This window comes from Enterococcus sp. 9D6_DIV0238 (assembly GCF_002174455.2).
In the GTDB taxonomy this organism is placed as follows: domain Bacteria; phylum Bacillota; class Bacilli; order Lactobacillales; family Enterococcaceae; genus Enterococcus_L; species Enterococcus_L dunnyi.
The window spans coordinates 3,256,371-3,314,041 of sequence record NZ_CP147246.1 but is presented as its reverse complement, the minus strand read 5'-3'; the positions used below and the strand labels follow the sequence as shown (position 1 = coordinate 3,314,041).

Sequence of the window (57,671 nt, the reverse complement as noted above, 5' to 3'; positions counted from 1 at the left end):
TTATAATACATTTTCAATTGTAAATAACAATTTTGAAATGTTGATATATTAACATTTCAAAGTTTGTTGGTAGAATGTTAGTAAAATTTTTTTAAGAAAATAAAGTATCAATCGACTACCTACTTTAGCATATAAATATCTATACGTCCCTACCATAATTTGAATATTCGCATACTCCAACCGTTATCGAATCATCAATGGCTATTGTTCAATATGTTTTATTCGATTTTGCTGTAGATAAATATCAATCAATGTGGGTTTGGTAAATTAAGTTTTTTAGATAGCAATTTGATTTTCTCAAATGTTCACATTTTTCCAAGCCAAAACTTATAATTTCCCGATACAAACATCTATGTAAATATGTAAAAAGGTATCTTATATTATTTTTACGTGTTGATATGGAATAAAAATATTAAGGATAAGAGTAATTACTTGTTTAGTCCCTTTACTTCCTAAAGCTCTATTTTCTTTTTGGAAAATCGAAACGGATTCTACAGGAGGCCTTTCAATAATTTTTTCCTTTACTGCTCAATTCAAAATATTTTTTTATTGTTTGACTATGCGGTTGATATAGAATTTTGATATCTCCCAATTGCATCATTAAAAAAAAAATTTTCAAATATAAATAAGTATTTTCGTAGTTATCACAGCGTAGAATAGATAGAAATTTGTCTTAGACTAAACATCCCTAACAAAACTATTCACTTTTCAAGGATCAACTATTTCTTTACACTAATAATAACAAAATTTTTGTTCAAAATGACACAATACTTACATAATTTATTTAACAAAAATTTTCAAAATATTCTCATTCATATAAAACAATTGATACTTTAAAATAGTTATTTTCTAGTTCTACCTCAATAGTTCCCCCATGCTCACTAACAATTTGTTTTGCAATAGCTAACCCTAAACCAGCATTTCCTGTTTTTGTATTTCTCGATTTATCTCCTCGGTAAAATGGTTCAAATAACTGGTCTATGTCTTTTTCTGATACCTTATCAGTTATATTTCCTACAGATACTACTACTTTCTCATCTACTTTTTCTAATGTCAGTTTTATCGCCGTCTCATTGAGCGAGTAAGATATAGCATTTCTAATAAGATTATCCAACACTCGTTCAAATTTATTAATATTTAATTTGACAAAAACATTTGGTTCAATCTTAAAATCCCACTCAAGCTTCTTCTCGTCTAAAAGAGGCAAAAATTCAGAACTAATTTGGCTTAACATCAAGCTTAAATCTACTTCTTCTTTATGCACCTCTTCTCTACTTTTGCCTGTTTTTGCAATTTCAAAAAAATCATTGAGCAGATTTTCTAATCTGCTAGCTTTATCTGAAATGATGTCTATATAATTTTTCCTTTTTGTAGAATCTAATTCTAAGTAGGTTTGTTCATTTTTAAGTAGTGAGATATATCCAATGATGCTCGTCAAAGGAGTTCTTAAGTCATGTGCTAAATAAGTTAAAAGATCATCTCTTTTTTTTTCTGCTTCTTCGGCAATCTTCTTATTCTCTAAACTATCTGTACGAATATGATTAATTTCATTCTCAAACTCTGATAATTCATCTCTTAACACTATTTTATCATTTGGTGATTCAATTAAACTCTTAGTAGCCACTATCATTTCCTCTAAATAGCTAATCATTTTTCTAAAGAACATATAAGTCACTATAAACCAAATAAATAAAGGTGTTACAATCAACCAGACTCCTAATGACCTATTTAAAATATATAATATTGGATAAAAAAATTCAGTACCATGCCATACTCGAAGAGAAAGAAACATTTTAGCTACTAAAGGAAGGATCACTAGAATAGTTGTTATTATGATCATTGTATAGAAATATTTTTTTGTAATCTGCACTGTTAGATTATTTTTCAATTGTATAACCTACTCCCCATACCGTTTTTATAATATTTGGCTGTCTTGGTTTTTCATGCATCTTTTCTCTAATTCTGGCAATATGCGCCATGACAGTATTATTATTCTCTAGATAGTCCTCTTTCCAGACTTTTTCAAATAGCTCTTCTGACGATATCACGTGACCTTCGTTTTTACAAAGGTACCACAAGATATCAAATTCAATAGGCGTTAGCTTAATTTCTTCCTCATATAAGAATACTTTTCTACTATCGACAGATATATATAATCCATTTTTAGCATATTCATTTATTTCATCTATACCTTTAGAGTTGTATATTTGATATCTACGTAACTGGGTTTTCACTCTAGCCAATACTTCAAAAGGATTGAATGGCTTAACAATATAGTCATCTGCCCCCATAGACAGTCCAGTAATTTTATCCATATCCTGACCTCGAGCAGTTAGCATCAACACAGGAAAAAACTGTTTTTCTCTAATGCTTTGCAATACATCAAAACCGGAAATATCGGGAAGCATGACATCTAGTATGGCTAAATCGATCTTGTTATTTTCTATAATCTCTAAGCTTTCTTTTCCGGACATAGCCTCATAAACCTCATATCCTTCGTTAGAAAGTAGCGTACTTATAAGACTTACAATCTCTTTTTCATCATCTAAAATTAGTATTTTAGCCATTAAAAATCCTCCATTCTACATCTAACAAAATTATAAAGAGTATTCCATACATTGTCAGCTACTAGCTATCAATTTAACTCTATACCTAGCCTCGAACCTAATCGACTCAATAGTTCATTTGTAATTGTTTGTTCTTCATCAGCAATTTTACTAATATTAGATAACACGATTAATTCATCATTCACGGAAATATCTTCCACTTCGGACAGATCAACAAGCATCATATCCATACAAATATTCCCAATCTGTTTTATTGATTGACCTTTAAACTCTAACGTAAGTTTAGCATTGGATAATGCCCTTGGTATACCGTCCGCATACCCAATACTAACGACACCTATTCTTGTTCTTTTTTCAACTTTAGCGCCTAATCCATAGCCAACATATTCACCTGCCTCCACAATTCTTTCTGTAATCAAAGAGGCTTTTACTTTTACTATAGGTTGTAAATCTATAGGGATTTTAGTCGGACTATTATAGTCACTTAAAAATCCATAACAGAGAATTCCTATTCTCACAAAATCAAAGCTTAATTCTGGGTAATTTAAAATACCATAGCTGCTTTGGATATGAGTATAACCGTAGGAAATACCCATTTGTTCCAAATCACTTAGTATATTATTGAATAAAAAAATTTGAGTATTTGTTCGAGCGATTGATTCTTGCTCTAATGAGTCTGAAGAACCTAAGTGTGAGTATATCCCCTCAATCTTAAGATTGGAAAAAAGATACATCTGCTGAATAATTGTTACGTTCGGTGTAACACCTAAACGATGCATCCCAGTATCAACCTGTAAATGACAACGAATAGGTATTTTTTTTAGATTCAACACTTTCCCATGTTCTTCACTTACAATCGATTGAATCAAATTATATTTTTTTATATCATTAATGCGATTGGGATGTGTATACCCTAAAATTAAAATATCCCCTTGGTTTCCTGATTTCCTTAAAGCAATTGCTTCTTCTATAGTAGCTACGCAGAAAAATGAAATACCGATTTTTTCTAATTCATAAGCTACCTCTACCATGCCACAGCCATACGCATTTGCCTTCACAACACCCATAATATTTGTATTTTTGGGAATTATCTTTCGTATTTCATTAATATTATGGTGTATTGCACTAGCTGATATTTCTTTACTAGCACGTTCAAATGGTATTTTTTGCTTACTAACTCTTAGCTTTCTTTTTAAGTTTAACAGAAGCTGAGCTAGTATAAAGCTGCACACGACTACTAACAAGAAATTTAGCAAACTGTTTTTTAATATCGGAATATACTTACTTATAGAATGGACAATTACAATAACTAATGGATGGAGAATATAAACCAGCAACGTTAAATCGGCTGATTCTTTTACCTTTAGTTTTGGTTGCCAGTTTAATAACATTAAAAACAAAAGTAATGCACATGAAGGCAACAAGAGATACATACTATCGTGTTTGACGTTCGTAAATCGGTGTAGAAATATACTCTCAAAAGTCATACCTATAATAAACACATAAAACAGCAAGTTTAATATCTTTGATGTAGTTAACTTTTTAGATACTCTATAGGCAAATATTCCTAGGCAAAGAAACATAGGCGTAAAGAAAACACCTGAACGCGTATAGTCCGACCAACTAAAAATAAATGTATACAGTTTATTTAGCAATGGAACTTGATTGGTTATCCCGTACCAGCTGTCTCCACCAAGTCCAACTAGATATAGACATGTAGAAAATGCGACTGTTAATTTAAATCCTATACTACGTAACAGTAGGGTTACTAAAATCGTTCCAATTATACTAGCTGGAAAGTACCATAGGTGATAAAAGGTACCGTCAAAAATGAAAACCTTTAAAAGTAAAAGTATGTTCATTTTTAATGAAATAGTGCCATTTAGTAAAGATAACGGGAAATACAATAAAATAGAATATAAATAAATCATTCCAATTTTGTATAGATATTTTTTCACTCTCTGATTATTATTATACGAAAAATTTAATGACAATCTTCCTAACAAAAAATATCCTGTAATCATAAAGAAAAAAGGGACAGCTACCCGAAACACAGTTAACGTTATGACTTCGTCTAAAAAAGGTGCTATTGATTGAAAAGGAAATGTATGGATAGCAACAACCATGATAGCAGCGAATATTCGAAATAGATCAATGCCGTTAGCTCTATGCCTCATAAGCAGTTCCTCTTATTGACTCAATGAATTCAATGTATTCTTCTAATACCCAATTTTGTTGTACTATAATCGAGCTATGAGGTGTCCCTACATACCTGAAATGCCATGGTTCATAGTTTATTTTGGTAATAGACTCTTTCCCTTTTTGATATCTTAAAATAAAACCAAAATCTGCCATATACTCTAAAAATTTATCAACCACAGGACTATCTGTAAAGCTTGGTCGAATAAAATCATTCTCTTGCGTTGTTAAACCCAAATCAATAGCTAAGCCGATCTCATGCTCACTGCATCCAGGCTTTGCCACATATTTGTGCGCAAATTCAAGCCCTTTTTCTTGAATCGTCTCATCCCAAAGTGCTTGTTGCGTTTCCTTTGAACGATAGCCATCAATGGTAATAATTTGACTATCAAGACCTGTTGTCTTTATTAGTTTTTCTAGCTGTATCGCTACCATAGGATCAACTAGTACATTCGTTTGTGCAAACGGAGCCTGAACAAGATGTGTTGGTCTCTCAAAATCTTTTATTTTATTATCTTCATTAATCAATCTCAGATAATTTTTTTTCATGATTTTCCACCGCCAATAGTAATAGTTTTTCTATAATCTCTTTGTAATTTATGCCAATCTCATTCATCATCATCGGAAATCTTGAATGCTCTGTAAAGCCAGGCATTGTATTGATTTCATTTAATAAAATTTCTCCGTCATCCGTTAAGAAAAAGTCAATTCTCGCTAATCCTTTACATCCTAACAATCTGTATAGTTTTTTTGCTTTTATCTGGATGTCTTCTTTTTTGTCTATTGATAGTTTAGCTGGTAACAAAATTTCTGCTGTTACTAAATTGTATTTCTCTTCATAATCGAAAAAGCCATCCACAAGACTGATTTGGTCACATTCTCCAACGACCAATTGTTCATTCCCTAAAATACCACAGCCAATTTCTACTCCCTTCACTTCCTTTTGAATTAAAATACGGCTATCATAATTTGAAGCTTCGTCTATTGCTTTGTATAAATCACTTTTTTGTTCTACCTTACTAATTCCTTTTGATGAGCCTGCCTCATTCGGTTTAATATATAAAGGAAATCCATGTATTTTCGCAAACGCATCGACTTTTTGTAGGTCTTGTCCCTTTTCTATAATCATACTAGGGGTGCTTTTTACACCAATTGCTTCAGCAAATTGATGGAGCATTATTTTATTCATAGAAATTGCAGCAGCTCCAATACCACAACCTACGTATGGAATATCTAATAGCTCAAATACTCCCTGAATAGCACCGTTCTCACCATAACCTCCATGTAAAACTGGGAATAAAATATCAGGCTTGATTATTTTTTTACTGTTTTTCAATGCAAAGCTTTTTTTTGCGAAATCAGCTACGATTTCTTTACAGCTTTCATCAACAAACCAACGATCTTTCTTTATTTGGTCTGTTGTTCCTTCAAATAAATACCACTGACCTTTTTCAGTAATTCCAATTTTCATTACGTTATAATCTATAGACTTCATACTTTCAATAATTGCTACAGCAGATTTCAGTGAAACTTCATATTCAGAAGAAACTCCGCCAAAGATAATCGCAACTGTCTTCATATATTCTACCTCCAGTATTTGTTTATAAAATTAGTATAAAAAAAAACTAGCGACAAATTATCAAGAAAACCTCTCTAATTTCTTAAGTTTTTATGATGATTAAATTTGATTAAGCTCACAATATACACATATATGTATATAAAACGCCAATTTGACTGAACTAAAGGTATTTTAATCAAGTAGAATTAGAAAATATACTGTCTCAATCTCAATAAAAATTTTTTAACTGTGATATAATTTTAAAATCATCAATTGACCTTATTTCAGTAATCAGACATTTTGTATTCTTCTGAATTATTGACATCCCTTTATACGAGACCGTTTCTGATCAAATGATGATTTTCTTTAAAGAAGATATATATCTTACCTAACTTCATTAACTTTTAGCTAAAAAAAAAAGCGACAAAATCGTCGCTTTTGGTAGAAAATTGGCAAACTGACAGCTAAAATGGTGGCTCATTTCTCTATTTTCTTGTTGATTTAACTCCATTTTAGCTGAGTTTTCTCGCTATTTCCGATACATCTTAAACTCTAAAAACAAATCGTTATAAATCCCAAGATACTCCGCACCCAAATCCTCATACACTTCCAAGTGCTTGATCACTTCATCGCTAGGATAGAATTGTTCATCACTAGAAATTTCTTTCGGTAAAAGCTTCTTCGCTTCTTTATTCGGTGTCGAGTACCCAATGTACTCCGCATTTTGCGCCGCATTTTCCGGTCGTAACATGAAGTTGATGAATTCGTAAGCACCTTTGACATTTTTAGCAGTTTTAGGAATCACGATATTATCAAACCATAAGTTCGAACCTTCTGAAGGAATCACATAATGCAGATGTTCATTGTTATCCAGCATTTCTGCTGCTTCACCTGAAAATGTCACAGCTGCCGCACTTTCTTCATTGATCATGTACATCTTGATTTCATCAGCGACGATCGCTTTGACATTCGTTGTCAGCTTATTCAATTTATCCGTCGCTTCGCGTAACTCCTGATTATTCTTACTATTTAAAGAATAGCCAAGACTATTTAGTGACAGACCGATAACTTCTCTAGCACCATCGATCAGCATCACATTATCTTTTAACTCGGGTCGCCACAAATCGTCCCAATGATTGACTTTGTTTCCATCAATAAACTTGTCATTGTAAATGATTCCTAATGTTCCCCAGAAATAGGGGATCGAGTATTTATTCTGCGGATCAAACTCTTGATCTAAAAAACGCATATCGATATTATTTAGCCCTTTAAGCTTCGTATGGTCGATCGGCAACAGCATTTTTTCCTTCATCATTTTTTGAATCATATATTCAGAAGGAATCGTAATGTCATAAGCCGTTCCACCCTGCTGAATTTTTGTAAACATCGCTTCATTTGAATCGAAGGTTTCATAGTTGACCTTATAGCCTGACTCTTTTTCAAATGCACGTATAAGATCGGGATCAATATAATCGCCCCAATTGTAGATGGTCAGCGTATCGGCTCCAGCCATGCCGCTTGATTTTTCAAGTTGACGTACACCAAAAAACAAAATCAAAATGATCGCTAATATCCCAATAAACAAAGATTGTAGTTTTCTCATTTGAGCTTAGCCACCTCACTTTGCTCCTGACGTATTTTACGCATTCTTTTTGGCAGGTTATCCTGACTAATAAAATAATAGCCGATCACAAGAATCATAGAGAAAATAAAGACAAGGGCACTCAAGGCATTGATTTCTAAGCTGATTCCTTGTCTGGCACGGGAATAGATTTCAACTGACAACGTTGAAAATCCATTTCCAGTAACAAAAAATGTCACCGCAAAATCATCCAGTGAATACGTAAAAGCCATAAAATAGCCGGCAATGATCCCCGGTGACAAAAATGGTAAAATAATATTTTTGATCACTTGGATATTATTTGCACCAAGGTCTCTTGCAGCATCCACCATCGAGTCATTCATTTCCTGTAATTTCGGTAAAACCATCAGTACAACGATCGGGATACTAAAGGCAATATGCGACAATAATACGCTAGCAAAGCCCAAACTGATAAATCCGACTGCAGTAAAGAAAATCAAAAAGCTGGCACCGATGATTACGTCCGGAGAAACTAACAAGATATTATTGAAGCTCATTAATGTCGTTCTTGTTTTACGTCGTCGTGTATAATAAATCCCCATTGCACCAAATGTGCCAATGATCGTTGCCAGTAAAGCAGATAAAAACGCCAGCAAAAAGGTATTCAGTACGATGATCAGTAAACGAGTATCCTCGAAGACCGCTTTATAATTATCCAAAGTGAAGCCAGTAAACTGATTCATCGTATCCGTGTCATTGAACGAGTAAAAAATCAAGTAAAAGATCGGTGCATATAATAAAGCAAAAACAACGATCAAATACAGATAAGACCATTTGAATTTTTTCTTTGTCATTCTTTCACCCGCCCTTTTTTCTTCTTCTCACCAGTCAAAAGCATCACAAAAAACATCGCAACGATCAAAATCACACCAATCGTTGAACCCATGCCCCAGTTTTGAGTCACCATAAAATGCTCTTCGATCGCCGTTCCTAATGTGATCACACGATTGCCGCCAATCAAACGAGTCAACATGAACAGAGAAAGTGATGGAATAAATACTGCCTGCACCCCACTTTTAACTCCATTCAAAGATAAGGGAAAAATCACCCGTTGAAAGGTTTGAACACTGCTCGCACCTAGATCACGGCTAGCGCTGATCAATGAAGGATTCATTTCTTCAAGTGCATTGAAGATCGGCAAGATCATAAATGGAATTTCAATGTAGGTTGCAACAAATAAAAAACTAAAATCAGTAAACAAAATTTGATATGGACCAACACCCGCAAAGCCTAAAAATTGGTTGATACTTCCATGAATACTAAAAATGCCAATAAATGCATAAGCCTTCAGCAAAAGATTGACCCAGGTCGGCAAAATAACCAGCATCAGCCACAATTGCTTATGCTTTAACTTCGTCAAAAAATAGGCGGTCGGATAGCTGATCAACAACGTAAATAAGGTAATTAAAAACGCATACCAAACCGAATTCAACGTCATACTTAAATAAGTGCCTGATGTAAAATACGTTCGGTAATTTTCCAATGTGAACTGTCCATTCATATCAAAAAATGATTGATAAATGATCATCAAAACAGGCGTGATCACAAACAAAAGCAGCCACATCGCATAAGGAATCGAATAGATCCGACGCATTGTTTTCATTGCTCTTCCCCCTATTCCTCGTAGCTTTCTAAACGAGCATCAAAATCTTCTTCCGATTCATTGAAACGCATGACGTGAATGTCTTCCGGCTCAAAAAACAACCCAACTTTAGCTCCCTCGGTTGCCTTTCTAGTCGAATGGACCATCCATTCATTATGGTCTTCGTCATGGCAAATGATTTCATAATGAACACCGCGAAAAAGCTGCGTATCGACGGTAACAACTAATTTTCCTTTATCTGCACTTGTAATTGTCAAATCCTCTGGGCGCAGGACGATTTCTACTGGTTCATTTTTACGCATCCCGCCATCGACACATTCAAAGCGTTTACCGACGAATTCAACCAAATTATCTTCGATCATCGTACCATTGACGATATTACTTTCCCCTACAAAATCTGCAACAAAATGATTGATCGGCTCATCATAGATATCCACTGGTGTCCCGCTTTGCACGATATGACCTTTGTTCATCACGAAAATCACATCACTCATCGCTAGAGCTTCTTCTTGATCATGGGTGACAAAAATAAATGTGATCCCCAACCGCTGCTGCAGATCGCGAAGCTCATACTGCATATCCGTCCGCAGCTTCAAATCTAGCGCAGATAATGGCTCATCCAACAATAAAACTTTTGGCTCATTGACGATCGCTCGGGCAATCGCCACACGTTGCCTTTGTCCACCAGACATTTCGCTGATTTCTCTTGTTTCGTATCCTGGCAATTGAACCATTCGCAAAGCATCTTTGACTTTTTTCTCTATTTCTGCTTTTGATAGCTTTTTGATTTTCAACCCAAAAGCGACATTATCAAACACATTCATATGAGGAAATAGCGCGTAATCTTGAAATACAGTATTTACCTGACGCTTATTAGCAGGAATATCATTGATTCTCTGACCATCAAAATAGATATCTCCTTCTGTCGCATCTGCAAATCCAGCTAAAATACGTAAGATTGTTGTCTTCCCGCAACCAGAAGGCCCAAGGAGCGTATAAAATTTCCCCTGTTCAATCTCAAAGCTGACATTTTTTAGTACTTTTTCATCATCATATTCTTTCACTACATTTTCAAATGAAATGATCTTTTTTTTCACGCGCAATGCCCCCTTGTTTATAAATAAGATTCTGTTGCTACGATCAACACACGGCTTTTCCCCTTGGCATAATTGATCAATTGATGCGGCTCTGTTGCTTGATAGTACATTGCTTCACCTTTTTTCGCCGAGTATCTCGTTTCACCTAACGTCAATGAGACTGCACCATCGATCACGTAAATAAAGGTCTCAGATAATGAAGGCTCGAACGTTTTATATTCCCCATTTTTATCAAAAGTCAATAACACAGGCTCCATCTCTTTTTCGTTCGATTCTGGAATCAGCCATTTTAGTTCATAGCCGTTTTCTTCATCATAATAGAGCGTACTATCTTCATCTTTATACACGATCTTTTGTTCCAAAGTTTGCTCACTAAAAAATTGTTCTGGAGTGATGCCCAATACTTCTAAAATATTAAAAAAGGTTTCCATTGAAGGTGAGCTTAAATCCCTTTCCAACTGCGAAATATAGCCTTTCGTCAAGTCCGTCCGCTCACCAAGTTCTTCTTGGGTCAAATTTTTTTGTACGCGCAAATTACGTAGCTTTTCACCGATTTCCATCTACTCACCTCACTTGGATATTCTAAAAAGTTTTCTAATACTAAACTAGGAGTTTAATTTTACCTTCTTTAGTATACGAATTTTTCAAAAAATAGCAACTACATTTGCTAAAAAAATTCCATTTTTTTATAGCTACTAGGATCATTTAACTAAACGCAAGAATAAAAAATTATATCAAGCTAATATGATATAATATACAGAAATCTCTTAAGAGAACGTAGCCCAACGCATTTAGTCACAAATTTTTAAGGAGGATAATTTAATGACAATACTAATTAGGAAAATGTCTGAAAGTGATTGGTCTGAAGTTAGAGCTATTTATCAGGAAGGCATCGAAACGGGTACTGCAACTTTTACAACGGTTGATTCAATTCCAGACTATTCCACATGGGACGGCAATCATTTGATAATTGGAAGATTGGTAGCCACTATTGAACATCAAGTGGTTGGTTGGAGTGCTTTTTCTCCAATTTCTTCTCGAAGTGTATATAGCGGAGTTGCTGAAATCAGCATTTATACTTCATCACGCTATAGAAGACAAGGAATTGGCGATCAATTAATGACAGCTGCAATTCAGGAAAGTGAAAATAATGGATTATGGACAATTCAAGCAGGGATTTTTTCTGAAAATACGGCAAGCATACTTCTCCACGAGAAACATGGTTTTAGAATTGTAGGTAAAAGAGAAAAAATTGGAAAATTAGGACCTAAATGGAAAGATACATTACTTCTAGAACGCAGAAGTACATTCGTTGGAATTGATTAATAAGAAACTATTCAATATGTACTCTAAACAAAAGATATCATGTATTAAATAAACTAAATGATAATAGATTGATCCAAAATTTTTTTTCTTCCACATTTATGCCTTTTCTCATGAGACGATTTTTTGAGCTAAAGAACGCGAATAGGTTGTAACCTTTGCAATATCCCTTCTAAGCTTTCTCATAACAGTTGCAAGTTTTCGCCCAATTCCACGAATGTTAAAACCAAAACCATGATAAAAAAAAGCATTTCTTGCTTGCCTATAGTAAGGTGTATATATGAAATCCTAAATAAATACCGCCTAGTCGGTATAATTTGTCAACATCATTATAATAGGCTTTTTCACCTTCAATTTATAGTTTCTCACTTAAATTATGTATTCTATTAGTTATTTTAAATAAAAAAAGAACAGGACAAAAGTAATCTTTACTCTCGTCCTGTTCTTTAGATAGACTATTGTTTCTAAATCATTGTCTGCCTTATTCTTACTTATTCTTCTATTTACTCACAAGAAATCCATCTAGCTCACTACGATAAGGAATCGCTGGTTGCGCACCGTATCGTTGGACAGTGAGTGAAGCAGCTTTTGCACCGTAGCGAATGGCAGCTTCTAAATTACTGAAATCTTTTTCCAAAATTGCTGCCATCGCGCCAATAAATGTATCCCCAGCTGCCGTTGTGTCAACTGCTTTTACTGGATATGCTGGGATGATTCCCCGCTCTCCTGCCTGATCATAAAAAGCACCAGCACTACCGAGTGTGATCACGACCGTTTCTATTCCTAATCCGTGTAAAGAAGAGGCTGCATGGATCATACTCTGTTCAGAGGTGATTTTTATTCCAGTCAGAATTTCTACTTCGGATTCATTTGGTACGATCATATCCGTATTTTCTAGTAGCTGCGTAGGAATCTGTTCGATCGCCGGCGCTGGATTCAAGATAGTTTTCGTCCCAGCTGCTCTGGCTAATTCAAATGCTCGAATCGTGCTGTCGATCGTACTCTCAAATTGGGCAATGATAAAATCACTTTCTTCGATCTTATTTCTATTTTCTTCTACCTGTTCACAAGTGATTTGATTATTTGCGCCTGAATGGATAATGATACTGTTTTCCCCAAAGCTGTCTAACAATACATATGCACTGCCTGTCGTTTGATCATCAAGGGTTTTGATCCCTGAGACATCGATCGTTTCTTTCTTTAATAAATCCAGCATTCGCTTGCCTGTATCGTCAGCACCAACAGCTCCGATAAAGCTTGTATTTGCTCCGCTTCGTTTAGCAGCGATCGCCTGATTTGCCCCTTTTCCTCCGCCTGATGTAAATAATTCATCTGCATGGATCGTTTCTCCATGTTTGGGCAAATAGTTCATTTTTAATGTTGTGTCTGCGTTGATACTTCCAATGACTGTGACTTTATTCATTGCCTGACCTCCTCTACTACGTTTCACTCGAATGATGACTACTTAGAAAAATAAGACATCGTATCTATTACTAGGGCTTTGAATTTTGGTAAATCGATATCAAATCCAACAAGCACATTTTTTTCTTTTTTGAAAAGATCATCATAATCAACAACTGTGCTTCCTAGCGCAAGTGTTTCGCTTGTTTCGACCTCCACATGCATCGGTAAAACCTTGAATAAGCTTGGATCGATGACATACGCCATCGCACATGGATCATGCATATGAATCCCTTCGATATGACCTTCCTCAGCCAAAAATGGAACTGTTGTTGTCAAATTGAAAAAGTCTAATAAATCAGCCATCGTACGAGCGACTGGATTACCGATCGCTCTGATTTCTTGAATGTCTTCTTCAAAAAGCTGTGCTTTCAATGTCACATCTAAGCCAAACATCGCTGTTGGCACGCCTGATTTCACGACAATATCGGCTGCTTCAGGATCGACATAAATATTGAACTCTGCATGCGGAGTGATATTACCGCCAAAACAAGCGCCGCCCATAAAGGAGATCAACTCGATCTTCTCTTTTAGTTCCGGATGTGATAATAAAAAGATCGCGATATTTGTCAGTGGACCAGTAGCGATGATCGTCACCTTTTCATCACTTTCTCTTAATAGCTTCGCTAGTAAGTCATTTCCACTGATCTTTTCTGCCGCTGCTGTTGGTTCTGGTAATTCTGCACCATCCAGTCCACTTTCCCCATGAACATCATCAGCAATGATCAATTCTCTTCGAAGAGGTTTCAATGCACCCATTGCTACGGGAATGTCTTCTCTGTTTGCTAAAGCTAAGAGTTTTCGTGTATTATCAAAGGTTTTTTCCGGCAATTGATTGCCAGCTGAGGTCGTGATTCCGATCAGTTCCACCTTGTCAGAAGCTAAAGCCATCAATAAAGCCAACGCGTCATCATGTCCAGGATCGCAATCTAAAATTATTTTTTGTTTTGCCATTTTTCTTCCTCCTATCATCTTTTTTGCTAACTATTTTTATTCTGCTCTTGAACGACTGTAGATCGTTTTTTTCGTTACCAAGAAGATCACCAAAGCGGCCAAAATGATCACACCACCGACTAAAAAGACATTGGCATAAGTTGACGCAGCACCGCTGTCTACACCGACGATACTTCCGCCAGACATCGCACCTGAAGACATCATTCCGCCGAATACAGCCACACCAACAGAACCTGTGATCGCTTGGACTAGGTCATTGACACCAAGAACACGACCTGATTCTTCCGGTGATACAGTAAGCGTTGCTGTATCAACGATCGGTGAGTAAAAGAATGACGTTCCAAAATAATAAATACATGGCGCTACAGCTAATGCCCAAACTTTGCCCATAGGAATGGCGAAAGCAATTGCTATCAACCCTAATCCCATAAAGCTCAAGGCCATAATGATGCCTGCTGAACGTCCGATCCGTTTAATAACTGGACCGCAAACAAATCCAAGAACTGCCGCTAATAAAATCGACCAAACCAATAAAGTAGAAACTTCTGCAGAATCGATACCATAAATATTCAAGCCGATCGCATTTACACCTGCATTTAATGTGTAGCTGAAGAAATAACCTACAAAAATAACGGTCATCGTTGCAATGAATGCTGGGTTCTTAAAGAACTCAGGAGTAATAAACGGATTTTTAGCTTTATTGATATAAACGATAAAAGCAATCAGTGTAACCACACAGGCTGCTGCCCAAAATACATTCATATCTGTAAAGAACATCGTGACTGCTCCAGCAAATGCACCGATCAAGGCAAATCCAGCCCAGTCGATCGTGGCACCTTCTGCATGATCGTCCGGTAAGTTTTTCGCTAACGATGGAATAAATAAGAAAGAAATCAAAGGAACAGCGAATAACCAACGCCAATCGATCTTCGTTACATAACCTGCTGCTACCACACCTAGTGCTGCTGAAAATCTAAAAACAGCAACGAAAATACCATAGTAGATCACACGATTTTCTTTTGCGATATATTTTGATACCAAGACTAAGAAAACAGAACCTGCTACCTGTCCTCCTGCTGATTGAAGCACACGGGCAATTACGACCGCCCAAATATTGATCGGTCCCAGTATAAATCCGATCGCAGAACCAACAATCAATAATACGACACCCAACATCGTCATCTTTTTAAGTGAAACAAAATCTCCCAAAGAACCATAAATGACACAAACAATTCCCAAAACGATGCCCGGTATCGATGTGATCAACGGCGCTAAATTGGGTGTTCCCAACTGTTCGCCAATATTAACAAAAATCATACCAAATGCCTGTTGCTCAAGAATACCAAAAATAAAGATAATTAAAATCAGCGGAATCGCACGTTTTGCCATCCGATTCATTTTTTCAAATTCAGGAGTTCCTTCTCTAGGAACGGGAACGCCAATTACTTTTTCTGTCTCAGTGTTAGCTGACATTTTTTCCACACCTTTCAATCTTGACTTTATTCAACAACCAACCATTTTTACGGAGCGTTTATCTCATCCGTCTCTTTCACGCTTTCTTTTTACTAGTTCCCCAACAGTATCAAACATTTTACTCACCCCTTTCTCTTTCAAAAACCATCATGAACGCTTCTGTCGTAAATACTGGATCTGAAAACCCAACTCCTTGTCCCACACGCGTGATTGGAGGCGGTGTAACAAAACTTTCCTTTAATCGTTCAGGCTGTGAAAATACATCACTCACTGATCCGTCTAAAAGTACCGTTCCTTCTTTCATCACGATGATTCGTTCAAAATTATCTGCCACGAACTTCATATCATGCGTTATCGTGATACATAGCACTCCACGATGTTTCAGTTCCTGAATGATTTTTTTCAATCGTCGATTTCCATAGACATCTTGTCCGCAGGTCGGCTCATCGAAAATTAAAACCTTTGGATTCATCATCATAATAGAAGCAATCGTACAAAACTTTTTTTCAGTTGCATTTAAGTCAAATGGATGAATACCTAATTTATCCTTTAAGCCAGTCACATCTGCTACCCATTCTAAACGTTGGTCGATGTCTTTTTTGGACATACCAATCTGTTGCGGACCAAACAACAATTCTTTTCTGACCGTTTCTAAAAATAATTGATCATCAGGATTTTGAAACACATAGCCAACCATTTTCGACCATTGCGCTGTGCTCTTTGTATGGATCGCTTCTCCATCGATCCATACTTCACCTGAGGTCGGTGACAAAATGCCATTCAAATGCTTCACGATCGTTGTTTTACCTGCACCGTTTTGTCCGATGATCGCGACAGGTTTTGTGCCTTCGATCGTTAAATCGATCCCTTTTAATACTTCCTCACTTGAAGGATAGCTAAAATGAAGGTTTTTCAACTGGATCTTCATGCTTCAGCGCCTCCTTTACTAAACGAATCGTTTCTTCTTCCGTCCATGTGATCTTTGCTTTTGTATAGTCCTTTTGCTGAAGTATTCTTGAAATTTTCACATAATCAGGCACTTCGATTCCAAGATCTGTTTGTTCCAGAAATTCAAAAACATCCTTGGGATTTCCAATCATCTGGATCTCACCTTCTGAAAGAACCATGATCTGATCCGCATTTTTTGCTACCCGTTCCATGTCATGATCCACCATGATCACAGTGATCCCATTTTGATTCAAGCGCTTCACGATGGCAAAAATCTCGTCACTTCCCATGGGGTCCAGCTGTGTTGTACATTCGTCTAAGACTAAGATTTTTGGTTCTAAAATGAACGTCGAGCCAAAAGCGACCCGCTGTACCTGACCTCCCGATAGCTCCAGCGGATTTTTTGAAAGAATATGGTCGATATGCATCAGCTTGGATACAGTCTCCACTTTTTTGAGCATCTCTGTTCTCGGTACACCACGATTGCCCAAGCCATACGCTAACTCTTCTGCAACAGTACCCGCTGTATAGGATAATTGATTGAATGGATTTTGAAAGACTAAACCAATTCGTGTAGACAACTCAGCGATCGTCGCAGCTTCCGTTTTAAGCCCATCGATGATGATCTCTCCCGCTTTTTTCCCTACAAAATAGTGAGGAATCAAGCCGACTAGTGCATTACATAACGTTGACTTCCCTGAGCCATTTCCGCCAACGATACAAAAGAAGCTGCCCGCTTCCACCTGAAACGTCAAATTTTTCAGAGCTCTTGTTTTCGTTTGATTATATCTATACGAAAAATTATTGACTGTTACAACAGGTTCAGACATTCATTTCCCCTCCTATCTTGTTTATTTCATCCATATAGATGCTAGAATCACAAAAATTAAAAAGAGTACCAGCAAGATGTTGATGATCTTGTCTATTTTTGTCGTTTTTACTTGGACATAGCTTGTTTGCTTGACTCCTTTAATACCAAATCCTCTTGTTTCCAGCGTCATTCCTCTTTCTTGTGCATCCGTCAGCGAAGACATGATCACAGGACCTAAAAGCGGCAAGTAAGCCTTGATCCTTGCGACTAACCGTCCTTTGATCTCGACGCCTCTCGCTTCTTGCGCTTCTTGGATCACATTCATTCTCCGCTGCATTTGCGGTACGACATTCAACGTTGCTAAAACCAAATAGCCTGCTTTAGGCGGTAAGCCGCTGTTCGTCAATGCTGCAACTAATTTTCCTGTCTCAGTGGTTTGATTCATCAAATAAAAGGATCCTAGAAATACTAATAATGTCGTCACTATTTTTAGCGCATACAGCACACCTTCTAAGCCTAGCTCAGCAAAGCCAAAATCAGCAATGACTGTTTTATTATTTACGCCGTAAAAACCCTGAATAAAAAGCAGCATCAAACTGATCGGCAGCCCGAAGCCCAGCATCAAACGAGTAAACGGTTTCAGTAATTTCCCTAAATAAGCAATGAAAAATAAACAAATAATAAGTCCAAACCCTAACCATAATTTGGGAAATAACAGCGTACCTAATCCAAAACAAAAGACAGCAAGGATCTTCGTCAACGGATTTATCTTTTCGATCATTGTATCTTTTTCTACAAAGGTATTTGACAGCTTCATATTCTCCCTCCTAAACTATTTTCGTTCTGTCCCTTTTCACTACCAATCTTCTTCTAATTCATCTTCATTCATTCCAAGTGCATACTGACTTAAGAAACGTTTTGGAATCTTTTGTACTAGAAGATAGGCGATCAGAAAAACGATCCCTTTATCGACCAAATTTTCAATCATAGATGTCGATAAAACCGATAGAATGATTTTCTTAGTCGTTGCAATCAATGCAGCTGTAAAAAGCGAACTGCCATTAACACCTGTTGCACCGCCGTATACAAAAATCGTGATCAACGAAGCAGATACCGTATTTGTGAAGGCGCATACAAGCCAAGTCAAAATGGCTCCCCAAATATTTCGAAACAACCCCGCTTTGACCATAAAGCCTGTGACCAGACCACATAAAACACTCACGACAGAATAAGGAAAATAAACTGGATTAGCGACTAAAGTTAAAAACACATTTGTCAAAAAACCACATAAAGCAGCAACCCAAGGTCCAGAGAGACAAGCAATGATGATCGTTCCGATCATATCTAAAAACAAAGGCAGCTTTAACGCTGAGCATAACGTTCCGCCAATCAGGTTGATGCCTACAGCTATGGGAATGAGAACTAACGATTTCGTCGTGAACTGCGCCTTGATTCTATTTAGAAAACTTCTCTGCTTCATGACATGACCTCCGTTTCGTTCAGAATTTGTTTCCCGAATAAGGAAAACTTTTTCGGAAAACGTTTTCTCTAAGTAGAAATTAACATCGTTTGCTTCTTTTGTCAACGCTTTTTTGGATTTTGATCAAAAAGATTTTTCTCCTCATCCACAGAATACTTACGGTTGACTTCCATGAATTATTTATCTATGATGTAAGCATAATTAGACGCTTCATTTTGATAGAAAGAATTAGCATTTTTTTCTTATTTACTATAGATGAACCACCTTTTGATCACTAAACGAAATGAGGGAAATAATCATTATGAATATAAAAGACATCGCCAAATTAGCTGGTGTTTCTGTTTCTACCGTATCAAAAATCGTCAACCAAAAAGACCAAAGTATCAGCCATGAAACAAGAGAACGCGTGCTGAAAATCGTCAAAGAATATAATTATGCACCTTATGCTTCTTCTGCAGGTACACCAGTAAAATCATGGTTATTAGGCGTTTTACTCCGGTCTTCCACCTCATTGGATGCGACGTTAGACGGGATCATCCAGACCGCTCAAAAAAATGGCTACAGCCCATTGATCTTTAATAATTACGATGACAAGGAACAAGAATTAAAAAACATCACCTCTCTCTGCAAACAAAACGTCGACGGTGTCATCTGGGAGCCGATCGATGAAGAAAGTTTAAGCCACCTCACCCATTTTGAAGAACTAGCTATTCCTGTCCTAAGTACTGGAGAAAATGGTGGCGAAACATCGATTTTGTTTCCTTACGAAAAAGCAGCCTATCATATCACACAAGAGTTGATCGATCAAAAACATCAAAAAATCGCCTGTTTACTGACACCCGGCAGACGTACCGCAGCCTTCTTAGCTGGCTATAAAAAATGTTTGTTCGATAATCATATGAAACTTGACCCAGAGTTAATCTTCTTCGATTTCAATGAGAACTTAAACCATAAATTAAATAACAGACAGATTACAGGTGTGATTTCTTCTCACTATCATAAGGCATTAGAATTTTACCAACTACTCCACGCACTAAGTTACAAAATTCCGGAGGATCTTTCGCTGATCTCACTAAAAAGCGAACGGACTGAGCCGTTATCATTAAGTGAGTTATCTGAAATCTCTACATATACGATTCGAAATGCTGATTTTGGCGGCTATCTTTGTCGGCAATTGATCAATACCATAGAAAAAAAATCATTGGAAACACCGACTTATTTTCAAGATTTTTCGTTGGATAATCGTACAACCGTCAGCTTGCCCTTCAATTTGAATATTCCTAAAATCGTAGTGATTGGAAGTATCAATATCGATACTTATTTGACCGTGCCAAATCTGCCGGACAGTGGGAAAACAGTCTCGATCACAGGTTCTTCGATCTATCCAGGAGGAAAAGGGGTGAACCAATCGATCGGTGCTGCTAAATTAGGGCATCGGGTTGCGTTGATCGGCAAAATCGGATCGGACCTTGATTCTGATTATGTGTATAATACATTGAACCAATTTGGCGTTGAAACATTAGGGATCAAGCGAAGTAATCATACAAATACAGGAAAAGCGTATATCTTTGTAGAAACGAGCGGCCACTCCACTATCTCGATCCTCCCTGGTGCCAATGGCATTTTTACACCAGAAGATATCGAAGATAAAAAAGAGTTGTTCGAAAACACAGGCTATTGCCTGATTCAAACAGAAATTCCACTGAACACCGTCGCTAAAGCGTGTTCAGTAGCACACCAATATGGCGCAAAAACAATTTTAAAACCTTCAGCTTATGGCAGTATTCCTAAAGAGGTTCTTTCTGCGATCGATATCTTGATTCCAAATGAAGATGAGCTGAACGAACTATGTCCTGAATACACTACTTTAGAAGAAAAGTCCGATCATCTCCTAACATGCGGTGTCGATACGATCATTGTCACGTTAGGCGAAAAAGGTTGTTACGTTAAAACAGCCGAATGGGATGACTATGTTCCGGCTGTTGATTTTCCAGCAATCGATAGCACAGGAGCAAGTGATGCGTTTATCAGTGCCCTTTCTTCCTACTTGCTTTATGGTTATACATTGAAGGATGCTGTTCGTATCGCTACGTATGCTGCCGGCTTTTGTATTTCTCGTGACGGTGTGGTTTCTTCATTGATCGACAAGCACGAATTGGAAGCACACATTAAACAAAAAGAAACACATTTAATCAAAGAATAGCAAAAAAGAAAAGGCTGGGTACTAAATCCCAACCTTTTCTTTTATTCTGCAGCGACTTCATTGTCCTCTGGGATCACTGCCTTTTTTCTGGATAGTTTTAACGGAATAAAATAATTCACTGCTAATGCAATTCCCATCCCAATAAAGCTATCCACCACACGATCAAACGCATAGCCATAAGACTGATCAGAAGGAATCATAAACACGATCGTCAAAAGCGTCGCGCAAGCTCCGACCGTTCCTTCATGACAGCTGATCGAAGCAAGCAGTGCGATCATCACCATAATGATCGTTGGAATAAAGATCAGCTGAACGATCTCGGTTCGTCCAAATACACTGAACACTGCAATCACAACAACTGACATGATCGCTCCCATTACATTACCAGTAATTCGATGCTTGCCGTATTTTAATGTATTCTCCATGTCTTCTCTTAGACTGAATACAGTAGTGATCGCCGCAACGACATACGTTTCACGTTTCAATAAAATACTGACAAGGATACAAAGAAACACACTGATCCCCGTTTTAAATGTACGCATACCAATTTTAAACTTCACTCATTCAATTCCCTTTCCGCTTATTTTTTTCATCCATGTATTTATTTTCACTTTCCAAGTCAATAAAACACTCACCTTCTATTCTAGCTTATTTTCTAGCATTTATGAAGGTTGATTTGAGAAGAATTTTCTAAAGAAAAAAGGAGAATATGTTATGATAGTAACAATAAAACAATTTTGTATTTAAAGGAGCCTACACATGAAAACATTTTCTGGATTTGTCGTAAATGACATCGATCAAACATTCCAAACAGAGGTAGCTGATACTACGATCGATGTGTTATCTGCTGGTGACGTTACGATACAAGTAGCTTATTCATCGGTCAACTATAAAGATTCTTTAGCAGCAAAACAAAATGGCGGGGTGATCCGTCATTATCCTATGATTCCCGGTATCGATCTAAGCGGCACTGTCTTAACTACAACTGATGCTCGCTTCAAAGAAGGACAAGAGGTTTTAGTCACAGGCTATGGTCTAGGCGTGACACATACTGGCGGGTTCGCTCAAATTGCTCGTGTTCCAGCAGATTGGGTCGTTCCTTTACCTACTGGTTTAAGTCTAAAGGAAGCTATGATTTTCGGTACTGCTGGTTTTACTGCAGCCTTATCTGTTCAAGCACTAGAAAATCATGGGTTGAGCCAGAACAAAGAAGCGACAATTTTAGTGTCTGGTGCTACAGGTGGTGTCGGCAGCTTGTCGATTGCGATGCTGAAGCAATTAGGCTATAAAAACATCATTGCATTAAGTCGAAAAAAAGAAGCAGAAGCATCATTAAAGAACATCGGTGCCTCTCAAGTACTGCTTGTTGAGGATTTCCTGCCTGAAAAAATCAAGCCTTTATCAAAACAAACCATCGATTTTGTGATCGACACCGTTGGCGGAGATATCACAGCTGCACTATTGGCGCAATTGCGTTATGGCGGAAGCATTGCCATCTGCGGCAATGCAGCAAGTATCACACTAAACACCACTGTCTTACCGTTTATCTTACGAGGTATCAATTTGTTAGGCATCGATTCAGTCAATGTGCCAATGGAACCGCGCACAGCGATCTGGCAACGTTTGGCGACAGATTTGAATGTAAGCCAACACGAACTGACACAAGAAATCACGTTAGAGCAATTGCCAAATACGTTGGAGCAATTACAAAAAGGCACACACATTGGCCGCACCATCATAAAAATGAACTAAAGGGGCATCAAAATAATGAATATATTGATTACTGCAGGTGGAACTTCTGAAAAAATAGACAACGTCCGTTCCATTACCAATCATTCGACTGGACGCTTAGGTAAAATCATCGCTGAAACATTTTTAGCACAAGGTCATCACGTAACCTATGTCACCACAGCTCAAGCTGTCCGACCTGCTGAACAGGAAAAATTAACGATCGTTCCCATTGAAACGACGAAAGACTTACAAGAAGCGTTGCTTGAACAATTTGACCAGACCGCTTTTGACAGTGTGATCCATAGCATGGCTGTGAGCGATTTTACGACTGAAACAACCCTATCAGAAGAAGAATTTATCGAGCAGCTTTCTGCAAAATTAGTTGAGTTGGAACAACCAACGAAGCAACAACTAAAAGAATTTTTGCATCAAGGTTTAGCTGAAATTGGCGAAACGGTTCAGGATCAGAAAAAGATTCCTTCAAAAACAGATCGTCTCTTGCTTTTTTTAAAGAAAAACCCTAAAATAATTGCAATGCTTCGCGAAAAACAACCGCAGGCAATAGTAGTTGGTTTTAAACTTTTAGTTGGCGTTTCAGAAGAAGAGCTGATCCAAGTCGGTCAAACGATTCTTGAAAAAAATCACTGCGATTTTATTTTAGCCAATGATTTAGAAACGATCCAAGGTGATCAGCACAAAGGCATTTTGATCGATGCTACTGGGCAAACACAAACTGCTCAAACCAAAGCCGAGATCGCACGACTGATCGTCGAGAATGTCGAAAATAAATGGAGGAATAAAAAATGAAAACCATTCTGTTAGGTGTTTCAGGCAGTATTTCTGCCTATAAATCAGCGGATATCACTAGTCAATTAACGAAATTGGGCTATAATGTGGAAGTCATCATGACAACAAACAGCACCAAATTCATCACGCCTTTGACGTTGCAATCTCTTTCTAAAAACCCTGTGCACACAAATGTCATGGAAGAAATTGCGCCAGATAAAATCAATCATATCGAACTAGCAAAAAAAGCCGATCTATTCCTTGTAGCGCCAGCTTCTGCGAATATCATTGCTAAGCTTGCTAACGGGATCGCAGATGATATGCTTTCAACCGTTGCTTTAGCCTTGAAAGAAGAAGTGCCAAAGATGATCGCACCAGCAATGAATACCTATATGTATCAAAATCCGATCACACAACGGAATCTAAAAACACTAAAAGAAGTTGGCTACCAAGAAATCGAGCCTCGCGAAGCATTACTGGCTTGCGGTGATTTTGGTCGCGGCGCTTTAGCGACTGTTGAAGAAGTCGTGGCAAAAGCCAGTGAACTTTTAGCGAAATAATGGTGAGGAGTCCTTTATGAAAAATACAAAAACATTTACATTGACTGCGATGTTCTTAGCAATTTTGATCTTATTATCAGCAGTTCCCTTTCTGGGCTTCATTCCGATCGGTCCGATCAATGCAACAACGATGCATATTCCTGTCATTATCGCTTCGATCATTTTAGGTCCAAGAATCGGTGCTTTTCTAGGCGGTGTCTTCGGTGTGATCAGTATGATCCGCAGTACAGTAGTCTTATCTCCACTGTCGTTTGTTTTCTCACCGTTTATTCCGGTGATTGGAACAAACCAAGGCAGCTGGAAAGCGATCGTGATCGCAATGGTGCCGAGGATTTTGATCGGCGTCGTCCCTTATTTCGTCTTTATGGGGCTAAAAAAAGTAACTAAAAATAAACCAACATCACAATCGATCAGTTTATTTATCGCTGGATTCTTAGGGTCTGCGACAAATACGATCTTAGTCATGAACTTGATTTATTTTCTCTTTAAAGATGCATATGCGGAGACGATCGGCGCAAGCGGTGCTGCTGTGTACACTGCGATTCTGACGGTGATTTTTACAAGCGGGATTGTGGAAGCAATTGTAGCGGCGATTGCTACGGTGGCCGTAACTTCGGTTTTATTGCGGTTAGTGAAGACCAATGCTACACAGAAACTATAAAATGAAAAAAAGGAATAGACCGACCTTTTTAGGTTGATTTATTCCTTTTTCTATATGAAAAATTACAGTTTTTTCATTTCCTCATCGCGAGCAACTGTCGCATCGATTCCTTTTACCACTGTCGCAATAAATGCTTCTTCCTCCAAAGCCAGTAGTCCCGCAACTGTAGTCCCTCCTGGAGAACATACACGATCGATCAAAGTCCAAGGATTTTCATCTGAATCTATGATCATTTGTGCACTACCTAGAACAGCTTGAGCCGCATATTCCAATGCTTTTTCTTTCGTCAAACCATGTTTGACTCCTGCTCGAGCAATACTGTCAATAAATAAATATGCATAGGCAGGTGAACTTCCTGCCACAGCCGTATAGGCTGAAAAGTCTTTTTCTTCAACTTCCCAAGCTTTTCCTACAGCATTGAACAAGTCAACAACGTATTGTATCTGTTCTTTTGAAGTATTTTGATTTCCAGCTACTGCCGCAGCTCCTAAACCGATCATTGCATTAACGTTTGGCATTACTCGAATAATCGGTAATGTACTTGTACCAACCAATCCTTCCAGTTTATCCAACGTCGTACCTGCAGCAATCGAAATCAATAGTGGTTTTTTCTTTAATACGACTGATTTTGTTTCTTCTACAACTTTTTGAATAATATTTGGTTTAACTGAAAGTACGATAGCATCTACTTGCTCAATCACTTCTCCAGCAGAAGAGCAAACATTTCCATCAACTTGAGCCGCTAACTCTTTAACTTTATCCGTCAAAACATCAAACAGATAAACGTCTTTTCCCTTAACAAAGTTTTTAGCAGTGATGCCTTGTACGATTGCTCCTGCCATATTTCCTGTTCCAATGAATCCAATTTTCATAAAAGTGACTTCCTTTCAAAAAGTACTAAACTGATTCGCTTTCTTTTTTGGTAAATTTTGTTAATGCCTGAAATGATTTTGGCGGCCGATTGATCAAAATGATCGATAAACAAACTAAAATCAATCCAAATGCTAAAGGCATCGTGAAACGTTCACCTAAAATAACTGCTAGTAAGCTGCCAGAAATCGGCATGATAAATTTATAAACAGTGATCTCTCCTAGATTAGCATACTGCGCACACCAGTACCATAGGCTAAATGGAATCGCTGATGCAGCAGCTAAAATAATCAATAACACCACACCTAATGGCGTCCAGTTGATATAACTTAAGGTCCCGCCCATAAATAAACCAATGACAAATAAAAAAACAGAACCAATAATCAAATTCCAGCCCGTCATTACAAATGAATTCAGCGTAGAACCGATTTTTTTCGCTAACATCGTAGCCAGTGCCGCGATCAATCCATAAATCAACATGAACCCTTCCCCTGTTAAAGCAAATTCAAACATATCGTTGATCGTTGTTCCACCAGTCAGCTGAGAAATGATCAATCCAGCGAAACCAATCACCAAGGCAACTACTTTCGGCACAGTCAATTTGTCATTTTTATACGCAAAATGAGCTAAAATCGCTGCAAAAAAAATTGTGGATTGCGCAAGAATCGTTGAGTTGATCGTTGAAGAAATATTCACATTCCCGATATTAAAAAAGAAATATGCAGCCGTTGTAGACAAGAGCCCCATGATCACAACTTCTTTCCATTGGGTTTTTGTCACCTTAAAAATATTTTGTTTAATAAACATCGCAAAAATCAATGTCATGATCCCTGCAATAAAAAAGCGAATACTGATCGTTGCCAAAACCTGTCCAATATAATTATCTCCTAAAGCATCTCTGGAAATTCCCATCTCATCATTCATGATTTTGATTAGTTTAAATGGTGTTCCCCAAATGACATTCGTTACAATAGCTGCAATGGCAATCATCATTTTTGTTGGTACTCTTTTTTGAGCCGTTGTGTCCATTTTTTATTTCCCCTTTCACACAAAGTGTCTTATTCCATTTTGCTATATATACCGAACAATCATATTGCTCGTATTTTCACAATCAAGAAAGTTGTTAAATAGCTATTTACATATAAATTCCAATTCATTATACTTTCATTTGAGAATAATTGAATTAGTCTGTCCAAACATATTAAGTAGGCTATTTTAAGATGGAGGAATTATGTATACTTTTTCTAAAGAACAATTCGACTGCTTTTTTGACTTTTTAAAAACCCTGGATTGTTATAATAAAACCCAAGATGGAATGATTGAAGAACTTAATAATTTTGAAACCAATCCCAAACGACAAATCGCCTCTTTCGTCTGTCAAAGCACAAAAAAACGGCTGACCTACCTTGCACCTTATATTCGAATTTTATACGTTCTTAGCGGATCTGTAAAAATTCTGATCGATGATAAGGAATTGTTATATAAAGCTGGTTGCTTAGTTCTAGCAAATGAATGGACAGTGGTTGAATACGAGGAGATGGAAGCTGAAACAACGATGCTTAGTTTCTATTTTAAAAAAGAGTATTTTAATGATTCTTTGCTCGCTCAATTTGCGGAAGAACCCATCATATATCGCTTTTTTGTGGAGAGCATCAAGGAAACGGAAGAAAATAGCCATTATTTCATCTTTCAGTTTTCTCCAAATGAAGATATCCATGTTTATGCTCTGCTATTGTTGAAACAAATCGTAAAAATGCGCTATTTTAATAATAAAGTGACAAAATCTGCCTTCGTTTTGTTTGTTGTCGAAATCAGTCAACTTTCAGATAAAGGCTTATGTGTAAAAGATTCAAACCTATCCTCTGGCGTTTTAGTTGAAGAAATCCTGGCACATATAGAGACTCACCTTACAACGGTCACTTTATCCGAAACAGCAGAGAAATTTCACTTTCATCCTAACTACCTTTCCGCATTTATCAAAAAACAGACAGATAAAAATTTTTCAGACTGGGTGATTCATTATCGTTTGCGTTATGCTGAAACCTATTTACGTCAAACAGATCTTCCCATTCAAACAATTATTGAAGAGATCGGCTATCAGGATAAAGCATTCTTTTTCAAATTATTTAAAGATCATTACCAAACAACTCCTGGAAAATATCGAAAGCTAGTGAAAAACAACGTACAATAAAAAAAGTTCCAGCGATTCAAGATTATATTGAACTGCTGGAACTTTTTCTTTTTGAGTACACAAGAAAGTATTGACGCAGTCTTTTAAGGTGCCGCAAAACTGCATATACTCATTCGCCATTTGTTTGGCTGCGGCGCTTTGTGCGGTGACTTCTCCTAGGTAAAAATTAAAGGACATTAGTCATTCACCTCGCTGTCATTCTCTGAAGCGAATAGTTTTTGCCGTTTATCGTACAGATTTCTGTTTTCTATCAGATAAAATAATAACGGAATGATTTAAAAAGGTTTATCCTAGTTATCCAAGAATAAACCCTTTTAAAAATATAAATTTATATTTCTTTTTAAAATAAAGCAATTAAGTCTATTGACTTAGGTTATCTATTCAAATAGATAACTGAAATATGTTACCTGATCCACTTCATAATCTTCAAGAGGAATATTTGGAAGCTTCACTTTCAATTCAGACGGATCTATTCTAAATAAGTCATGTTGTTCCAACTTATTTTGTATTCTGACCATTTCTTTTTCAAGTAAACTATTTCTAAATTTTTTTATATGCGCTAATTCCAATTTTTCTTTTCCTTTAGAATACATTGCTCTTTCTAAGTAAAAAAATGGACTTATTGCTGAAATTTTCAAGCTTATAAATTCAATATATCCTCTATCCATTATCTCATTTGTCGCTTTTTCTGAAAAAAATGGATTCTTTAATTCTAAATCTTCTAAAATATAATAAGAAAAGCATCTTGAATAATTAAAATCTGTCATCCTTTCTACAGTTAAATTCTGTAACTCACTAAATAAGACTGCATCCCAAATATCAGGTTTAATATATTTTCTCAGCGTATAACCATAGTCACCAATATTTAGGCTTCGCTTTACAAAGTTTATTGCTTCTTTATTTTCCATAAAAATGCTCCTACAACCTCGTTCAAACTCTTCACAGATTCTATATATCTATTCTTCACATAATTTTCGCAACAAGGCTATTTTCTAGAACAATTTATTTTATGTTTTAGCTATTGCTTAGTCACTATCATAATCCCAAGGCTCTTCAATTGCCTCCATCGTTTTCACTTCTTTTAGACTGATATCATTTGCTTCTTCATAAGTAAGATTAAGCACTACTGGATACTTTTTCTCAAACTCTGCAACACTTAGCCACGTAGATTTCCCATCTTCACTTATTGATCCGTCTAAATCCTTAGCTAACTCTACTGCCATGATATACAAGGCTCGTTTATCTACAGTGAGTATATTTTGATGTTTAGACATAATAAAGAGAAGATTTTCTTCTTTTAAAAACTCTAAATCAATATCTTCAAATTGAAGCGGACTTTCTATTTTTTTCCATCTGGAATCATTTAACCATTTGTCTATTGACAAACTGAGAAATAAATTGTCTTGAAATGTTTCATCATTTCCAACGTGGGATATTTCAAGCTCATGACCATTTTTTTCTTTAAACCACATTTTTTCGGCTAATTCTCTGTACCCTAGAGATGTTTTATTACCTCTTGTCTCGATATAAATCCTCAAATAATCTATCCTCGTATTTTTTTAGTCATACTTAACTTCATTGTCCCATGGTTCCTCGATTACTTCCATATCTAAATCTAAAACTTCATTTAGACTTTGATCATTAGCATTTTCAAAACTCATATCCAGCACAGTGTTATATTTTTCTTCGAATTCTTCGAGAGACAGCCACGTCTTCATAGCATCATCACTGATCAGTCCTTTAACAGCTTCTGCCAGTTCTTTAGTCATAATACATAAAGCACGAAAATCTACTTGAACTATATTTACATGATCTGTCTCAATGTACATTACTGAATTCTCTCTAATAGGATCCAAACTAATGTATTCATCAGAAAAAGATTTTACTGCATCATTCGTTGACCATCTATGATCATTTCCCCATTTATCCCACTTCAAAGCAAGCCTATAGTTTTCGTTCAACCAAGAAGTATTACCAATATGGGAGAGTTCTAGCTCCTTACCTTTATAAGATTTAAACCACATTTTTTCGGCTAATTCTCGGTAGTCTAAATTAATTTTTTTATTGTTGATGTTTATATAGATATGCAATATGTTCTCCTAAATACCAAAATGAACAAGAATTTGATTTGTATTTTCCGCTTCATTACACAAGTTGATAATTTTTTCCAATTGAATAATTACTTTTTCTTTTGCAAAATCTTCCTTAACAAAAATCATTTCTTCAATATCATATTCAGTTTTTAATTGAAAGTTTTCAGGTGCTAAATCAAACATATTTTTCCAATTTATAAGGATATTATTGAGCTTTTTTATTCCCGATTCTTCGAAGAATGTTACACCATAGTAATTGATTCCTCTATTATCATTAGACATATAATTCCAATGACTTTCAACCCAATTAAGAGTATCCGTTATATACTGAATAAATGAATCATCAATTGATATTGCATGTTCACTTGTAATATCGTTAAAATTGATATTTTTATCTTTTTCAATTATTTTGAATTTATGCGATAGCACCATTTAATTGTTTCCTTCTTATTATTTTTACTATATAAAATATCGTATTTTATTCACTCTTGTTATTTCATTTTTATAGAATTAAAGTGATGTATAATTTTGATAAACTAGATTCAATAAACAATACTATTCAAAATATGCTTCCCATCATCAAGTATCTGAATAGCTGTTTCCCTAGCTATTTCAATACAATCAATTTTCGAATACATAATAATGAAGTCTTCAAAAGACTGAAAAGATTCGTTTTCTTTTAGCTCATCATAGTCCCAAAGGTAATACGGACTGACCTCCAAACAAATTTTTTCATCACTATTGTATAACCAACTAGCATAGCCTTCTCTAGCAGGAGTTGACCATAGAGAAAACTTATCCGTTAAATTCTCTATATCAAAATTTCCTTCTGCTACTTCATGAGAATAAATTACCCATTCATAACCTATACCTTTTTGAAAATTCTTTTTTGAAACAATTATTTCATTCTTTAAAGCATTTTCAAATTGGTTTACTAATATTCTAAAAGTCTCAATTGCAAAGTCTTTAAATAATAAATATTCATTGTTATTATCAATATATTTAACTATTACCTCATTATAAGCATAGACTTTTTCCTCAGTTTTAGTAAAAATAAGTTCTAATTTTTTTTCTTCACCAAAATTGTAGGTTAAGATTTCTTTCATCTCAAAATTTTTCCTTTCTCTTAAATCTTAAAATGAATAGGAGCTGGCTTTAAACTCTGCTATGATACAAAACTTTATTACTTATTCTTACTTTTCATCCATTTAGCTGACTTATACTCTTCTGGAATTTCTTCATATTCAGAAATGGGATCTTCAAATCCCAGCTTCTCTAGCTCATCAAACCATTGATCTTTTTTAGATTCTGGTAATTTCTCTCCAGTCCAAGGACAATGTGTTATTGTGATATATGATTGTCCTCCATCATGAATAATTATTCCGTATTCATCAAATCGCTCGTCATGATAAATCAATTTATTTGTATTAATAAATTCGTTTTTGCTATTAGTTACAAATTTTTCAAATTGGATACAACAATATTTGTCAGTCATTTTTCTCTCTCCTTAAATTGCAATCGTTCTTCCTGGTACTGCTGGTTTATACATTTCACCACTTATCGGATCCATTGATCCTAAATGTCTTCCCTTTTTATCATATACTTCTATATCGTTGTGAGTGTGATCCCACTCAAAATATCTTTTTTTATTACCTTGCCCCGAAGATTTTCTATCCATCCCTTTCACATTATCAAGTTTTTTCCACACTGGACTGTCATTTTTTCCTGGATTAAATTTATGGCTTTTATTTATATCATATCCATTACCAATACTATCAAACGCATTCCAAATCGCACCACCACCATGGGCCATTGCTGCTGAGCCAGTTGCTGTTGCTGCTGGGCTTAATGTTAAACTTGCTCCACCAGTAAACGGCGATCCTGCAAATGATAAGGTATTTCCACCAACGAACCATGAAAATCCACCTAAAAACTCAGCGCCTCCACCAACTATCGATGAGAGATCACCAAAGAATTGTCCAGCAGCATACGGAGCTGTTCCAACGGAATCTGTATCTAACGTTCGCTCACCCATTAATGCGCTTAATCCGAAGTTTTCATAAATCTTGTCAGCAATCCCTACACCAAATGCTTTTAGCGCGTTCCAATTGTTTGTAGCAATTGCCTCTTGTACCATTAGTGTCATTTTAGGATCAAAGGTTCCATCCACATAAACACCTGTCACATTGCCAAATTCATCAAAAGTATAAGTAATATCTTGGTTTTCCAAACGGTGAGTTTCTACCTTAGCATCTATCTTCTTCTGACGTTTATCCCACGCTCGTCCGATCGGTTTCATCCAAGCCATATTCATCCGACCTAAATCAAACGTTCCCGAACCTGAATTCCATGCAGCCCCTTTTTCAACTTCTGCTAATCCTGCATCCAAGTTTGCCAGCTGTGCTTCAAAATCTGCAAACAGTCCTGGCGAACTGGCATTGAATTCATACAGACGCTGCAGTTTTTCTTCGTTCTTTTGAATCGAGCTTTGAACGCCCATATAGCGCTGTTCTAAGCGTTGGTTGGGTTCTTTTTCCTTGTCCATCGTTCGTGCCATACTTTGCAGTAAAGCTTGTCCTTGGGCGATCTCTGCTTTTAATTGGTCCTCGATCACGTCGCAGGTGTCGACTTGTGATTGAAATTCTTCCGGGAATTTACTGTGGGCTTCGATCAGTGCCTCACATGCTAGTATAAACCCACTGGCTAACGTTGGGTAGACTGTAGAGAAATAAAGTTTCGCTGAGTCGTAGGTTTTTCCCGATAATGGTGCATTCATGAAGGCATTGACGCTGTCTTTTAAGGTGCCGCAAAACTGCATATACTCATTCGCCATTTGTTTGGCTGCGGCGCTTTGTGCAGTGACTTCTCCTAGGTAAAAATTAAGGGACATCAGTCACTCACCTCGCTGTCATTCTCTGAAGCGAATAGTTTTTGCCGTTCATCGTATAAATCTTCTTCAAGTCTTCGTAATTGAACTTCTTCATCGACTAAACGCTCTGCAATATCTTCTAAACGCTGACGCTCATATTGATGTAACCGATTAGCTTCTTCGTCTAATTCCATAAAATGACCAATATCACGCGAACCTTGATTATTTCCGATCAGATCTTGGAAGTACCGTTGTTCTTGGTGGTGGATGGAAAAATAGTCGGCTTCCAGATCTTCTAATTCTCTGATTTCCTGTCGCTTATCTTCTTGATCAATGCTCACTTGTCGTAGTTGTTGATTGATCTTTAATTCCTTATCTTCTACATTCATCGATTGTTTCCTCCTAGATTCGGTGAAAACAATGGTAAATCAAATCCTTGTTTTATTTTTTGATCGATCTGGCTAAATTCCTTCGCTACTGAATGGATATTATTGCCATCTCGTGCGATTGCGTTGGACAAACGTTGTCCTCTGCTGTGAATACTTGTTAAACTGCTTTTTGCATTTGTATTTCCGCTAACGGTGGTCCGTTCTGCTTTGGTTGTCGCTTCGTTGACTGATAAGAACCCGCTGGCCGTTTGACTAAGCTGTGCTGAAATACCACCAGCAACAGTTAGACTGCTATTGATTCCGCTCATTTGATTAACCCCTTTTGCCTTATTTTTAACTTTCACATTTCGTATTCTTCCCCATTATCCATTTTGACATATTTTTATACCTAATAGTTATCAAATATTTCTATAAAACACAAAAAAATTGCAAAACTTTCGATTTGCAATGAAGAATACTCTCTTAATGATAAAAATAGTTATGATTTATGGTCACATTCGTATAAATAGATAACCAGTCTAGTGGACAAATGATGCGGACGACACCGCGGCTTCAACCATTAAGTGATATTCCATATTTGAAGCCATATCTCTTTACTTATCGCTATGCGCTAATATAATGAAAGAAAGTAATATAGACTTTTTGCAAAAATTTCTATATAAACGGAGGGATTCAAGTTATGAAAAAGATACTTTTAGGGTTACTTGGTCTAGTTGTACTAATCATCGTTAGCATCATTATCATTTTTAATATTTCACCTAAACCAACAATTTCATTAGCAAAAGCAATTTTATTCAAGATTCCAGAAGATAGCCGTAATAAAGAATATACGGAGGGCAATGTCAACGTGCGGGTCAATTTGAATTATGATTCAACATACAAGAGCAATCAGTTTGATCTCTACACGCCCGCCAAACCAAAGGAAGGTAACCCAATAATCACATGGGTACATGGCGGCGGCTTTATTGGCGGAGATAAACTAGAGGAAAAGGAATTTGCCACTAAACTTGCAGAGTCAGGTTATACTGTTGCTGTGATGAACTATGAATTGGTTCCAGACACGCAGTACCCAAGACCTGTCATTCAGACTAGTGAATTTATCACTTATCTTGCCAACCATAGTAAAGAGTATTCTTTAAATATGGACCACTTATTCCTTGCTGGCGACTCCGCTGGTGCACAAATTGCCAGCCAGTTTTTAGCTACTCAAACGAACGATGTCTACAGAAAATCTTTAGGAATCAAGCAAGTAGTTGATGCCGGGCAAATCAAAGGTGCTTTGCTCTACTGCGGACCATATAATATGCCGGAAATCGTACTAAATTCAAGCTCTCCGATTGTTAAGTTTGGATTTAGCGGTATTGGCTGGGGCTACTTTAAAGAAAAAGATTGGAGCCAGTCTGAACAAGCAAAAAGCTCCATCGTCAAAAATTTTGTAACCGATGCTTTCCCACCAAGCTACATCACTGATGGAAATACTGCATCCTTTGAATCGCAAGGAAAAGAGTTTATTAAAGCACTGGAATCTAAAAAGGTTCCTATTTCACAAAGATTCTTTGCATTGTCAGAATATAAAACGGCTCATGAGTACCAGTTTGAGCTGGATACAGACCCAGGAAAAACGGCATTTAATGATACGATCGAATTTTTGAGCAAGTATGAACAGTAATTTTCGAACTAGTTCTTATTCTGTTTTTTTGTTATTTATCGCAAATTTAGGGGCCATTTTTCAATCGTTATCTAATTATGACAAAACGTTATTTTTATTGCAGTGACGCGTTTCTTTCTGTATAATAAAGGGCATAGGATAGAAATTCAGCGTGCTGTAGCAACCAGAACTTTTGTTACGGTAACACGGAAAGATAAATAAAAAAATTGGCACTTCAATCGTTTGGCGGCAACCGTACGATCGAAGTCTTGTTCAGACAACATAACTGTCCAAACAAGTTGCCAATAGTGCTAGCAGATACTAGCTTCTTTTATTGTACCCAAATTCTGAGAAGATTTCCACAAGAATCTTTTCTTTGTGTATGATTTAGTTGTCGTGCGTATCTTGTCAGTCTATTGTCGACGGTATTGGGCTTTGCTCAATGCCGTTTTTTCTATCCTTAGAATTTAATAAAAAGGAGGAGTAAATAATTCTGTGTCAAAACAATTGAATAAAACAAAAAAGGCACTCCATTCTTTGGCGGCAACCAAAAAATGAAGCCTTGTATAGACATACATAACCTATCTATGCAAGTTGCCAATTTGCTAACGCCAAAGCGCTAGTTTCTTTATTGTACCTAATTTTTCGTTTAAATTCTAGATGGTTCTTGAATTTTTTGAAGGTTGGGTTCTTCCAAGAGAATCTGCGGGTTTGGTTTGGCTGATTGTGAACGGTATTGTATGTCGAATGGTAAAAAGTCGTTGAAGTTTTATGACTGGCTTTTTCTGCTGGAGGACTGCGATATCTTTTTTGTTTTATGTTGATCCGAGGCGCTAGGAATACAGCAAGGCTTGAATAGTCGTTCTTATCGTCGCTTCAAGGATCTTGCCCTAGTCAATGCGTAAATGTACGAAGAAATGAACAACGGCAGGAGCGAGTCTTGAGGGCTTATCCTGCTTATTTTGGAGGAGATGTGTGAATGGAAAAACAAGCGTTGTGCGTGAAGGCGATCTCGTATCAGGAAATCGTAGAATTGAAGGATTTGATGGAACGCTTGGTTTCTTGGGAGGAGCTGTTGTCGGTTTTGATGGCGTTTTTTGCCTTTCATAGCGGACCGATCAATAAGAAGCAGGTTATTAAGGAGTATTATGCGCGCGGACAGATTTTTCAGGCGTTTTATGAGGATTATCGACGATTGGTTGAGGTTGGTGATGCATTGGTGCAGAAGATGGTGAAAGCGGAGAAAGTTGGGAAATAGGAAACAGAAAATGGAATGGAATGCGTATGTTATAAAAGAGGATGGAGATTGTCCATCCTCTGATAATGACTAAGCGTTTTATTTTTGCTAGACTACATTCTTTTTAGCATAGCTTCTACTTCGTCATCGGTATATGATTTTTTATCGTTCTTTATTTTTTCTCTGTGATCAATCCCTTGAGGTACGAATCTGAATACAGAGAAAGCTGCTTCATGATTATGGAGATTTAAGATCCGATGTAAACTCTGATTCATACGGATTAATTCCCCTTTTTGACAATCCTTATATGTTTTTTTGTTATCAACAATTGTTTCAACTCTAATTTCTCCGTCATTAACAAGCAATATTTCTTCAATGTCACTATGCGTATGCCAACCTTGAATTGTACCGGCTGGAATCGTGTTTAAATGGACTTCGAATTCAGGGAAAATATAGTAGTTTACCTTTGTGCCATCTTCTTTTTCAGCAAAAATTGATTCTGACTTGCTCATTGTTTCTATGAGATTGTTTAGCATGTTTGATTCATTCCCTTCGTTTAAATAAGTTCTATTTTCTATATTATAAAGAGGATGGAAATGATCCATCCTCTTGAAATTATTTTTGTTTTATGAAGTCGTAAGTTTCTAATGGAACAGCTTTTTCTAATGTCATTTCCATACTGACAATATTTTGATCTTTGCCATTTTTATCTTTTTTAATCAATTCTTTTGCTGTTTCTATTTTAGGATAAGCTCTTCCTAAATAAATGAATTCAGGATCGCCGCCAACTTCTTTTTGCACGAATACATGAATCGCTAAGCCGGATTCCTCATAATTCATAATTTCTTTTACTTCTTTACTAGAAAAATTCAATTTAGGTCGTGTATACCATAACAATGTGTGTTGATCAATTAGTTCATCTTCATATTTTACATCATTTGAGATGGCATCATCTTTATGATAATTTACAAAAATTGGACAAGTGTTGTACTTAATTCTATAACCGTACATTGTACCAGTTTCATTGTTTTCCCAATTTAGTAGACGACAGACATCTTTTCTCCCGTATACTTCATTATAGGTTAAAGGCTCATTTAACTGATAGCTTTCACTTCGCTTAAATGATGTACGAATGATATCCAAAACACATTGTTTAAACCACTGATTGTTCTGAATACTTTCTTTCATAGATGTTTCTAGCGAATAGATGTCATCTGACAAGATAACAACTGGGAGTTCACCATATTTTTCTCTTTCTTTCTGTGTAAAGAATTTTAAAGAGAGAATCCGTTCTACTGATTTTAATGTCTGTTCATCAAAAGAATAATGAAGTCTTTCTAATTCACGCTGATACTCTTGTCGTTCTAATGTTCCATTTACCATTAAACGTTCAATTAGTAGTAATTCATGATTTCTTTTCCCGTTCAATAACTCATTAGATAAAAACGTTAGTAGTTCATTTTCATGTCTATTTAAAATCGGTGTATCTTCTTTCATCCAATTCAAAAATGCTGGGTAATTTCCTTTGTACCTAGCAATAATCACCGGATCAACCGAATGTTGATCTATAAAATCAACTAAAGATGGAATTCTTCCTAATCTATTTTTTAAGTTCTGATAGGCCTCTTTGTAATTTTTAGCATTATTTAGCTGAGAAGATTCAATAGATTGAAAAATCCGATTTTTCGTAATTTCGTCAAATATGATCGTCGACATTCCCTGTAAATATTTCGTCGCCATGGTCTTCTTTCGCAAACTATTCTTGCTTAGAGAACTATCCTCTGTTAAAGCAATAGGAATCAAATAATTATTATCATAATTCCCAATAAAATCAATAATTGTTACAAAGTCTTTATTTTTTGCTTTCCTTAATCCGCGTCCTAACTGCTGCGTAAAGATGATACTTGATTCTGTTTTACGTAACATAACCACTTGATTCACTGAGGGGATATCGATTCCCTCATTAAAAATATCTACTGTAATTATATAATCCAGTTGCCCAGCTTCCAATTGCGTAATTACTTCATCACGTTCAGTAATTTTATGATCACCAGTTAAAGCTTTGGTTTTGAATCCACGTTGATTAAATAGCTGTTCAAGCTCATGTGCTTCTTTTTTCGTTCCACAAAAAATAAGTCCGCGAACTTTCTCTCCACAATGACCATAATAATCAATTTTTTCTAAAATATAATCAATCCGCTGACTGCTAATTAATTGATTGAAAGAAGATTTATCATTGATTGTTTGTCCATCAATTTGAATATCTGTAATACCAAAATAATGAAATGGACAAAGCATATTTTCTTTTAGTGCTTCTTGTAATCTAATTTCGTATGCTACATTATAATCAAACATTTCATAAATATTGTACCCATCTGTTCTTTCAGGTGTTGCTGTCATTCCTAATAAAAAATCAGGCTCAAAATAGTCGATTACCTTTTGATAAGTTTTCGCTCCAGCATGATGGACCTCATCAATTAAAATATAATCGAAAGTATTCTTCGCAAATGTTTGTAATGTGCTATCTTTTGATAGTGTTTGAATTGTTGCAAACACATATTTTTCAGTTGTTATTGTACTATTTCCTGATAGAATACCAAACTTGTTCTCGTCATCATCTAATATCTTGATGAACTGCTCCTTGGCTTTTTTTAAAATCTGTTCTTGATGTACAATGAAAAGAAATCTTTTTGGCTGATAGGCTTTCACATCGAACGCTGAAAGATAAGTCTTTCCTGTACCAGTTGCCGAAATAACCATAGCTTTCGATTTTTCTAAATCCCGCATTTTTTGAATTTCAGCCAACGCATTTTTCTGCATCTCATTAGGTAAAATTGGCTTTGTGGCAAATTCAACTTCTTCAAGTATTGTCCCAACTTCAATTTGACTTGACGGTTCTTCCATTGTGTCAACTTTTTGAACATTTAAAATAGGTTTGTAACCCATCTGATACTTTGTAATCCATGAAGTGGTTAGTTGTTCAGCTAAAGACCACATCTGTTCAAAATTTTGCTTCATAGATTGAATGAGCTCACCATTTGCCAGTGAATTCAATTTTAAATTCCATTCACAATTTACCTTCAACGCTTTAATCGTTAAATTAGAACTCCCTAAAATCATTGTTTCATATTCATCATGAACAAAAGAATAGCCTTTTGCATGAAATCCATCCATTGCTGTAATTCGAACATCTACATTTTTTAATTTTAAAAGCTCTTTAAACATTTTAGGCGAATTAAAATAGAGATAATTTGAGGTTACAATTCGTCCGTGAATATTTTGCTTAGCTAAATCAGCCAACACAGTTTTAAGTGCCAACAATCCACTCTCTGTTATAAAAGCGACCGCAAAGAAAAATTCGTTGCACGTCGCTAATTCATCCAAAAGATCGTTTAATACCATTCTTCCTGATTGATCTTGATTTACTAGAAGTTTTGCTTTATATAAATCATGTGACTCCGTTGTCTGATCAATAAAACTATGCTCCAGAGCTGACTGGAAATTCTCAATAAGAGGATTCATTTTTATACTCCTTTAACTAAACAATCAATTGTTGGAATATCAGCGGGTGCCCATTCTAAAGAAGATAATTCAGAAATAGGTAGCCATTTGATACTTTCATGCTCTGTAAGTTTAGGCTCCCCAGAAATTAGTTCACAGAAAAATGTAGTTAACTCTACGATACCAAAATCATATTCATAACTAGCTGTAATGATCTTATTTTTTATTGCTACTTCGCAAAGAAGCTCTTCTTTTATCTCGCGTTCAAGTGCTTGCTGAGGCGTTTCACTTTCCTCAATTTTTCCACCAGGAAATTCCCAGAAACCACCTAAAGATTTACCTTGACCTCTTTGAGCGCAGAGGATTTTTCCATCTTTTTCTATGACGGCTCCGACGACTTTGATTTGTTTTTTCATTCTATTTACCCTTACTTTAATTGATTTATAAATATTATACCTGATTATTAAATAAAGAGAAATACTTTAAATTCCAGTGATTTTTAATTATTTTTAACTTTTAAGTGGAATTCTCATTTTTTATTGGTATAATTAGATGTCAAATAGTTAGTTATATAAAAGTATAAATTTCTTGGGGGCAGACTATGAAATATGCAAATGATGATTCTTTACAAGCACATGACTTCACAATAAAAGAATATCTAGAACAAGAGGGTAAATGGATTATTCCCAGATATCAGAGAGATTACTCTTGGGATAAAAACAATGTTAGTCAATTTATTAACGACATTATTTCGAATAATGAAAAATATTATCTTGGAAATATTATAATTGTACAGTCTGATAAAGAATACGAAGTCATTGATGGGCAACAAAGATTAATAACAACCTTTTTATGTCTTTTAAGCCTGTATAAAAAGTTCAAATCTAATGATTCAGAACATCAAAAAATAAAAGAAGTAATTTTCACAAAAAATAATTTAAAATTGAATATCGAGCAAAGAATTTCTAATTCCAAAAGAGATATTTTAAAAGCTTTAGAAAATGAACATCCATCAGTAGATGAGAAAAATGCAAATGAGTTTAAAATGTTTAAAGAAATAAATAAAAAAATAGATTTATTAGACATTACAGAAAAAAAATCGCTGGTTAATAAAATACTATCTGCTAAAATTGTTGAAATTAAATTCTACAAAAATGAATCAAAAGCCCATGATATGTTTGTAAATTTGAATACAAAAGGAAAACCATTGAATGAGTTAGATATTATAAAAAGTCAATTATTCAGATATCTTTCCGATGATGGCAATGACAAATATAAAGAAAATTGGCAAACTATGTTACAGTTATTAAGTACCGATCGTCTCCAAAAAAGATATATTAGAGATATAGCTATCTTGTATAATTCTAATAAACTGAGAAAATCAAAAAATAGAGGTAATTTATCAATTGTGATGAACCATATTACTGATCGACAAAGCGCAAATAACTTATTTTCTTATATGACTGAAATAAATGAAGGTTGTTTGCTAGGTTTTTTTAATGCAGTAAAAAAACACGATCTTTCACTAATTTCTTCAATTTTGAATCTTCCGCCAAATGTTTCACTGCAATCCTTAAATGAAATATGGACTTTTTTCGGAGAAATAAACTTTGAGCAATTCGATATAATAATGATGTCAATACTATTTATTGATAATAAACAAAAAAAAGTTCATTTAAAAAAAAATGTAACCTTAATTAAGAGTTTTCTTAAACTAATCTTTATTGTTCAAATCCTTTATGCAATAAATAAAGTTAGCCCCTCAACTTATGCAAATAGTTTTGATGAGGTTGGATTTTCGATATATTCAAAACAAACTTCTATTAGAGATGGTATACGATTTTTTATAAACGAAAGAATGCAGATATCTGCAATAGATGACAACTATATTAGAACAACGCTTGAATCAATGGAATGCTTTGAAAAAAAACAACATACAAAATTTGCAAAACTTTTAATTCAGCTACTATCCCAGGACTATAGGACTGATTTAACAGCTGATCACTTTGTATCACAAGCAAATATAAAAAATAATCATGATATCGAAAACAAAGAATTAATTAAATCACTTGGGAATATAGTTCCTGTTAGTAATGATTGTTACCGTGACATGTCACCTTTGCTTAAATATCATGAATACAAAAAAAACAGAAGTAATGAATTATTTATTAACAATTTTTTAAACGATGTTAGTGAGAAGGAAGTGCATGATTGTTTATTCCAAAGAATAGAATTAAGGAGAGACAACTTTATAACTCAAATAATAAATTTATTTGATAAACTTAAAGAAGAAATACTAAAGGAGACAAATAGATGAATAAAGTTATAAGTTCTCCAATCAGATGGACTGGTTCAAAAAAGAAACTATTAAACGAAATGATTGTTATGTTTGATACAAATAAAAAAATTTATGTTGAACCTTTTTTAGGTTCAGGTGTAGTTTTGTTGAACACTTTAAAGAATGGATTATTTGACGAATACTATGTAAATGATATAAATCCTGATATTATTAATTTTTTCATTTATATTTCAGAAGATTTCAACAATTTTTCTTCTTCTATAGAGAATCTTGTTAATTTATATAATTCCTTATCTTCATTAGAACTAAAGTCAGAGTTTTATTATCAGACACGTGAAAACTATAATTTAGAAGAGAATAATTTTGAAAGAGCAACATTGTTTTGGTTTTTGATGAAAACATGCTATAACGGAGTTTATAGAAAGAATTCAAGTAATAAATATAATGTACCGTTTGGAAAAACTGAAAAAGTTATTTTGAATAAAGATGAGTTAATGGTTATATCAAAATTAGTAAACAAGGTCAATTTTTTTTCTAAAGATAGTTCCGATTTTTTAGACTTTTTAAAAAAAGATAAAGAAGTGGATTTTACTAACTCTTTTATATATTGTGATCCACCTTATATTCCACAAACAAAGTCTATGAAGAATCAAACCCTATATACAAAATCAGTCTTTAATCAAGTTGATTTCAAAAATGAGCTTGATTACTATGGAGACACAGGGGCCTCCATTATGGTTTCAATGTCAGAAACAAAAGAAGCTATTAAACTTTATCAAAAAAACTATGACAAAGTTAATGTAGTGGATATTATTCGAATAGTTAATCCGAAAAAAAGATTAAAATCAAGAGAAATAGCATTTTTAAATTTCAATATTGAAAATATTCATTAAAATAACAAACTAAGATTAGTGGAAAAGTTTATTACGTCGTATTATCTACTAATCTTAGTTTATTTATCTCAAGTCATCAACAAACAGTAAAGATTTTGCATGAATGAATAAAGACAATAAGAAAACAAGTATTGCCAGCAAAATGATTGTTCCAGTTATGCAACGCTTTTTATAGAATTGATTATCTTTTTTCAAAACAATTAAATGATCAAATGTACTCATTTCTTCCTTACTAAAAATTTTATTCAATTTATTATCATTCGATATGGAACGTATATATCTGAAAATAAAGCTAATTAAAATAGCAACTAAGAAGGACAGTAATATAAGGTTAATGGTCACCTCTTCAAAAAAGATACTCTCTATACCTTTCATCAAAGCATATATCACTCCGCCCAACATAAATCCAGAAAAAGACCATACGGAAGCTCCCATTTTATTCTTAGGTACTTTTTTTAGTTTCTCATACTGCTTTTTGTCAATTTTGGCCGCTTTATTTTCTAAATACCAAGTTGCCATTGGAAATAACCATGTTAACTTATGAGAATCTAAGTCTACTAAGTAGTTGTCTTTTTTATTGATTGTTACTAATTTAAAACGAGAGATAGATGTATCTTCAAATTTCATAAACATTCCTCATAATTCGTATGTTTCTATAAAAATTGACTAAATAGGATTTTGTTCATTTTCACTCTTGTACAGAAAAATTACTTCCATAAGGATAAATATATCCTCGATTAAGAAATAGAGAAAACAACACACAAATAATGAAAATTACAATCATATCAAATGAATAGAATACACTAAAATATCCAGAAGAAAAAATAGCTAAATAGATTATTAAAAATGCAATTGCGCTATTTCTCTTGTAATAACTCGTTATACTTTCCTTCTTTATACGGATAAGTATTCCTTCCCTCGAATTTCCAATATTTTTATACATTCTATGTTTGTTAAAAATGGCATTAATTGCACGATAACTTATTAGAAGTGCTAAAACTACAAACAAATAAAAAGTTCCTAATCTAACTCCTGAAATTGTTACATAGTTTTGAAAAAACGTGTTTATTAACCATGTGGATGGTCTTCCAATAACTATAGAAAGTATTACAATCTGACCAACACCATAGCCTGCTTTTTTATTTGTTATTAACTCGTTAAACCTTACTTTATCGATTTCTATTGCTTTAAAAGGGAATAGCCACACAAGCATTGGCAAGAACCAACAGAATTTATTACTATCCAAATCTAACAAATAATATTTGGCGTTCATTTCTACTAGTTTATATCTCTTATTCGTTGATTCATAAACTTTCATATTTTATCACCAAAAATACCTTTACTTATCGTAGTTTCTGAGAAATAATGAAACACATTTTCTTCTACTCTATTGCATCAGTCTTAATTGTTATCTTCAATTAAAACACTAGACGTTATTGTTTTATTCGTTTCATTTTTAATTTTTGCAGTATATATCCTGCCTTTTTCTACAATATAGACATAGTAAAACCTATCTTTTGGAGTGAACCTATCTTCGCCAATATTATATGGTTTTATCATTTTTTGAGTTTGATCATCATAAAATTTACGGAAAAATCGTTCTTGTACTTCTTATCAATGTATATATGCACACGAGCTTCGTTATTGTTTTTAGCTATTTTTATATTAAAGTATCTTTCTTGATTAGGAAGATACTTTTGTCCATAATTTTTGGGTACTAAGAAGAAAATAATTGAAAAAAGTGAAATAATAATAATTACACTACTTGACTTTATTGTATTTTTTACGTTCATTGATGTTCTACTGAAACTTGTTGCTACTTTTTTTTATAACATCACTCTAAACTAACTAATATCACTTATTTTAGTCATTATCTTCAACGACGACATTAGACTTAATGATAGAATCAGTATTATTTATTATTTTAACAATATACTTTTCTCCAGCTTCAACTCTGTGTGAATATAAAATTTGTTTTGTCCCAACCTGTTTCTTTAACTGGTTGATATCGCCATTCTCTCTAACTAATTCTATGTCCAGATTTTTACCTGTCTTTTTATCCACATAAACACGAACCCAAGCTTCAATATTTGCCTCATGAATTACTCCTCGAATCTCTTTTTCTTCATGAGGTAGATATTTAGTTCCTTCGTATTTTGGAATTAAGAAGAACACGAGGGCGAAAAATAAAATGATAATGATAACACTACTCTCTTTTGTTAAATTTCTTGAAATCATTTATCCTCTCCTTTTCAGCAAAATGTCCCCATTGAAGTAAAATTGAATATGCTATTCTTAACGAATTTGCATCTCAGAAAATAAGGATTTTTAGTTATTGTCGTTTACACTGACATAACTATAAACAAATGAGTCTGTTCTATTTTTTATCTTTACAGTATACTGCTTACCTTTCCCTGTATAGATACGATAGCTGTAAAAAAATTTATTTTTCGGTGTAAAACGATCTTCACCAACAAAGTCTGGTTCAACTGACTTTCCTTCCGAGTCATTTACTCTAATTTCAAACGTTTCTTTTTTATCTTTTGTTAGATATACTGAAATTTGTGGTTCAATATTTTTCTTATCAATTTTTACTTGAAACTCTTTCTCTTGATTTGGAAAATATAGGGAATGATAAACTGAATTGATATTTGAAATAAGATAGACGACTACCATTATAGTTAAAATAGATACTATAATGATACTAATTCTGTTTATAGTATTTTTCAAAATCCGTTATTCCTTCCTCTATAATTCTAGCATCACCATAGTTTTCAAAAGAACCAATTTTCTTATCATTACAAACTTTAACTAGTTTAAATAATCAAGACTTCACCATGAATTTCAATCTAATTGTTATTTTCTACAATAACATAACTATAAACAAATGAATCTGTCCTATTTTTTACTTTTACTATATATTCTTTTCCAGCTTCTGCCTTTTTAAAATACATGATTTCTTTTGTCCCATTTTGCTTTTCCAACTCCTGTATTTCACCGTTTTCCTCACTTAAGGTTACGTTTAAATCATTTCCAGCCTTATTATCAACATAAACACGAATTTCAGCTTCCATATTGCTCTCTTGAATTTCAACTTTAAATTTCTTCTCTTGATTTGGAAAGTATAAGGATCTATATACTAATACAGCATTTGAAATAAGATAAATAACTAGAATTACAAATACGATAGCTGCAATAATGATATTGAGTCTTTTTATTATACATTTCATAATCAGCGATTCCTTTCTAAGTTAGTTAAACATCGCTCTTTCAGACTCATTCTAAATTTTATACTTTATTACGAATTATCATACATTTCATTAAATATCAATCTCAAATTCTTTATTACTTCTTTTTCATAATAACTTTGCGTTTTATCACTCGCTACTTCTGAATTAAATTTTCTAATATTTAGCTTATTGTCATTTAAAATCTCTCCTGAAAGAATATCATCTATACCAGGCTTATCTATACGAACTACAAAATGAATCGTTTTTCCTTTAGGAGCAATATCATATGAATAAGATATTGCTCCATCCTTCATTGTTAACTGTCTTAAATCTCCAGCAATTAAATCTCTTTTATAATTTATATTATTTTGACTCTTATTCACTGTCTTTTCATCTTTAAGAAAATCTGTTTTATATAGCTGAAAAAATGTAGTAACTAAATCATTTTCTTCGTTATATACTTTCTTGAAATCTTTCGGCATAAAAAAATTAAACAAGAGAAAACCTCCTAATAGTATACAGATTGGAATAATAATTAAAAATCGTTTGTTGGTCTTCATTTACCAGTCCCCTCTAATTCATTATTGAATAATTCGATAAACTCTTTTAAAGCTTCTTCCGTATTTGTAAAGTCCCCTTTAAATGCATTCCAACCGTTACTTTTGAAAATGAATAGCATATTTGCTGGATTAACCAACATCTTTGGTAGATCTTCCATAAAATTATTATATCCCACTTGAACGTCTCCATTGCCGTAATATTTTAAAAATTCTTCTGCACGGTTGATCCTACCTGTAGCTATATCATCATAATACTTCCTCATTATCTGATCAATATTATCGCTAGGATTTTTTGCTAAACGGTCTGCTATAGCTATCGCATCTAAATCAGCTCGTACATCTTCTTTAGATACCCCACCTGAAGCTATATCTGCACTCCAAGTTGCTGCTTCTTTAAAATAACTTCTAAAATCAAAACCAGTTGTACCCATATGATAAATATTTGATAATGTCGAATCATTCATGATAGCTGCTAGGCTCCCCATAATATGAATGTAATCATTTTGTAGTGTACTGCTTTTATACAACTCATTCATTTCAGAGACTAGTGTATCAATTTGTGAGTTGGAGTATCCCATATTTTTCAGTATTTCTTTTAAGTCTTTTTCATTTAAGACATCGGCTGATATTCCCCAAATAGTTGTATTTATTACTCCCGTATCCGATCGCCCATACTGCATGGAAGCCATTATTCTAATAAATTCAAAATTTGCCTGTTCCGTTGTCCATCCCATCTTTTTTGCATACTTTTTAAATTTACTTTCAAATGCTACTATTAATTTTGCTTGCTCTGGTGTCATTCCAAATTCATCAACTAATTTTTGAATTGCCGTTTTTTCCTTTGCTATTTCCCAATCTTTATTGATCGTTTTTGCCCAATCTAGTTTAAGTTTAGTTGTGCTATACAAGCCAGTTGAACTATTGAAACAATTAGCGCTAGTAAGCGCAGAAAGACCTTGACTAACATTTTCTAATAAAAGATCGGCAGTTGCATACAAGTCCCCACAAGAGCCTTCTAGATCATACAAAGATTGTATTTCATCTCTAAGTGTCCTTATTTGGCTATTAATAGAGCCTATATCGGAACTCGAGCTTGTATTTCTAGTCCCAAATGATGGACTATTTTCAAGCAACATATTTCGATTAAAAATGGCTTGTCGTTGACTTTCTAGACGTTCAATAATCCTATTCAAGGCATCCTCATCAATCTCTTCATTTTCGATTTTTTCAGCTATGCGACTTGCAAAAGTTAGATTGTCATTCATGATTTCATCATTTGCTCGGACTTGACCACGCAAAAGTGGAATATGAGCGGTTTCAGCATAGCTTTTAGCTGCTGACCATGCATCACCGGTTAATTCTGGCGCACTAATAAAGTTTTGCATACCTTGCATGATTTGGTTTAGTCCTTCGTTTTTGCTGTTTAATGAAGAATTTATCTGATCTAAATAACTTGTTATCTCGCTTACCCTTATCTTCAACCCCATTAATATAACCTCCTTTTAACTGCTCTCTTGTCGTAGCTTTATTTGTTTATCTACCAGATTCTCCTCTTTTTTGACTAATGATTTTTGTTCTTGCTCTAATTCATATTGAGCTTTATCCAATGCGTTCATCGCTCGTTTATGATCATACTCATTTTCTTCATAAGCCGTATAAAGAAAACGATTTGCTTTGTCACCTTTCCAGTAGTAAGCCAACTCATCTAAAATATCTGTGTTTTCTTTATAAATTTGTTGGGTGATATCGTCCGCTTCTTCAAGTTTTTCAATTTGCTTTTTATTTTTATCTAACTCATCTGTGACAGTTTGTAATTCTCGATTAAGCATAATCATTTCATCCAAAGAATCTTTCTTTTTCTCTTCTGACATTTTCTACCCTCCATTTGCAATTTGTGCATCTTTTTCAGCAAAAGTAGTAGCAATCATCGTAAAATTAGCTAAGTCTTTAGCCAATGCACTGCCATATTGACTAGTACTTGTTATTGATTTGCCATTAGTACTTTTTACTTTCTCGCAAACAGAAAGATTAGAAAAGCTAATCGTAGATGAATGGACAGTTGTTTGCAATGAGGAGTCTTTGGCACTTGAAATTGGATCTATGTAATTTGATGCCACACCTACATCTGAGCTAATTGCTTCAATCGTCATTTTGGCCACCTCTTTTAATTATTTATAAAATAGTATTAGAAATCTCAATAATTACTTATCTCCCTAATTGTAATTCGAAACTAACTCTGTGTAAATATATATTTTTCAAATGTTCTGTCTAATTGATCAAATGATGTTTATAAAAAACTTTTATTTCTTACTAATTTCACTTTATCGTTTCATACAAAAACAGGCAATCCAGAAAATAACCATTTTCCAAATCACCTGTTTCCATAACTATTTTATTTTTGAACCCTAATCAAATCCACTACATCCCGCGGATTTCCTACATCTACACTAACGACTCTCGCTTGATCTAAAATTCCTTGTGTCAATGCTCTCACTTTTTCCGGATCATTCGCAACCTCTGCACCAATTTGCCAATGGCTTGGTACTGGATATACATTGATCGTCCCATTTCGGTTACTTGTATAAACGATCTGTCCTTCAGCACTATAACCACCATAAAGCATAATAGCATCCGTTGGATATGTCACACTACCTGCATCGTATGGATTGAGTGGTGTTCCCGCAGGAATCACCTTTGCATGCAGCTCCGATGGTTTCACGCCGATCAATGTCAACCACACACGAGCATATTCGATCTGGTCATCTGAATAACCCAGAAGCATTTTATCATCACCTGTTGCTTGTTCTACCGCTTTATTGGCATCTGCTTTGGCTTTTTCTAGTGCGTTATTGACTTCTTGCTCTGCCGCTTTTTGCTGCTGCGTCAATGCATTGATTTGTCCTTGCGTGTCGATCATCGCTTTCATTAAAATCAATTTGGCTGTAAAGGTCGTTTTCAGCTCTTCGTTTTTAACCTTTTCGATTTCTTTGTTTAAAGTATCATAGTTGCTTTTCTGAACGGTTTCTTTAGGCACATTTCCATCAAATGACTCGTTGAGTAATTTTTTGATTTTTTCAACTTGATCGACTTGTTCCGTCGCATTTTTTAGAATCGATTCAATTGCTTCTTGCCATTTTCCTTTTAGCTCCTTGTTGTCTTTGAGCTCATCTGTGACTGTGGTGATTTTTTCTTTCTTCAAATCGACTGTGATCGGTAATTGATCTTTGACGTTATCGCCTTTCAGCGCTGGTTCTTTTGAGCTGAATAGTTCATTTGTCTTTGTTTGTATCTCTAATTTATCATTGGCTAAAGCTGTTTTTTTCTGTAGCACTTGAATATTTGTTTCAGCTTTGTCGGCTGTGACTTTCTTGCCGTATTCACGTTTGATTTTTTCAATTTCTGTTTGTTTCTTTAACAACTTTTCTTTCGTTTCTTTGATCGTTGCAGGTTTGATTTCTTTGTTTAGAAATTCTTGTTTGTCCTCGTAAAGTGCTGCAACATCTTTCGATAACTCACCATCTTTTGCTGTTGTTTTTTCGATGGCTGCGATTTCATTTTGCGCGGCGGTGATTTTTTTCTTTTCACTTGCTTGCTTTTGAAGTAAAACTGCACCGATGATCGCAAGAATCACCACGACTACACCGATCGAGATCCCCAAAACTTTCTTCTTCATTCCCCAAAACACTCCTGTCTTTCCAACTTTTCTTTTTTTGTTTCTATTGCTAGTTTAGCACATTTATTCAATCTGTCATTTAAAAGATGAGACAAAAAAAGAACTACTGAAAATCAATAGTCCTTCTTTTACTTATTTGCTTCTTTTTTCTGCTCGTTTAACTGCGTGGATTCTCAATCTGCGGTAATCGGCTTCCCAATGATCTTCTTTCCATAAAACAGGTTTTAACTTCTGATCCATGTTTTCGAGAACTATTTCTTTTTGTTCTAGGGTCAGTTCTGCTAACTCGTTCGGATAAAATTGTTCCATCCATTGACGTAACCCAAAAGCACCTTCTTTTAATGGTGTAGGTCGCTCATATTCTAAAATTTCGATGCGATCAAAATGGTTTTTTTCAAGTAATTTTTGATAGTCTTCGGATGAAGTAAAGCAAAACGGTTCCTCTAAAGAAATCTCATACGCAGCTAACTCTTCACGAAAAGCATCTCGAATGGCTTGAACATTGCCAACCGCACCAAATTCACAAATCAACTCACCACCATCAACCAATAGCTGATGAATATTTTGAAGCAAACGATCTTGATCTGGAATCCAATGAAAAACAGCGTTTGAAAAAGCAATGTCATAAGAGTCAAATCCTGTCACAGGATCTAAAATATCTCCCTTTATAAATGACAACTCTGGAAATTTATTCGTCGCTTGCGTGATCATTGCTTCGGATCGTTCAATGCCTGTTACGCTGTGACCTAATGCAGCAATTTGCTTAGTCAATTCTCCTGTACCGCTGCCAATATCGATCACTCGTTTTGGCTCCTTAGGTAATAATTCTAATAAACCAGCACCGTATTTAAAGATAAAATCATGCGTGGTATTGTATTTTTTTGCATCCCAGTCCATCTGTCCCCTCTTTTCTCTACCGATGTACTTACTGCCAATAAGCAGGAATTTTCGCTTCATAAGCAGTGATTTCGTCAGCATGGCCCAAGCTAATGGCAATATCATCCAAGCCATTCACCAGCTTGTGCTTCCATGTGCCATCGATCTCAAATGTATACGTCGCATTAGGTGCTATGAGTTGCTGGTTCGGCAGATCGATCGTGATCGTTTCATCTGCTTTGAGCTGTGCCAAAGCTGTTAATTCTTCCCGCTTTAAAACGATCGGCAGTAAGCCGTTTTTAGTCGCATTCATATAAAAGATATCGCTAAAGCTTCCGGCGATGATCGCTCTAAAACCATAATCTGCTAATGCCCAAGCCGCGTGTTCTCGAGATGATCCTGAACCAAAGTTATCGCCGGAGATCAGAATCGTTGCTTCTTTATATTGCGGTTCGTTTAAGGTAAAGTCAGGATTTGGTGTACGATCTGGCAAATAACGCCATTCATCAAATAAAAATTCCCCAAATCCTGTTTTTTCGATGCGTTTCAGAAATGATTTTGGAATGATCTGATCCGTATCGATATTATCATTCATCAGCGGAACCGTGGTTCCTGTATGTTGTGTAAATGCCTCCATTATGCACCAAGCTCCTTTCGAATATCGACAAATGTTCCTTCAAGTGCAGCTGTTGCGGCCATTGCGGGGCTGCAAAGATGCGTTCTAGCCCCTTTTCCTTGACGGCCTTCAAAGTTTCGGTTTGAAGTGGAAGCACAGTGAACACCTGCTGGTACTTGATCAGGATTCATGCCCAAACACATTGAACAGCCTGGTTCACGCCATTCAAAGCCGGCTTCTGTGAAAATTTTATCCAAACCGATTTTTTCTGCCGCTTTTCGAACAGGTCTGGACCCTGGTACCACGATTGCTGTGATCCCCTCTTTGACTTTTTTACCTTTGACGATTCGAGCAGCCTCTTCCAAATCAGATAGTCGACCATTCGTACAAGATCCGATAAAGACATAGCCGATCTCAATATCAGATGGGCGTTGTCCCGGTTTAAGATCCATATAATTATAAGCACGTTCATCATTCATATCTTTGATTTCTGGGAAAGTTCCTGTAACTGGAATGCCCATTTCCGGGTTTGTGCCCCAAGTAATATATGGCACAAGCTCATCTGCATTCAATTCTAGATCCACATCGTATACAGCATCAGGATCGCTTGGTAGTTTTTTCCAATCCGCGATCGCTGCTTCCATATCTTCCGGCGCATATTCTCTACCGCGCACGTACTCAAAGGTTTTTTCATCCGGCGCCATCATCCCCATTTTCGCACCACCTTCGATCGCCATGTTACAAATCGTCATTCGTTCTTCCATTGTCAGGCTTTCGATCGTTTCACCATAGAATTCAACAGCATAGCCGACACCGAAATCAACTCCGTATTTTGCGATCAACGCTAGGATGATATCTTTTGCATACACGCCTTTTGCTAATTTCCCTGTGATTTTCACGCCCATCGATTTGGGCTTGTTTTGCCAAATACATTGTGTGGCAAAAACATGTTCGACTTCACTTGTCCCGATCCCAAAAGCTAATGCACCAAAAGCACCGTGTGTTGCGGTATGAGAATCACCACAAACAATTGTTTTTCCCGGCTGAGTCAAGCCAGTTTCCGGACCGACCATATGAACGATCCCTTGACGGTCGCTGCCGTTATCACATAGCGTGATGCCGAATTCGTCACAGTTTTTTTGAAGTGCTTCGATTTGTTTTTTTGCTACTAGGTCTGTGATATTGAAGATATCTTTTGTTGGAACATTATGATCCATCGTAGCAAATGTGCGATCTGGTCGACGGACTTTCCGCCCCGCTTCTCTCAATCCTTCAAATGCTTGCGGCGACGTCACTTCATGAATCAAATGAAGATTGATATAAAGCAGCTGCGGTTCGCCTTCTTTCCCGCTGACCACATGTTGTTCCCAAAGCTTATCAAATAATGTTTTTCCCATATTAAGCACCTCTCAATTCTGTTAATACCGCTTCTGTAAATTCAGTCGTAGTCGCTTTACCGCCAAGATCTGTTGTTAAAATCCCTTGATTCATGACACGGTCACAAGCAGCTTCGATTTTTTGTGCTGATCGTTCTAACCCAAATGACTGACGAAGCATCATCGCCGCAGATAAAATCATCGACATCGGATTGGCTTTATTTTGATTGGCAATATCTGGCGCTGATCCGTGAATCGGTTCATATAATGATGGACCCGTTTCACTATGACTAGCACTTGGCATCATTCCTAGTGAACCAGGAATGACTGACGCTTCATCACTTAAAATATCGCCAAACAGATTCTCTGTCACGATCACATCAAATTGTTTTGGTCTTTGGATCATGACCATCGCCGCAGAGTCGACAAGCTGATGCTCCAACGTGCAATCCGGAAATTCTGCTGCTACTTCTTCCGCTGTGTGACGCCACAATTTACTCGTAGATAGTACATTGGCTTTATCAACAGAAGTTACTTTTTTGTTTCTTGTACGAGCGATTTCAAAGGCTTTGCGGATGATTCTTTGGATCTCTGCCTTTGAGTAAGTACAAAGATCTGATGCTTCTGTGTCACCTAATTGTTTTTCGCCAAAATAGATACCGCCTGTCAACTCACGTACGACAACAAAGTCGACGCCGCGAACATTTTCTTCTTTTAATGGAGATAAATGAACCACTGCATCTGGCACAGAAATTGGACGAATATTGGCAAATAGTCCTAACGCTTTTCTTAACGCCAGTAACCCTTGTTCTGGACGTTTTGGAGCGTTGTCCCATTTCGGTCCGCCGATCGCACCAAGTAAAATCGCATCTGCTTTTTTACAGGCTTCCAGCGTTTCTTCAGGCAGAGGATCCCCTTTTTGATCGATTCCAGCGCCGCCAAAAGCAAAACGCTCGATATCAAATTCTAAGTTATCTTGAACCATGATCTCCTCTAAAATCGTTAAAGCACTATCCATGATTTCTGCGCCAATGCCGTCTCCCGGCAAGGCAATGATTTTTTTACTCATTATGCTTTCCCCACTTCTTTTTGAAATTGTTCACTTGCTTTGACATACGCTTTTGCCGATGCTTGTAGTACGTCAAAATCGATACCGATGCCGTTATAATGCGTATTCTCTTGATCCGCTAAGGTCACATGGACTTCTGCTTGAGCATCTTCCCCGCCTGTGACTGATTTAATGTAGTATTCTTTTAAATTAGGTTTTTGGCCAAAGATTTTATCGATCGAATTGTAGATTGCTTGAATACTTCCTGAGCCGATCGCCGATTCTGTTTTTGCTTCTTCCCCTGTATCGATGGAAACAATTGCCCCTTGATTACCATCAGAAACATATTGCAACTGTACTCGCTCCAGCCGATAAGCGTCATTTGATTCTTGGCTTTGACCGACCATCAATGCAATGAGGTCATCTTCTGTTACTTGTTTCTTTTTATCAGCGAGTGACTTGAATCGTTTGAAGGCATCTTTCAGTTCATCCTCTGTTAGCTGGTAACCCAATGTCTCCATTTTAGCGGCAAAGGCATGACGGCCGGATAACTTACCAAGCGGCAATGAGTTTTCGTTGACGCCAACCAATGATGGAGTGATGATTTCATACGTATCAGGATTTTTTAGCACGCCGTCCTGATGAATCCCTGATTCGTGTGCATAGGCGTTTGCTCCGATAATGGCTTTATTTCTGGGTACAGCTACACCAGATAAACGGCTGACCAAATCGCTGGTCCGTTTCGTTTCATTTAATGTGATCTTGCTTTCTGCTTGATAAAAGTCTTTTCTGATGTACAAAGCCAAGGCTACTTCTTCAAGCGCAGTATTTCCTGCACGCTCACCAATGCCGTTCACTGTTCCTTCTACACGACGTGCGCCGTTTTCGATCGCAGCTAGTGCATTGGCTGTCGCCATTCCTAAGTCATCATGACAGTGGGAAGAAAAAATGATTTCTTGATCACTTTGGATATTCTCGATCAAAAACTTGAACAACGCGCCGTATTCGGAAGGATTAGAGTAACCAACTGTATCAGGAACATTGATGATCGTGGCACCAGCATCGATCGCTGTTTGAACTGCTTTTAATAGGAAGTCCTTTTCTGTTCGTGTGGCATCCTCCGGAGAAAATTGAACTTTTTCAAACTTGGTTTTAGCATAGCTGACATGTTCTTTGATTGAAGCAATCACTTCATCAGGTGTCATTTTCAGCTTATATTCCATATGGACAGGGCTTGTCGCTAAGAATACATGGATTTGCGGATGCTTAGCATGTTGAAGGGCTTCATGAGCGCGGTCGATATCCGCTTTTTGGCAACGAGCTAACCCAGCAACCGTCATTTTTTCTACATTTTCTGCAATGGCTTTGACGGCTTCAAAATCACCCACAGAAGCGATCGGAAAGCCGGCTTCGATCGTATCGATCCCCCATTTTTCCAGTTGTTTAGCGATTTGGACTTTTTCTTTTGTGTTGAAATTTACACCTGGCGTTTGTTCGCCATCCCGTAGTGTTGTGTCGAAGAATTGAATCTGTTTCATTTTGCATACATCCTTTCTGGTAAATTACTTCTTCATTTTTTTAGTGGTATTTTTTTAGTTTGATACGTTCTTATCATGTGGTTGTTTTGCTTTTTTGCCTTGGGCTACTCATGTATGAAGCTTCGCTCATTCTATTCGCCAAGTATTGCGCATCATCAGCTCTGCAAACAATCGCTGTATCTTTGTACGAATGAAACTTCGCTCTCTCCGCTCGCCAAGTATTGCGCGACATCAGCTCTGCAAGCAGTCGCTGTGTCTTTCTACGAATGATACTTCGCTCTCTTCGTTCGCCAAGTATTGCGCGACATCAGCTCTGCAAGCAATCGCTGTGATTTGCAATAAAAAAGCATCCCACGATATGGGATGCTTGTCATCCCGTTCATGCAATGCGAAAACAGGACTCTCAACTTCTGATTGAAAAAGCAGCTTATTTGCTCGCTTCTAAAGATCAGTGTGATGAGTCCTTCACTAATAATAAGAATGTAATTGTTGTGATTTGTTTGTCCATGATCGTCAACATCCTTTATTGTCAGAATTTTTGAATAATTCAAACTATAGTCATAAAGATACAGAACTTTTCTATCAAAGTCAATAGTTTTATGAGAATTTTTTTAAGAATCGATTATTCTACCTTATCAACTTTCTAAATACGAATAAACGGCGAGAAAAAAGTAGCTCCTTCGGAAATAATCTGAAATTCACAAAAATTTGAAAAGCAATTTTCGTGGATTCCTTCTTATTTCTCGGAGCTAAACACTTTTGTCTCAGCCTCTTTTTTGTTTAGATTTTCGCTAAAGCTTGTTCTAAGTCTGATAAGATGTCATCAACATTCTCGATACCGATCGATAAGCGAATCAATTCAGGAGAAGTTCCTGAGACCTTCAGTTCTTCTTCGCTTAATTGGGAATGTGTGGTTGATGCTGGATGGATGATCAATGATTTTGCATCACCGACATTTGCCAATAAAGAAAATAGTTCCACATGATTGATCAAGTTTTTCCCAGCTTCTGCTCCGCCTTTGACACCAAATGTAAAAATCGATCCCGCTCCTTTCGGCAAATACTTTTCAGCTAAGGTATGATATTTATTATCAGGCAATCCAGGATAGTTGACCCAATCGACTTTCGGATGCTTCACTAAGAATTCCGCGACTTTTTGGGCATTTTCTACATGACGTTCTAATCTCAAGGAAAGTGTTTCTAAACCTAAAATCAGCAAGAAACTATTGAAGGGCGAAATTGCGGCTCCTGTATCTCTCAGTAATGACACACGTAAACGAGTAATAAAAGCGGCTGCACCAACATCCTCAGTATAAGATAAGCCATGATAACTTGGATCAGGGTCGACCAATTTAGGAAATTTTCCATTCGCCCAATTGAATTTTCCAGAATCGATCACCACACCGCCTAAAGCAACACCATGTCCACCGATGAATTTTGTTGCTGAGTAAACGACGATATCTGCGCCAAAGTCAAACGGACGAGTTAGATAAGCGGTAGCAAAGGTATTATCGACGATCAGCGGTAACTCGTACTTGTGAGCAATGTCTGCGATTGCTTCAATGTCTGCAACATTCGTACTGGGATTTCCGATCGTTTCAACAAAAATCGCTTTCGTATTTTCTTTGATCGCTTCCTCAAAATTAGCCAACTCATCTGGATCAACAAAAGTTGTTGTGATGCCAAATTCAGGTAACGTATGGGCAAA

At 35.8% G+C, this 57,671-nt stretch carries 60 protein-coding genes (1 of these 60 only partly in view); 11 read left to right on the top strand and 49 right to left on the bottom strand.

Annotated features, from left to right (window positions below; translation table 11 throughout):
• Nucleotides 1–808: 808 nt before the first annotated feature.
• From vanS to A5889_RS15580, 10 genes are all read right to left on the bottom strand, one after another.
• Nucleotides 809–1,888, bottom strand: coding sequence for a vancomycin resistance histidine kinase VanS (gene vanS / locus A5889_RS15625; RefSeq protein WP_207114573.1), 1,080 nt, complete (start codon nucleotides 1,886–1,888; stop codon nucleotides 809–811).
• A complete protein-coding gene (gene vanR, locus A5889_RS15620; RefSeq protein ID WP_207114574.1) occupies nucleotides 1,878–2,567 on the bottom strand; it encodes a VanR-ABDEGLN family response regulator transcription factor in 690 nt (229 codons plus the stop codon). The genes vanS and vanR overlap by 11 nt, the downstream gene beginning before the upstream one ends.
• 68 nt (nucleotides 2,568–2,635) lie before the next feature.
• Entirely contained in the window at nucleotides 2,636–4,744 is a 2,109-nt protein-coding gene (vanT, locus tag A5889_RS15615; RefSeq protein ID WP_087639699.1) for a membrane-bound serine racemase VanT, read from the bottom strand.
• Nucleotides 4,734–5,315, bottom strand: a complete 582-nt coding sequence (gene vanXY / locus A5889_RS15610; RefSeq protein WP_087639698.1) for a D,D-carboxypeptidase/D,D-dipeptidase VanXY — start codon at nucleotides 5,313–5,315, stop codon at nucleotides 4,734–4,736. Before vanXY ends, vanT begins: the two co-directional genes overlap by 11 nt.
• Entirely contained in the window at nucleotides 5,287–6,345 is a 1,059-nt protein-coding gene (vanE, locus tag A5889_RS15605; RefSeq protein WP_087639697.1) for a D-alanine--D-serine ligase VanE, read from the bottom strand. Before vanE ends, vanXY begins: the two co-directional genes overlap by 29 nt.
• 508 nt (nucleotides 6,346–6,853) lie before the next feature.
• Nucleotides 6,854–7,927: an ABC transporter substrate-binding protein gene (locus tag A5889_RS15600; protein WP_087639696.1), complete on the bottom strand. Its 1,074-nt coding sequence runs from the start codon at nucleotides 7,925–7,927 to the stop codon at nucleotides 6,854–6,856.
• Nucleotides 7,924–8,760, bottom strand: coding sequence for an ABC transporter permease (locus tag A5889_RS15595; protein ID WP_087639695.1), 837 nt, complete (start codon nucleotides 8,758–8,760; stop codon nucleotides 7,924–7,926). Before A5889_RS15595 ends, A5889_RS15600 begins: the two co-directional genes overlap by 4 nt.
• Nucleotides 8,757–9,569, bottom strand: a complete 813-nt coding sequence (locus tag A5889_RS15590; protein WP_087639694.1) for an ABC transporter permease — start codon at nucleotides 9,567–9,569, stop codon at nucleotides 8,757–8,759. Before A5889_RS15590 ends, A5889_RS15595 begins: the two co-directional genes overlap by 4 nt.
• Before the next feature lie 11 nt (nucleotides 9,570–9,580).
• Nucleotides 9,581–10,666 carry an ABC transporter ATP-binding protein gene (locus A5889_RS15585; RefSeq protein WP_087639693.1) on the bottom strand — a complete coding sequence of 362 codons (1,086 nt, stop codon included), beginning with the start codon at nucleotides 10,664–10,666 and terminating at the stop codon, nucleotides 9,581–9,583.
• A 17-nt stretch (nucleotides 10,667–10,683) separates the two neighbouring features.
• Nucleotides 10,684–11,226 carry a helix-turn-helix domain-containing protein gene (locus A5889_RS15580; protein ID WP_087639692.1) on the bottom strand — a complete coding sequence of 181 codons (543 nt, stop codon included), beginning with the start codon at nucleotides 11,224–11,226 and terminating at the stop codon, nucleotides 10,684–10,686.
• 262 nt (nucleotides 11,227–11,488) lie between these two features.
• Here A5889_RS15580 and A5889_RS15575 point away from each other — a divergent pair, with 262 nt between their 5' ends.
• The gene (locus A5889_RS15575) at nucleotides 11,489–11,992 is read left to right on the top strand and encodes a GNAT family N-acetyltransferase (protein ID WP_087639691.1); all 504 of its coding nucleotides are present in this window, start codon (nucleotides 11,489–11,491) and stop codon (nucleotides 11,990–11,992) included.
• A 496-nt stretch (nucleotides 11,993–12,488) separates the two neighbouring features.
• Here the strand turns inward: A5889_RS15575 and rbsK are convergent, their stop codons facing one another.
• The 7 genes from rbsK to A5889_RS15540 form a co-directional block, all read right to left on the bottom strand.
• A complete protein-coding gene (rbsK, locus tag A5889_RS15570; RefSeq protein ID WP_087639690.1) occupies nucleotides 12,489–13,412 on the bottom strand; it encodes a ribokinase in 924 nt (307 codons plus the stop codon).
• Nucleotides 13,413–13,450: 38 nt separating this feature from the next.
• Nucleotides 13,451–14,404, bottom strand: a complete 954-nt coding sequence (locus A5889_RS15565; protein WP_087639689.1) for a nucleoside hydrolase — start codon at nucleotides 14,402–14,404, stop codon at nucleotides 13,451–13,453.
• Nucleotides 14,405–14,440: 36 nt separating this feature from the next.
• Nucleotides 14,441–15,877 carry an MFS transporter gene (locus A5889_RS15560; protein WP_087639688.1) on the bottom strand — a complete coding sequence of 479 codons (1,437 nt, stop codon included), beginning with the start codon at nucleotides 15,875–15,877 and terminating at the stop codon, nucleotides 14,441–14,443.
• Between the two features lie 118 nt (nucleotides 15,878–15,995).
• A complete protein-coding gene (locus A5889_RS15555; RefSeq protein ID WP_087639687.1) occupies nucleotides 15,996–16,805 on the bottom strand; it encodes an energy-coupling factor ABC transporter ATP-binding protein in 810 nt (269 codons plus the stop codon).
• Complete coding sequence (locus A5889_RS15550) at nucleotides 16,774–17,655, bottom strand: energy-coupling factor ABC transporter ATP-binding protein (RefSeq protein ID WP_087639686.1); 882 nt, start codon at nucleotides 17,653–17,655, stop codon at nucleotides 16,774–16,776. Before A5889_RS15550 ends, A5889_RS15555 begins: the two co-directional genes overlap by 32 nt.
• 21 nt (nucleotides 17,656–17,676) lie before the next feature.
• On the bottom strand, nucleotides 17,677–18,453 hold the full coding sequence (locus tag A5889_RS15545; RefSeq protein ID WP_087639685.1) for an energy-coupling factor transporter transmembrane component T: 777 nt from the start codon (nucleotides 18,451–18,453) through the stop codon (nucleotides 17,677–17,679).
• Between the two features lie 39 nt (nucleotides 18,454–18,492).
• Nucleotides 18,493–19,116: an ECF transporter S component gene (locus A5889_RS15540; RefSeq protein ID WP_087640405.1), complete on the bottom strand. Its 624-nt coding sequence runs from the start codon at nucleotides 19,114–19,116 to the stop codon at nucleotides 18,493–18,495.
• Nucleotides 19,117–19,417: 301 nt separating this feature from the next.
• Between A5889_RS15540 and A5889_RS15535 the strand changes: the two genes are divergently transcribed.
• Nucleotides 19,418–21,319 (top strand): PfkB family carbohydrate kinase, encoded by a 1,902-nt coding sequence (locus tag A5889_RS15535; protein ID WP_087639684.1) that lies wholly within the window; start codon nucleotides 19,418–19,420, stop codon nucleotides 21,317–21,319.
• Between the two features lie 41 nt (nucleotides 21,320–21,360).
• Here the strand turns inward: A5889_RS15535 and A5889_RS15530 are convergent, their stop codons facing one another.
• Complete coding sequence (locus A5889_RS15530; protein WP_087639683.1) at nucleotides 21,361–21,879, bottom strand: FUSC family protein; 519 nt, start codon at nucleotides 21,877–21,879, stop codon at nucleotides 21,361–21,363.
• 199 nt (nucleotides 21,880–22,078) lie between these two features.
• Here A5889_RS15530 and A5889_RS15525 point away from each other — a divergent pair, with 199 nt between their 5' ends.
• Genes A5889_RS15525 through A5889_RS15510 form a run of 4 tightly spaced genes read left to right on the top strand, consistent with a single transcriptional unit; the run spans nucleotide 22,079 to nucleotide 25,057 of the window.
• Nucleotides 22,079–23,071 carry an oxidoreductase gene (locus A5889_RS15525; RefSeq protein WP_087639682.1) on the top strand — a complete coding sequence of 331 codons (993 nt, stop codon included), beginning with the start codon at nucleotides 22,079–22,081 and terminating at the stop codon, nucleotides 23,069–23,071.
• Between the two features lie 15 nt (nucleotides 23,072–23,086).
• Nucleotides 23,087–23,857 carry a phosphopantothenate--cysteine ligase gene (gene coaB / locus A5889_RS15520; protein WP_087639681.1) on the top strand — a complete coding sequence of 257 codons (771 nt, stop codon included), beginning with the start codon at nucleotides 23,087–23,089 and terminating at the stop codon, nucleotides 23,855–23,857.
• The gene (coaC, locus tag A5889_RS15515; RefSeq protein ID WP_087639680.1) at nucleotides 23,854–24,396 is read left to right on the top strand and encodes a phosphopantothenoylcysteine decarboxylase; all 543 of its coding nucleotides are present in this window, start codon (nucleotides 23,854–23,856) and stop codon (nucleotides 24,394–24,396) included. The genes coaB and coaC overlap by 4 nt, the downstream gene beginning before the upstream one ends.
• Nucleotides 24,397–24,412: 16 nt before the next feature.
• Nucleotides 24,413–25,057: an ECF transporter S component gene (locus tag A5889_RS15510; RefSeq protein WP_087639679.1), complete on the top strand. Its 645-nt coding sequence runs from the start codon at nucleotides 24,413–24,415 to the stop codon at nucleotides 25,055–25,057.
• Between the two features lie 62 nt (nucleotides 25,058–25,119).
• Here A5889_RS15510 and proC read toward each other — a convergent pair whose 3' ends face one another.
• Nucleotides 25,120–25,929, bottom strand: a complete 810-nt coding sequence (gene proC / locus A5889_RS15505) for a pyrroline-5-carboxylate reductase (protein WP_087639678.1) — start codon at nucleotides 25,927–25,929, stop codon at nucleotides 25,120–25,122.
• A gap of 25 nt (nucleotides 25,930–25,954) precedes the next feature.
• On the bottom strand, nucleotides 25,955–26,956 hold the full coding sequence (locus A5889_RS15500) for a DMT family transporter (RefSeq protein ID WP_087639677.1): 1,002 nt from the start codon (nucleotides 26,954–26,956) through the stop codon (nucleotides 25,955–25,957).
• Nucleotides 26,957–27,158: 202 nt separating this feature from the next.
• Here A5889_RS15500 and A5889_RS15495 point away from each other — a divergent pair, with 202 nt between their 5' ends.
• Entirely contained in the window at nucleotides 27,159–28,118 is a 960-nt protein-coding gene (locus tag A5889_RS15495; RefSeq protein ID WP_087639676.1) for a helix-turn-helix domain-containing protein, read from the top strand.
• Here A5889_RS15495 and A5889_RS15490 read toward each other — a convergent pair.
• The 10 genes from A5889_RS15490 to A5889_RS15445 all read right to left on the bottom strand — a co-directional run bounded on the left by A5889_RS15490 (nucleotide 28,095) and on the right by A5889_RS15445 (nucleotide 33,777).
• Complete coding sequence (locus A5889_RS15490) at nucleotides 28,095–28,295, bottom strand: hypothetical protein (RefSeq protein ID WP_087639675.1); 201 nt, start codon at nucleotides 28,293–28,295, stop codon at nucleotides 28,095–28,097. The two genes, A5889_RS15495 and A5889_RS15490, sit on opposite strands and share 24 nt — an antisense overlap.
• Before the next feature lie 200 nt (nucleotides 28,296–28,495).
• On the bottom strand, nucleotides 28,496–29,026 hold the full coding sequence (locus tag A5889_RS15485; RefSeq protein WP_087639674.1) for a hypothetical protein: 531 nt from the start codon (nucleotides 29,024–29,026) through the stop codon (nucleotides 28,496–28,498).
• 117 nt (nucleotides 29,027–29,143) lie between these two features.
• Nucleotides 29,144–29,656 carry a hypothetical protein gene (locus tag A5889_RS15480; protein WP_087639673.1) on the bottom strand — a complete coding sequence of 171 codons (513 nt, stop codon included), beginning with the start codon at nucleotides 29,654–29,656 and terminating at the stop codon, nucleotides 29,144–29,146.
• Nucleotides 29,657–29,677: 21 nt separating this feature from the next.
• Complete coding sequence (locus tag A5889_RS15475; protein WP_087639672.1) at nucleotides 29,678–30,208, bottom strand: hypothetical protein; 531 nt, start codon at nucleotides 30,206–30,208, stop codon at nucleotides 29,678–29,680.
• 9 nt (nucleotides 30,209–30,217) lie between these two features.
• Complete coding sequence (locus tag A5889_RS15470) at nucleotides 30,218–30,643, bottom strand: hypothetical protein (protein WP_207114575.1); 426 nt, start codon at nucleotides 30,641–30,643, stop codon at nucleotides 30,218–30,220.
• Nucleotides 30,644–30,753: 110 nt separating this feature from the next.
• Nucleotides 30,754–31,317, bottom strand: coding sequence for a hypothetical protein (locus A5889_RS15465; RefSeq protein ID WP_207114576.1), 564 nt, complete (start codon nucleotides 31,315–31,317; stop codon nucleotides 30,754–30,756).
• Between the two features lie 77 nt (nucleotides 31,318–31,394).
• Nucleotides 31,395–31,706 (bottom strand): DUF6980 family protein, encoded by a 312-nt coding sequence (locus A5889_RS15460; RefSeq protein WP_176372752.1) that lies wholly within the window; start codon nucleotides 31,704–31,706, stop codon nucleotides 31,395–31,397.
• A 12-nt stretch (nucleotides 31,707–31,718) separates the two neighbouring features.
• Entirely contained in the window at nucleotides 31,719–33,101 is a 1,383-nt protein-coding gene (locus A5889_RS15455) for a colicin E3/pyocin S6 family cytotoxin (RefSeq protein ID WP_087639668.1), read from the bottom strand.
• Entirely contained in the window at nucleotides 33,101–33,469 is a 369-nt protein-coding gene (locus A5889_RS15450) for a DUF3958 family protein (RefSeq protein ID WP_087639667.1), read from the bottom strand. Before A5889_RS15450 ends, A5889_RS15455 begins: the two co-directional genes overlap by 1 nt.
• Nucleotides 33,466–33,777 (bottom strand): TIGR04197 family type VII secretion effector, encoded by a 312-nt coding sequence (locus A5889_RS15445; RefSeq protein WP_087640403.1) that lies wholly within the window; start codon nucleotides 33,775–33,777, stop codon nucleotides 33,466–33,468. The genes A5889_RS15450 and A5889_RS15445 overlap by 4 nt, the downstream gene beginning before the upstream one ends.
• 371 nt (nucleotides 33,778–34,148) lie before the next feature.
• Between A5889_RS15445 and A5889_RS15440 the strand changes: the two genes are divergently transcribed.
• Both A5889_RS15440 and A5889_RS15435 read left to right on the top strand, forming a co-directional pair.
• Nucleotides 34,149–35,138: an alpha/beta hydrolase gene (locus A5889_RS15440; protein ID WP_087639666.1), complete on the top strand. Its 990-nt coding sequence runs from the start codon at nucleotides 34,149–34,151 to the stop codon at nucleotides 35,136–35,138.
• 958 nt (nucleotides 35,139–36,096) lie between these two features.
• Nucleotides 36,097–36,375 carry a hypothetical protein gene (locus A5889_RS15435; protein ID WP_087639665.1) on the top strand — a complete coding sequence of 93 codons (279 nt, stop codon included), beginning with the start codon at nucleotides 36,097–36,099 and terminating at the stop codon, nucleotides 36,373–36,375.
• Nucleotides 36,376–36,467: 92 nt separating this feature from the next.
• Here A5889_RS15435 and A5889_RS15430 read toward each other — a convergent pair whose 3' ends face one another.
• The 3 genes from A5889_RS15430 to A5889_RS15420 are packed head-to-tail and all read right to left on the bottom strand — an operon-like array spanning nucleotide 36,468 to nucleotide 40,271.
• Nucleotides 36,468–36,959: a cupin domain-containing protein gene (locus A5889_RS15430; protein WP_242585312.1), complete on the bottom strand. Its 492-nt coding sequence runs from the start codon at nucleotides 36,957–36,959 to the stop codon at nucleotides 36,468–36,470.
• A 10-nt stretch (nucleotides 36,960–36,969) separates the two neighbouring features.
• A complete protein-coding gene (locus A5889_RS15425; protein WP_207114577.1) occupies nucleotides 36,970–39,876 on the bottom strand; it encodes a DEAD/DEAH box helicase in 2,907 nt (968 codons plus the stop codon).
• A 2-nt stretch (nucleotides 39,877–39,878) separates the two neighbouring features.
• Complete coding sequence (locus A5889_RS15420; RefSeq protein WP_087640404.1) at nucleotides 39,879–40,271, bottom strand: (deoxy)nucleoside triphosphate pyrophosphohydrolase; 393 nt, start codon at nucleotides 40,269–40,271, stop codon at nucleotides 39,879–39,881.
• A 185-nt stretch (nucleotides 40,272–40,456) separates the two neighbouring features.
• Between A5889_RS15420 and A5889_RS15415 the strand changes: the two genes are divergently transcribed.
• Both A5889_RS15415 and A5889_RS15410 read left to right on the top strand, forming a co-directional pair.
• On the top strand, nucleotides 40,457–42,172 hold the full coding sequence (locus A5889_RS15415; protein ID WP_207114578.1) for a DUF262 domain-containing protein: 1,716 nt from the start codon (nucleotides 40,457–40,459) through the stop codon (nucleotides 42,170–42,172).
• Complete coding sequence (locus tag A5889_RS15410) at nucleotides 42,169–43,047, top strand: DNA adenine methylase (RefSeq protein WP_207114579.1); 879 nt, start codon at nucleotides 42,169–42,171, stop codon at nucleotides 43,045–43,047. The genes A5889_RS15415 and A5889_RS15410 overlap by 4 nt, the downstream gene beginning before the upstream one ends.
• Before the next feature lie 63 nt (nucleotides 43,048–43,110).
• Here the strand turns inward: A5889_RS15410 and A5889_RS15405 are convergent, their stop codons facing one another.
• The 16 genes from A5889_RS15405 to A5889_RS15330 all read right to left on the bottom strand — a co-directional run.
• On the bottom strand, nucleotides 43,111–43,674 hold the full coding sequence (locus tag A5889_RS15405) for a DUF443 family protein (protein ID WP_207114580.1): 564 nt from the start codon (nucleotides 43,672–43,674) through the stop codon (nucleotides 43,111–43,113).
• Between the two features lie 61 nt (nucleotides 43,675–43,735).
• On the bottom strand, nucleotides 43,736–44,365 hold the full coding sequence (locus tag A5889_RS15400) for a DUF443 family protein (RefSeq protein ID WP_087639669.1): 630 nt from the start codon (nucleotides 44,363–44,365) through the stop codon (nucleotides 43,736–43,738).
• A gap of 545 nt (nucleotides 44,366–44,910) precedes the next feature.
• Nucleotides 44,911–45,285, bottom strand: coding sequence for a hypothetical protein (locus A5889_RS15395; RefSeq protein ID WP_207114581.1), 375 nt, complete (start codon nucleotides 45,283–45,285; stop codon nucleotides 44,911–44,913).
• Nucleotides 45,286–45,375: 90 nt separating this feature from the next.
• Entirely contained in the window at nucleotides 45,376–45,777 is a 402-nt protein-coding gene (locus A5889_RS15390) for a hypothetical protein (RefSeq protein WP_207114582.1), read from the bottom strand.
• Between the two features lie 119 nt (nucleotides 45,778–45,896).
• Entirely contained in the window at nucleotides 45,897–46,277 is a 381-nt protein-coding gene (locus tag A5889_RS15385) for a hypothetical protein (RefSeq protein WP_207114583.1), read from the bottom strand.
• A 68-nt stretch (nucleotides 46,278–46,345) separates the two neighbouring features.
• On the bottom strand, nucleotides 46,346–46,837 hold the full coding sequence (locus tag A5889_RS15380) for a hypothetical protein (RefSeq protein ID WP_207114584.1): 492 nt from the start codon (nucleotides 46,835–46,837) through the stop codon (nucleotides 46,346–46,348).
• Nucleotides 46,834–48,324, bottom strand: a complete 1,491-nt coding sequence (locus tag A5889_RS15375; protein WP_087639664.1) for a T7SS effector LXG polymorphic toxin — start codon at nucleotides 48,322–48,324, stop codon at nucleotides 46,834–46,836. The genes A5889_RS15380 and A5889_RS15375 overlap by 4 nt, the downstream gene beginning before the upstream one ends.
• A 15-nt stretch (nucleotides 48,325–48,339) precedes the next feature.
• Nucleotides 48,340–48,708: a DUF3958 family protein gene (locus tag A5889_RS15370; RefSeq protein ID WP_087639663.1), complete on the bottom strand. Its 369-nt coding sequence runs from the start codon at nucleotides 48,706–48,708 to the stop codon at nucleotides 48,340–48,342.
• A gap of 3 nt (nucleotides 48,709–48,711) precedes the next feature.
• Nucleotides 48,712–48,987 carry a TIGR04197 family type VII secretion effector gene (locus A5889_RS15365; RefSeq protein WP_087639662.1) on the bottom strand — a complete coding sequence of 92 codons (276 nt, stop codon included), beginning with the start codon at nucleotides 48,985–48,987 and terminating at the stop codon, nucleotides 48,712–48,714.
• Between the two features lie 242 nt (nucleotides 48,988–49,229).
• The gene (locus A5889_RS15360) at nucleotides 49,230–50,510 is read right to left on the bottom strand and encodes a hypothetical protein (RefSeq protein ID WP_087639661.1); all 1,281 of its coding nucleotides are present in this window, start codon (nucleotides 50,508–50,510) and stop codon (nucleotides 49,230–49,232) included.
• Between the two features lie 132 nt (nucleotides 50,511–50,642).
• Complete coding sequence (locus tag A5889_RS15355; protein WP_087639660.1) at nucleotides 50,643–51,407, bottom strand: class I SAM-dependent methyltransferase; 765 nt, start codon at nucleotides 51,405–51,407, stop codon at nucleotides 50,643–50,645.
• Nucleotides 51,408–51,435: 28 nt separating this feature from the next.
• Nucleotides 51,436–52,023 carry a 3-isopropylmalate dehydratase small subunit gene (gene leuD / locus A5889_RS15350; RefSeq protein ID WP_087639659.1) on the bottom strand — a complete coding sequence of 196 codons (588 nt, stop codon included), beginning with the start codon at nucleotides 52,021–52,023 and terminating at the stop codon, nucleotides 51,436–51,438.
• Complete coding sequence (gene leuC, locus A5889_RS15345; RefSeq protein ID WP_087639658.1) at nucleotides 52,023–53,399, bottom strand: 3-isopropylmalate dehydratase large subunit; 1,377 nt, start codon at nucleotides 53,397–53,399, stop codon at nucleotides 52,023–52,025. Before leuC ends, leuD begins: the two co-directional genes overlap by 1 nt.
• Before the next feature lies 1 nt (nucleotide 53,400).
• A complete protein-coding gene (gene leuB / locus A5889_RS15340) occupies nucleotides 53,401–54,447 on the bottom strand; it encodes a 3-isopropylmalate dehydrogenase (protein ID WP_087639657.1) in 1,047 nt (348 codons plus the stop codon).
• Entirely contained in the window at nucleotides 54,447–55,964 is a 1,518-nt protein-coding gene (locus A5889_RS15335) for a 2-isopropylmalate synthase (protein ID WP_087639656.1), read from the bottom strand. Before A5889_RS15335 ends, leuB begins: the two co-directional genes overlap by 1 nt.
• Before the next feature lie 780 nt (nucleotides 55,965–56,744).
• A protein-coding gene (locus tag A5889_RS15330; protein WP_087639655.1) for an O-acetylhomoserine aminocarboxypropyltransferase/cysteine synthase family protein crosses the window boundary here: on the bottom strand, nucleotides 56,745–57,671 show its 3' portion. Its footprint extends 354 nt past the window's final position; 927 of the gene's 1,281 nt are visible here — the last part of the coding sequence; its start codon lies beyond the right edge, outside the window — the gene reads right to left on this strand; the stop codon is at nucleotides 56,745–56,747.

What these genes read in the sequence shown, in the direction of transcription:
- A5889_RS15435 (WP_087639665.1), top strand. Translation starts at nt 36,097, where the DNA reads ATGGAAAAACAAGCGTTGTGCGTGAAGGCGATCTCGTATCAGGAAATC.
- A5889_RS15440 (WP_087639666.1), top strand. Translation starts at nt 34,149, where the DNA reads ATGAAAAAGATACTTTTAGGGTTACTTGGTCTAGTTGTACTAATCATC.
- A5889_RS15490 (WP_087639675.1), bottom strand. Translation starts at nt 28,295, where the DNA reads ATGTCCTTTAATTTTTACCTAGGAGAAGTCACCGCACAAAGCGCCGCA.
- leuC (WP_087639658.1), bottom strand. Translation starts at nt 53,399, where the DNA reads ATGGGAAAAACATTATTTGATAAGCTTTGGGAACAACATGTGGTCAGC.
- A5889_RS15555 (WP_087639687.1), bottom strand. Translation starts at nt 16,805, where the DNA reads ATGAAGATCCAGTTGAAAAACCTTCATTTTAGCTATCCTTCAAGTGAG.
- A5889_RS15575 (WP_087639691.1), top strand. Translation starts at nt 11,489, where the DNA reads ATGACAATACTAATTAGGAAAATGTCTGAAAGTGATTGGTCTGAAGTT.
- A5889_RS15535 (WP_087639684.1), top strand. Translation starts at nt 19,418, where the DNA reads ATGAATATAAAAGACATCGCCAAATTAGCTGGTGTTTCTGTTTCTACC.
- A5889_RS15560 (WP_087639688.1), bottom strand. Translation starts at nt 15,877, where the DNA reads ATGTCAGCTAACACTGAGACAGAAAAAGTAATTGGCGTTCCCGTTCCT.
- rbsK (WP_087639690.1), bottom strand. Translation starts at nt 13,412, where the DNA reads ATGAATAAAGTCACAGTCATTGGAAGTATCAACGCAGACACAACATTA.
- A5889_RS15370 (WP_087639663.1), bottom strand. Translation starts at nt 48,708, where the DNA reads ATGTCAGAAGAGAAAAAGAAAGATTCTTTGGATGAAATGATTATGCTT.
- A5889_RS15415 (WP_207114578.1), top strand. Translation starts at nt 40,457, where the DNA reads ATGAAATATGCAAATGATGATTCTTTACAAGCACATGACTTCACAATA.
- A5889_RS15410 (WP_207114579.1), top strand. Translation starts at nt 42,169, where the DNA reads ATGAATAAAGTTATAAGTTCTCCAATCAGATGGACTGGTTCAAAAAAG.
- A5889_RS15405 (WP_207114580.1), bottom strand. Translation starts at nt 43,674, where the DNA reads ATGAAATTTGAAGATACATCTATCTCTCGTTTTAAATTAGTAACAATC.
- A5889_RS15420 (WP_087640404.1), bottom strand. Translation starts at nt 40,271, where the DNA reads ATGAAAAAACAAATCAAAGTCGTCGGAGCCGTCATAGAAAAAGATGGA.
- A5889_RS15485 (WP_087639674.1), bottom strand. Translation starts at nt 29,026, where the DNA reads ATGGAAAATAAAGAAGCAATAAACTTTGTAAAGCGAAGCCTAAATATT.
- A5889_RS15550 (WP_087639686.1), bottom strand. Translation starts at nt 17,655, where the DNA reads ATGTCTGAACCTGTTGTAACAGTCAATAATTTTTCGTATAGATATAAT.
- A5889_RS15590 (WP_087639694.1), bottom strand. Translation starts at nt 9,569, where the DNA reads ATGAAAACAATGCGTCGGATCTATTCGATTCCTTATGCGATGTGGCTG.
- A5889_RS15525 (WP_087639682.1), top strand. Translation starts at nt 22,079, where the DNA reads ATGAAAACATTTTCTGGATTTGTCGTAAATGACATCGATCAAACATTC.
- A5889_RS15400 (WP_087639669.1), bottom strand. Translation starts at nt 44,365, where the DNA reads ATGAAAGTTTATGAATCAACGAATAAGAGATATAAACTAGTAGAAATG.
- A5889_RS15335 (WP_087639656.1), bottom strand. Translation starts at nt 55,964, where the DNA reads ATGAAACAGATTCAATTCTTCGACACAACACTACGGGATGGCGAACAA.
- vanE (WP_087639697.1), bottom strand. Translation starts at nt 6,345, where the DNA reads ATGAAGACAGTTGCGATTATCTTTGGCGGAGTTTCTTCTGAATATGAA.
- A5889_RS15395 (WP_207114581.1), bottom strand. Translation starts at nt 45,285, where the DNA reads ATGATTTCAAGAAATTTAACAAAAGAGAGTAGTGTTATCATTATCATT.
- leuB (WP_087639657.1), bottom strand. Translation starts at nt 54,447, where the DNA reads ATGAGTAAAAAAATCATTGCCTTGCCGGGAGACGGCATTGGCGCAGAA.
- A5889_RS15460 (WP_176372752.1), bottom strand. Translation starts at nt 31,706, where the DNA reads ATGACTGACAAATATTGTTGTATCCAATTTGAAAAATTTGTAACTAAT.
- A5889_RS15500 (WP_087639677.1), bottom strand. Translation starts at nt 26,956, where the DNA reads ATGGACACAACGGCTCAAAAAAGAGTACCAACAAAAATGATGATTGCC.
- A5889_RS15510 (WP_087639679.1), top strand. Translation starts at nt 24,413, where the DNA reads ATGAAAAATACAAAAACATTTACATTGACTGCGATGTTCTTAGCAATT.
- A5889_RS15495 (WP_087639676.1), top strand. Translation starts at nt 27,159, where the DNA reads ATGTATACTTTTTCTAAAGAACAATTCGACTGCTTTTTTGACTTTTTA.
- leuD (WP_087639659.1), bottom strand. Translation starts at nt 52,023, where the DNA reads ATGGAGGCATTTACACAACATACAGGAACCACGGTTCCGCTGATGAAT.
- A5889_RS15470 (WP_207114575.1), bottom strand. Translation starts at nt 30,643, where the DNA reads ATGGTGCTATCGCATAAATTCAAAATAATTGAAAAAGATAAAAATATC.
- vanT (WP_087639699.1), bottom strand. Translation starts at nt 4,744, where the DNA reads ATGAGGCATAGAGCTAACGGCATTGATCTATTTCGAATATTCGCTGCT.
- coaC (WP_087639680.1), top strand. Translation starts at nt 23,854, where the DNA reads ATGAAAACCATTCTGTTAGGTGTTTCAGGCAGTATTTCTGCCTATAAA.
- A5889_RS15465 (WP_207114576.1), bottom strand. Translation starts at nt 31,317, where the DNA reads ATGAAAGAAATCTTAACCTACAATTTTGGTGAAGAAAAAAAATTAGAA.
- coaB (WP_087639681.1), top strand. Translation starts at nt 23,087, where the DNA reads ATGAATATATTGATTACTGCAGGTGGAACTTCTGAAAAAATAGACAAC.
- A5889_RS15430 (WP_242585312.1), bottom strand. Translation starts at nt 36,959, where the DNA reads ATGGATCATTTCCATCCTCTTTATAATATAGAAAATAGAACTTATTTA.
- A5889_RS15355 (WP_087639660.1), bottom strand. Translation starts at nt 51,407, where the DNA reads ATGGACTGGGATGCAAAAAAATACAATACCACGCATGATTTTATCTTT.
- A5889_RS15455 (WP_087639668.1), bottom strand. Translation starts at nt 33,101, where the DNA reads ATGTCCCTTAATTTTTACCTAGGAGAAGTCACTGCACAAAGCGCCGCA.
- A5889_RS15595 (WP_087639695.1), bottom strand. Translation starts at nt 8,760, where the DNA reads ATGACAAAGAAAAAATTCAAATGGTCTTATCTGTATTTGATCGTTGTT.
- A5889_RS15545 (WP_087639685.1), bottom strand. Translation starts at nt 18,453, where the DNA reads ATGAAGCTGTCAAATACCTTTGTAGAAAAAGATACAATGATCGAAAAG.
- A5889_RS15450 (WP_087639667.1), bottom strand. Translation starts at nt 33,469, where the DNA reads ATGAATGTAGAAGATAAGGAATTAAAGATCAATCAACAACTACGACAA.
- A5889_RS15425 (WP_207114577.1), bottom strand. Translation starts at nt 39,876, where the DNA reads ATGAATCCTCTTATTGAGAATTTCCAGTCAGCTCTGGAGCATAGTTTT.
- vanXY (WP_087639698.1), bottom strand. Translation starts at nt 5,315, where the DNA reads ATGAAAAAAAATTATCTGAGATTGATTAATGAAGATAATAAAATAAAA.
- A5889_RS15600 (WP_087639696.1), bottom strand. Translation starts at nt 7,927, where the DNA reads ATGAGAAAACTACAATCTTTGTTTATTGGGATATTAGCGATCATTTTG.
- A5889_RS15445 (WP_087640403.1), bottom strand. Translation starts at nt 33,777, where the DNA reads ATGAGCGGAATCAATAGCAGTCTAACTGTTGCTGGTGGTATTTCAGCA.
- vanR (WP_207114574.1), bottom strand. Translation starts at nt 2,567, where the DNA reads ATGGCTAAAATACTAATTTTAGATGATGAAAAAGAGATTGTAAGTCTT.
- A5889_RS15385 (WP_207114583.1), bottom strand. Translation starts at nt 46,277, where the DNA reads ATGAAATGTATAATAAAAAGACTCAATATCATTATTGCAGCTATCGTA.
- A5889_RS15580 (WP_087639692.1), bottom strand. Translation starts at nt 11,226, where the DNA reads ATGGAAATCGGTGAAAAGCTACGTAATTTGCGCGTACAAAAAAATTTG.
- A5889_RS15380 (WP_207114584.1), bottom strand. Translation starts at nt 46,837, where the DNA reads ATGAAGACCAACAAACGATTTTTAATTATTATTCCAATCTGTATACTA.
- A5889_RS15360 (WP_087639661.1), bottom strand. Translation starts at nt 50,510, where the DNA reads ATGAAGAAGAAAGTTTTGGGGATCTCGATCGGTGTAGTCGTGGTGATT.
- A5889_RS15375 (WP_087639664.1), bottom strand. Translation starts at nt 48,324, where the DNA reads ATGGGGTTGAAGATAAGGGTAAGCGAGATAACAAGTTATTTAGATCAG.
- A5889_RS15565 (WP_087639689.1), bottom strand. Translation starts at nt 14,404, where the DNA reads ATGGCAAAACAAAAAATAATTTTAGATTGCGATCCTGGACATGATGAC.
- proC (WP_087639678.1), bottom strand. Translation starts at nt 25,929, where the DNA reads ATGAAAATTGGATTCATTGGAACAGGAAATATGGCAGGAGCAATCGTA.
- A5889_RS15365 (WP_087639662.1), bottom strand. Translation starts at nt 48,987, where the DNA reads ATGACGATTGAAGCAATTAGCTCAGATGTAGGTGTGGCATCAAATTAC.
- A5889_RS15540 (WP_087640405.1), bottom strand. Translation starts at nt 19,116, where the DNA reads ATGAAGCAGAGAAGTTTTCTAAATAGAATCAAGGCGCAGTTCACGACG.